We start from the raw sequence: 46,154 nt of genomic DNA, 5'->3' as shown, positions 1-46,154 counted from the left end.
CCACTACCCCTGCCAAAACCGCCAGGAGACATGTAGGCGCGAAAAGGAAAGGAAGGAAACGAAAGACTGGTACAAAGCGTGCGCCAGGGCGGAGCCGCACCCTTTCCCCCCCCCCCCCCCGGCCGTGTCACGTACGCCGGTTCTCCTGCGCCGAGCTCCGGTGTACGCCCTCCCGACGGGAGGGAGAGCGGTCAGTCGTGCCCGCGTGCGGAGGGGATGCCTACCCTCCTCAGCGCGAGTCGCTGCCCGCCGACTCGATGGCGGCGCGGCCGGCCTCCAGGCGCGCCACCGGGATCCGGAAGGGGGAGCAGGAGACGTAGTCCAGCCCCACCTCGTGGAAGAAGTGGACCGAGTCCGGGTCGCCGCCGTGCTCGCCGCAGACGCCGAGCTTGAGGTCGGGGCGGGTGGCCCGGCCGGCCTCGACGGCGTGCTTGACCAGCGAGCCGACGCCGTCGCGGTCGATGGTCTCGAACGGGGAGACCCCGAAGATGCCCTTCTCCAGGTAGGCGGTGAAGAAGGAGGCCTCCACGTCGTCCCGGGAGAAGCCCCAGACCGTCTGGGTCAGGTCGTTGGTGCCGAAGGAGAAGAACTCGGCGGCCTCGGCGATCTGCCCGGCGGTCACCGCGGCGCGCGGCAGCTCGATCATGGTGCCGAGCTTGATGTCCAGCGCCACGCCGGTGGACCGGGAGACCTCGGCGAGCACCCGCTCGCACTCGTCGCGGACCAGCTCCAGCTCCTGGACGGTGCCGACCAGCGGGATCATCACCTCGGGGCGCGGGTCCCCGCCGGCCAGCTTGCGCTCGGCGGCGGCCTCGGCGATGGCCCGGACCTGCATGCCGAACAGGCCGGGGATGACCAGGCCCAGGCGGACGCCGCGCAGGCCGAGCATCGGGTTCTGCTCGTGCAGCTTGTGCACCGCCTGGAGCAGGCGCAGGTCGTTCTCGTTCGGGTCCTTGCGGGCCTCGGCGAGGGCGACGCGCACCGACAGCTCGGTGATGTCCGGCAGGAACTCGTGCAGCGGCGGGTCCAGCAGGCGGACGGTGACCGGCAGTCCGTCCATCGCCTGGAAGAGCTCCAGGAAGTCGCCCTTCTGGAGCGGCAGCAGGGTGGAGAGGGCGAGCTCGCGGTCCTTGTCGTTGTCCGCCAGGATCAGGTGCTCGACCTCCTTGCGGCGCTCCTCGCCGAGGAACATGTGCTCGGTGCGGCACAGGCCGATGCCCTGGGCGCCGTAGCGGCGGGCGCGCGAGCCGTCCTCGGCGTTGTCGGCGTTGGCGCGCACGGCCAGCCGGCGGCGGCCGTCGGCGTGCGACATCAGCCGGTGCACGGCCTGGACCAGCCCGCCCTGGACGTCGGCGCCGGCGTGCAGGGTGCCCTCGAAGTACTCGACCACGGGGGACGGCAGGACGGGCACCTCACCCAGGTAGACCTTGCCGGTGGCGCCGTCGATCGAGACGATGTCGCCCTCGTGGACCACCTGGCCGTCGGCGGTGGTGAAGCGGCGGGCCTTGGTGTCGACCTCCAGCTCCTCGGCGCCGCAGACACAGGTCTTGCCCATGCCGCGGGCGACCACGGCCGCGTGCGAGGTCTTGCCGCCGCGCGAGGTCAGGATGCCCTCGGCGGCGATCATGCCGTCCAGGTCGTCCGGGTTGGTCTCCCGGCGGACCAGGATGACCTTCTCGCCGGAGCGGGACCACTTGACGGCGGTGTACGAGTCGAAGACGACCTTGCCGATCGCGGCGCCCGGCGAGGCGGCCAGGCCCCAGGCGATCTGCCGCGACTCGGCGTTGGGGGCGAAGCGGGGGAACATCAGCTGCGACAGCTGGCCGCCGGTGACCCGCATCAGGGCCTCGTCCAGGTCGATCAGGCCCTGGTCGACCAGCTGGACGGCGATCCGGAAGGCGGCCGCGGCGGTGCGCTTGCCGACCCGGGTCTGGAGCATCCAGAGCTTGCCGCGCTCGATGGTGAACTCGATGTCGCAGAGGTCGCGGTAGTGGTTCTCGAGCGTCTGCATGATCGTCATCAGCTCGTCGTACGACTTCTTGTCGAGCTTCTCCAGCTCGGCCAGCGGCAGGGTGTTGCGGATGCCGGCGACGACGTCCTCGCCCTGGGCGTTGGACAGGTAGTCGCCGTAGACGCCCTGGGTGCCGGTGGAGGGGTCGCGGGTGAAGGCGACGCCGGTGCCGGAGTCCTCGCCGAGGTTGCCGAAGACCATGGTGCAGACGTTGACCGCGGTGCCCAGGTCGTTCGGGATGCGCTCCTGGCGGCGGTACAGCCGGGCGCGGTCGCCGTTCCAGGAGTGGAAGACGGCGTGGATGGCGAGGTCCATCTGCTCGCGCGGGTCCTGCGGGAAGGCCCGGCCGGTCTCGCGCTCGACGATGCCCTTGAACACCTCGACCAGGCTCCGCAGGTCCGCGGCGTCCAGGTCCAGGTCGTTGGCGGTGCCCTTGGCGCGCTTGGCCTCGTCCAGGGCCTCCTCGAACAGCTCGCCGTCGACGCCCAGCACGGTCTTGCCGAACATCTGGACCAGGCGGCGGTAGGAGTCCCAGGCGAAGCGCTCGTTGCCGGACTGCGCGGCAAGGCCGGCCACCGAGGCGTCGGAGAGGCCGATGTTGAGGACGGTGTCCATCATGCCGGGCATGGAGAACTTCGCACCGGAGCGCACCGAGACGAGGAGGGGGTTGTCGGCCTGGCCGAGCTTCTTGCCCATCTCCTGTTCGAGCGCGTCCAGGTGGGCGCTGATCTCCTCGTGCAGCGAGGCCGGCTCGGTGCCCGTCTCCAGGAAGACCTTGCAGGCCTCGGTGGTGATGGTGAACCCCGGAGGGACGGGGAGGCCCAGGTTGGTCATCTCGGCCAGGTTCGCGCCCTTGCCGCCAAGAAGATCCTTGAGGTCCTTGTTTCCTTCGGTGAAGGAGTAAACAAACTTCTGCTGGGACGGCACGGGTCGGTCTCCTCGTACGCGGTTGCCCTGACGCCGGAGAACATACCCATTTCGAAGGCTCTTCTCTGCCCTGAATAGGCCACCCGAGGCCGGTACCGATCGGTAACCCGCTAGATCGAATGCGGATAAAGGCGTTCACCTCTGTTGGTGAAATCGTCCGCCTGACGCGAGCAATCATTCAACTCTTGAAGTCAAGACAACCCGAAGATCGCACGATCCGGACGCACGGTAGCGACCTCGGGTCCGGCGCGCCGCTCCGGCTTGATTTCCTGCACCCGGATCGCCCGATCACCGGCCGACCGGCTTCGGGAAGCGATTCACGGCCGACCTGTCCACTTCGTCCACTGACCGGCCGTCAGCCACCCTCGCATGTGGCAAGCGTCACGAGGGCGTCTCATCGTTCGAGCACACGCCGCCTCCGCCGATCGTCGCACACCGTTCGGCCTTGTGCCCGTTGAGTGACGAACGGGCGCCGAAAAGGAGCCCTCTTGTCCAAGCTGGACAAGAGGGCCCTGACCGAGTGGCCAGCGACCCGGAGGGGTCGTTTTCGCCACTGCGTATAGATCATCCGCCAGAGGTGTCCGATTCGGCGTCGGCGCCCGGTCGGGCGCAGTCGTACGGATCGTCCAACCAGCCGTCAGGCAGGACCACCCGGTTGTTGCCGCTGGTCCGCCCGCGCGGGCCGTCCGCACCGGCCGGCCAGGCCTGCGACTGCTCCACCTGGGAGAGGGTTTCGGCCAGTTCGGCCAACGAGGAGGAGCCGGCCAGCTTCACCCGCAGCTCGGAGCCGACCGAGAAGCCCTTGGTGTACCAGGCGACGTGCTTGCGGAAGTCGATCACCCCGCGCGCCTCGTCCCCGATCCACTCGCCGAGCAGCTGCGCGTGGCGGACCATCGCCTTCGCCACGTAGCCGAAGTCGGGGCGGGCGTAGTCCACGTCGCCCTCGAAGATCGCGACCAGGTCCTTGAACAGCCACGGGCGGCCCAGGCAGCCGCGGCCCACCACCACGCCGTCGCAGCCGGTCTCGCGCATCATCCGCAGCGCGTCGTCGGCCGACCAGATGTCCCCGTTGCCCAGCACCGGGATGTGCGCCGGGACGGACTCGCGCAGCCGGGCGATCGCCGACCAGTCGGCCGTCCCGCCGTAGTGCTGGGCCGCGGTGCGCCCGTGCAGGGCGATCGCGGCCACGCCCTCCTCCGCGCCGATCCGCCCGGCGTCCAGGTAGGTGAGGTGGTCGTCGTCGATGCCCTTGCGCATCTTCATGGTCACCGGCAGGTCGCCCGCGTTGGCCACGGCCTCGCGCAGGATCTCGCGCAGCAGGTTGCGCTTGTACGGCAGCGCCGAGCCGCCGCCCTTGCGGGTGACCTTGGGGACGGGGCAGCCGAAGTTGAGGTCGATGTGGTCGGCCAGGCCCTCCTCGGAGATCATCCTGGCGGCCTTGCCGACGGTCACCGGGTCCACCCCGTACAGCTGGATCGAGCGCGGCTTCTCGCTCGGGTCGAACCTGATCAGCTGCATGGTCTTGGCGTTGCGCTCGACCAGCGCCCGGGTGGTGATCATCTCCGAGACGTACAGGCCCTTGCCGCCGCTCTGCTCGCGGCACAGGGTGCGGAACGGCGCGTTGGTGATGCCGGCCATGGGTGCCAGCACGACGGGCGGCCACACCTGGATCGGGCCGATGTCGAGCGGCGCGAACTCGGTGTCGGACGCGGTGGGTGCGGGCGTGGCTGTCATGCGCGGCTGACCTCGGGTACAAGGGGGACGGGACTCTCCATTGTCCCCCACCCGGGTGAGCGGCCGCCGCCGCCGGACCGGGGCGCTCCCGCTACGGCGCCGCCGGTGCCGACGGCGGCGCCGAGGGCTGAGCCGACCGGGCCGGTTCCGGCAGCGCCGTCGACGAGGACGGGACGATCGAGATCGACCCGGAGACGACCTCGGTGTGCACCCGGTTCGGGCTGGCGGGATCCTGCAACAGCGGCTCGATGTGGCCGTTGCCGCTGCCGATCTCGCTGGAGAAGGCGTACCGGCTGTCCTTCGGCAGGGCCATCTCCACCGAGCCGGAGACGGCCGTGGCGTCCACCTGGCGCGGCGCGCCGGCGAAGTTCAGGCTCACCGTGCCGGAGACCACCCGTGCCGTCACCCGCTCGGCGCTCAGGCTGTCGCCCTGCACCAGCCCGGAGGTGGCGCGCACGGTCACGTCCCCGGAGGTGTCGGACAGCAGCAGCTGGCCGGAGGTCAGCTCCATCCGGACCGGCCCGCTCAGCCCCTCCACCCTCACCGACCCGGAGCCCACCGATCCGGTCACCTCGGTCGAGGCCGGCACCTCCAGCTCGATCTCGGCGCCGCAGCCGGAGTCCGTGAACGGCAGGACCAGCCGGCAGTGCAGCCCGACCGTGAGCACGTCACCCTCGAAGGCGGTCGACACGACCGGCTTGCGCACCAGCCAGTCCAGGCTCTGCCGGACCACCACGTGGCCCTCCCGTCCTGCCCGCACCCGGACCGAGGCGCTGCCGGTCTCCAGCTGGAGCCGGTGGATCGCCACGTCGTACGGCCGGCTGCTGGTGGTGCGCTGCTGCACCGCCATCGACCAGGTCTGGAGTCCGGCGCCGATCATCACCAGGACGACCACGACCGTCCCGGTGGCCCGCCAGGCCTTCACCCCCCGCACCGCTACCCGACCTCCAGGAAGCGCAGCACCGCCATCACCCGGCGGTGGCTGTCGTCGGCCGGCGGCAGGTCGAGCTTGGTGAAGATCGAGTTGATGTGCTTGGCCACCGCGCTGTCGCTGACCACCAGCGAGCTCGCGATGGCGCCGTTGGAGCGGCCCTCCGCCATCAGGGCGAGCACGTCGCGCTCGCGCGGGGTCAGCTTCTCCAGCGGGTCCCGGTGGCGGCGCACCAGCAGCTGGGCCACCACCTCCGGGTCCAGCGCGGTGCCGCCCTCGGCGACCCGCTGGAGCGCGTCCACGAAGTCGTCGACGTTGGCCACCCGCTGTTTGAGCAGGTAGCCGACGCCGCTGGTGTTGGTCGCCAGCAGGTCGGCGGCGTAGCGCTCCTCCACGTACTGGGAGAGCAGCAGGACGGCGGTGTCCGGCCACTGCCGGCGGATCACCATCGCCGCCTTCACCCCCTCGTCGGTGAAGCCCGGGGGCATCCGGACGTCGGCGACCACCACCTTCGGGCGGTGCTCCTCGACGGCGGCCAGCAGTTCGGTGGCGTCCCCGACGGCGGCCACGACCTCGAAGCCCACCGCCTCCAGGACCTTGACCAGGCCGACCCTCAGCAGGACCGAGTCCTCGGCGATCACAGCGCGCACGGCAACTCCACGGTGATGGTGGTGGGGCCCCCGAGGGGGCTGAGAACGGACAGCGTGCCGTCGACCGAGGCGGCGCGCTTGCGCAGACCGGTGAGCCCGGTGCCGCGCGTCGGGTCGGCGCCGCCCACACCGTCGTCGCTGATGACCAGGCGCAGCCGGCCGCCGGCCGTCCGCACCGAGAGGTCGACCCGGTTGGCCTTGGCGTGCTTGGCCACGTTGGTGAGCGCCTCGGAGACGGTGAAGTAGGCGACCGCCTCGACGGTCGGGGCGACCTGCTCGGAGAGGTCGACCTCCAGGCGCACCGGCAGCGGGGCGCGGGCGGCGATCCCGGACAGCGCCGCGTCCAGACCGCGGTCCTCCAGGACGGCGGGGTGCAGGCCGCGTACCAGGTCGCGCAGCTCGTCGATGGCCGCCTGGGCCTCCTCGTGGGCGTCGACGATCACCTGCATCACCTCCGGCGGCACGTCCTTGAGGGTGCGCCGGGCCAGGCCCAGGTTCATCGCGAGGGAGGTGAGCCGCTGCTGGGCGCCGTCGTGCAGGTCGCGCTCGATCCGGCGGCGCTCGGCGTCCACCGCGTCGACCAGCCCGGCCCGGCTCTCGGCGATCTCCTCGACCCGCCGCTCCAGCGCCTCCGCCCGGTCCGGGCCGAGCAGCCGCCGGGCCGCCCACACCTCCAGCCGGGCCAGCTCGGTGCCCGTGACGGGCACCACCACCAGCAGCAGCACCCCGCCGACGGTGAACAGGACGTCCCGCCCGAGCAGGTCCGCGCGCAGCCCCGGCCCGGCGGGCAGCAGCCAGATCCAGGCGTACACGGTGGCCAGCACCGCGGCGGCGGCCCAGGCGTACAGCACCACCAGCGCGCCCACCGCCAGGAGCGGGCCGGCCACCAGGTGGTAGAGCACCTGGCGCCAGGTCAGCCCCAGCAGCCAGGCCCGCCACCCCACCGGCGGCCGCAGCGCCGGCACCTCCACCCCGCGCAGGGCCCGCAGCCGGCCGCGCTGGACGGCGGTCAGCGGGCGGACGCACACCAGGACGGCGGCGAGCACCGGGAACAGCAGCTTCGACTCGGTGACGGCCAGCCAGACCGGAAGCGCCATGGGTATTCCGGCGGCCGTGAAGCGGACGTCCCGCCAGACCTCGGACGACCACGGTGGACGCCGGAGGCTCCTGACGAGCGCTCGGCGCACTGTGGTGGAGGGCATGCGGGACAGCGTAGGGCCCGGTGATCACGGGCCGCCATGAAGGGGGGTTCCGGGCGGGGGTGTAGCTAGCTACACCCCCGATTCGGGGTGGGGCACCACCGACAGGAAGGGGGCCCGGACGGAAGGCTTGAGGGCATGACGAGCACTGCACCGCACTCCGCCACTCCGCCGCACGGGCGGCCCGGCCCCGGAGGTGTTTCCGGGGGGCACGGGGGTGTCCCCGGACGCACCTCCGGGGGTGCGCTCCGCCCTGGGGAGGCGTTCGAGCAGGAGGCGCCCGGGCGCGAGACGGCCGGGCACGGGACGCCAGATCAGGAGGCGCCCGAGCAGGGGATACCCGGGCAGGAGGGGACCCTGCCGGCCGGGAACGGGCCCTGGTCGGTCCGCACCGTCGGCTCCGGCCGCGGACGGGCCGCGCTGGAGCTGTACCAGCACGGCGAGTTGGCCGACGTCCTGGTCGCCGCCCGGCTCACCCCGCAGCTGCTGCGCGGGGCCCGGCACTGCCCGTCCGCCGGGCGCGGCCGGCACGTGCTCGCCTGGGGCCGGCTGGCGGCCGACGGCACGGCGCCCTCGGTGGTCTTCACCGGGCGGCGGGCGCTGCGCCGGGTGCGGTCGGCGGCCGAGGTCGTCCCGGTGGCCGGGCTGTTCTGGTTCGCTTGGGCCGAGGGGCCGTTCGGCGCGGTGCGGGTCGAGCACCCGGCGGGCGGTGCGACCGAGCGGCTGCCGCTGGAGCGGGTGCGGGTGCGGGTGCGGGGGGCGAAGAAGTGAGCACCGCCGCCGTCCTCGCCGCCCGGCCCGCCTCCGGGTACGTCCTGCCCGAGCGCTTCGCCAAGCTGCCGTTCCTGGCGGCCCTCGCCCTGCTGCCCTGGCTCGGGGTCCTCGCCGTCTGCCACGAGACGCCCTGGGTCGTGCTCGACCTCGTCGAGTTCGCCGCCCTGCTCACCCTGGACACGCTGCTGCGCCGGCGCGACGCCGGGGCGCTGTGGGCGGGCGCGGCGGTGGCCCTGCTGCTCACCGGGGACGCCCTCGCCGACATCGCCTGCGCCGGCCCGGGCCACGCGGTGCTCGCGGCCCTGGTGATGGCCTGCTGCATAGAACTGCCGCTCGCCGCCCTGTGCCTGCTGCTCGGGCGGCAAGCGGCCCTTCCGCGCTACTGAGCCGTGGTGGGCAGCAGGTCCATCAGCGCGCGGGTCTCGTCGTCCAGCGGGGTGTAGGTGATCATCCGCGTCCCCAGCTGCGGGCTGAGCCAGAAGCTGGTGTACTCACAGCGCAACAGCCCCACGCCGGGCACCTGGAAGCGCTTGATGCCGTTGCCCGGCCGCATCACGTCGTGCCGCTGCCAGAGCTCCGCGAAGTCCGGCGAGGCCCTGAGCAGACGGGCCACCAGTGCCTTCCGGGCCGGATCCGAGCTGTGGTCCGCCATCGCCGCGCGGAACCGGGCCACCACGTTGAGGCGCTCGGTGCGGTAGTCGACCAGCACCTCCCGGAACCGCGAGGGCGTGAACGCCATCCACATCAAGTTCCGGTCCTCGGGGGCCAGTTCACTGAGGTCACCGACGAACCCCGTGTACTGGGCGTTGTACGCCAGCACGTCGTAGCGGGAGTTGAGCACCATGGCCGGGAACGGCGCCAGCCGGTCCAGCAGCAGCCGCACGCTCGGGGTCACCGAGGGGCACTCCTTCACCGGCGCCGGGTCGTCCGCGCCGGCCAGGGTGAACAGGTGCGCGCGCTCGCTCGGGTCCAGCAGCAGCGCCCGGGCCACCGCGTCCAGCACCTGGGCGGACACCTGGATGGCCCGCCCCTGCTCCAGCCACGTGTACCAGGTCACCCCGACCGCGGCGAGCTGCGCGACCTCCTCCCGGCGCAGCCCCGGGGTCCGGCGGCGGCCGGTCATCGGCAGGCCCACCTGCTCGGGCGCGAGGCGCTCGCGGCGGCTGCGCAGGAACGCGGCCAGCTCGTGCCGGCGGGCGTCGTCGGGGGCGGCCGGGCGCTGTCCGGCGTTCGGCGCGGCACTCGGCGCAGCGCTCGGCGCGGCGTTCACCGGGCGGGCTTGCGCGGCCGGCGCGGCGTTCACCGGGCGGGCTTGCGCGTCGGCCGGACGGGCTTGCGCGGCCGGGGTCATCAGGCTCATGCTCCCCAGCATGGGGCACGCCGCAGCCTATTGCCAGGTACTTCTTATACCTGGATAACCAGACTCTGGTACCAGGGTAGGAAGCGCCGGATCGTATGACCCGTGACTCAACAACTCGCCGTCGCCCCGGCCCCGGTCCGATCCGCCCCCGCAGCCACCGCCCGCACCCCCGCCCTCGGCACCGCCGGGCTGGTCACCGTCCTGCTCGGCTCCTTCCTGCCGATGCTCGACTTCTTCATCGTCAACGTCGCCCTGCCCACCATCGACCACGACCTGGCCGCCGGGCCCGCCGTCCTCGAACTGGTCGCCGCCGGGTACGGCATCGCCTTCGCCGTCCTGCTCGTCCTCGGCGGGCGCCTCGGCGACATCTTCGGCCGCCGCCGGCTCTTCGTCGCCGGCGCCGCCGCCTTCGCCCTCACCTCGCTGGCCTGCGGCCTCGCCCCCGGCGCGTGGTCCCTGGTCGCCGCCCGGGCCGCCCAGGGCGCCTCGGCCGCGCTGCTGATCCCGCAGGTGCTCGGCACCATCACCGCCGCCACCGAGGGCGCCCGGCGCGGCCGCGCGCTCAGCGTCTACGGCGCGGTCGGCGGGATCTCGGTGGTGGTCGGCCAGGTGCTCGGCGGCATGCTGGTCGCCGCCGACCTGTTCGGCACCGGCTGGCGCTCGGTCTTCCTGCTGAACGTGCCGTTCGCGCTGCTCGCCGTGGTGCTCGCGGTCCGCTACGTCCCGGAGAGCAAGGCCGCGCTGGCCGCCCGGGTCGACGTCCCCGGCACCGCGCTGCTCACCGCCGCGCTGCTCTCCCTGCTCATCCCGCTGATGGAGGGCCGCGCCGCCGGCTGGCCGCTCTGGTCCTGGGTGCTGCTGGCGCTGTTCCCCGTCCTCGCCGGCGCCTTCGCCGCCGTCGAACGCCGGGCCGAGCGGCGCGGGGACACCCCGCTGGTGCCGCCGTCCCTGCTGCGCATCCCGGAGATGCGGCGCGGACTCGGCATCGCGCTCCCCTACTTCACGGGCTTCGGCGGCTTCATGTTCGTCATCGCCGTCGCCCTCCAGCAGGGCCTGGAACTCGGCCCGGTCGCGGCCGGGTGGGCGCTGGTCCCGATGGCGGTCGGCTACTTCTCCGCCTCGCTGGCCGGCCCGCGGCTGATCGGCCGCTGGGGCAGCCGGGTGCTCAGCGCCGGCGCCGTCGTCCAGGCCCTCGGCCTGGCCACCCTCGCCATGACCGTACTGGCCGACTGGGCGCACTTCTCCCCGCTGCGGATGGCCCCCGGCGTCGCCCTCGCGGGCATCGGCCAGGGCCTGATCGGCACCCCGCTGTTCCGGGTCGTCCTCGCCAAGGTGCCCGCCGCCCGGGCGGGCGTCGGCAGCGGTGTCCTCGCCACCGGCCAGCAGTCCAGCCTCGCCCTCGGCGTCGCCACCCTCGGCAGCCTCTACCTCTCGCTCTCCCCCAGCCTCGGCATGGACCGCGCGCTCGCCCTCTGCCTGGGCATCCAGCTCCTCGGCTCCTTCACCATCCTCTACCTGACCACCCGTCTCCCCCGCTCCGTCGGCTGACCTCCGGGGGCCTCGGACCTCGGTCCTCGGGCCCCGGTCCTCGGGCCCCGGGCCTCGGGCCCCGGAGGCGACGGCGGTGAACGGCGAACGGCCTCGCGATCGGTACGTCCGGTCGCGGGGCCGTCGGCGTTCCCGGCGCTCCCACGGGCTTCAGCGTTCGATCCGTCCGATCCGGTCGAGCCAGCCGCCGACCAGGGAGCGGACGGCGTCGGCGGTCTCGACCTGGGGGTTGTGGCCGACCCCGTCGAGGACGGTGGCGGCCATCCGGGGGTAGTGGTCGAGCAGGGCGAGCTGGTCGCGCCAGCCGACCAGGGCGTCCTGCCGGGTGGTGACCAGGAGGTGGGGGCCGCGGTGCCGCGGCGCGCGGTGCTCGGGCCAGTGCGGCAGCAGGAAGTCGGCTTCGAGTTCGGCGGCGGCCGCCTGGTCGTGGGCCCGCCGGCCGGGGAGGACGTACCGCGCGAAGCCCTCCCAGCTCGCCTTGGTGTGACGGGCCATGACGTACCGGAAGACCTCGCTGTCGGCGGCCGGAAGGCCGGCGAGGAAGTCCTCGTCGCGTTCGACCACGGTCTCCTCGGGCAGCGTCCGGTCCTCGCCCCAGCGCACCACGGGCACCAGCAGCGCCGAGCCCAGCACCTGTTCGCCGTACCGCGCGGTCACCGCCCGGGCCAGCTGGCCGCCGAAGGACTGCCCGACCACGGCGAACGGACGCCCGCCCACCTGGGCGTCGATCCACCCGAAGACGGCCTCGGCCAGCGCGCTCGCGGAGGTCGGGCCCGGCAGCCGGGGGCAGGCACCGTGGCCGGGGAGGTCGAGGTAGAGGCGCTGCCAGCCGGGGCGGCCGGCGAAGACGGGTTCGAGCGGGAGCAGGACGCGGTGGTCGACGGTGTAGCCGTGGATCAGGACGATCGGGGTGCCGTCGCCCAGCGCGGTGTGGTGGATCGCGGCGTCAGCGGTCGCCGCCGTGGCGGTCGTGCGGTCCGCGGTGGGCGCGTGGTCCGCGGTGGGCGTGTGGTCCGCGGTGGGCGTGTCGTTCGTGGTGGGCGTTTCGGTCATGGAAGAAGCGTCCGACCGTGACACCGGTGGCAAGGTCAAGTGGCGGAATCGGACAGCCGGGTGGACCGCCGGGTCGGACGGACCGGTCAGGCGAGGCTCTTGACCACGTCCAGGTACTCCCGGATGGCGTCCCGGTTGCGTGTCAGGCACTGGATGCGGCGGGACATCCGCTCCGTCTCGCACTCCAGGGTGGCGAGCATCTCCGGGGTGGCGTCGGTGAAGTGGATCGTCCGCGGGGCGTCCAGGCAGGGCAGGATCTGCTTGATGATCCGGGTGGGCAGCCCCGCCTCCAGCAGCCCGCGGATCTGCAGGACCCGGTCCACCAGGTGGTCGTCGTACGAGCGGTAGCCGTTCGCCTCGCGGCTCGCCGTGATCAGCCCCTGCTGCTCGTAGTAGCGCAGCAGGCGCGGGGTGGTGTCCGTCAGCCGGGCGAGTTCGCCGATGCGCATGTGTGACCACCCTCACTCCGGGCCGGCGCCGTCCCGGCTGGACCTTGACACGGATGTCAACGATAGACCATCACCCCCATGTCCACTTCCGAACTCCAAACCCCGGAAAGGCCGGTGGCCCCCGGGCCCCGGCCGTCCCGGCTCCCCTGGCCCGCCCTGCTGGCCATGAGCACCGGCGGATTCGTCACCGTCATGACCGAGGCCCTGCCCGCCGGGGTGCTGCCCGCGATGAGCGCCGACCTCGGCGTCGCCCAGTCCGCCGCCGGACAGTCCGTCACGCTGTACGCGGTCGGCTCCATCGCGGCCGCCATCCCGCTGACCGCCGCGACCGGACACCTGCCCCGCAAGCCCCTGCTGGTGCTCGCCGTCGCCGGCTTCGCCGCGGCCAACGCGATCACCGCCGTCTCCCCGAGCTACCCGCTCACCATGGCCGCCCGGTTCGCGGCGGGCCTCGTCGCCGGGCTGCTCTGGGCGCTGCTGGCCGGATACGCCCGGGGCATCGTCGCACCGGAGCAGCGCGGCCGGGCGATGGCCGTCGCCATGGCCGGCTCGACGGTCGCCCTGTCGGTGGGCGTGCCCGCCGGCACCCTGCTCTCCGGCCTGGTGGACTGGCGGTTCACCTTCGGGCTGATGAGCGTGGTCGCGGTGGCGCTGACCGGCTGGATGCTGCTCGCGCTGCCGCGGCTGCCCGGACGGACCGACCGGGTCGGCACCCCCGTACGGCGGGTGCTGCGGACGCCGGGCGTGGCCGTCGTCCTCGGCGTGACGGCGACCTTCGTGCTCGCCCACAACGTCCTCTACACGTACGTCGCCGCGCTGCTGGCGCCGCTGGGGCTCGACGGCCGGACGGACACCGTGCTGCTGGTCGTCGGGCTGTCCTCGCTGGTCAGCATCTTCGGGACCGGCGTCCTGATCGACCGGTACCTGCGTCCCCTGACCATCGCCTCCTGCGTCCTCGTCGCGGTGGCGGCCCTGGTCCTCGCGGCCGCCCTGCTCGACTCCACCGGCTGGCTCGCCTACGCCGCCGCCGCGGTCTGGGGCCTCGGCTTCGGCGGCGCGGCCACCCTCCTCCAGACCGCCGTCGCCGACGCCGGCGGGCCGGCCGGGGACATCGCCCAGTCGCTGCTCGTCACCTGCTGGAACCTCGGCATCGCGGCCGCCGGACTGGCGGGCGGCCTGCTCCTGGACCACGCCGGCCCGGCCGCGCTGCCCTGGTCCGCCCTGGTCCTGCTGGCCGCCGCCCTGGTCATCACCGTCGGCGGGCGCCGGCACGGGTTCCCGGAACGGCGGTGACCGCTCGTCCGGGTGAAATCGACGCACGCACGTCGTGGGTGCCGCACGATCCGCCGTACCGTGAGTCGCATGACAGCCAGAGTCCCCATCCGCCAGCTCCAGCAGCATGCCAGTGAGTTGATCGACCGGGTCGCGGCCGGCGAGCGCGTGGAGATCACCCGCAACGGCCGGCTGATCGCCGTCCTCGCGCCGCCCGACCCCGAACAACGGGTGCTGGAGGACCTCGTCCGCGACGGCACCATCGACCCGGAGAACGCCGCCACCGCGCGCGGTCTGGCCGACTGGACGATCCCCGAGGCCGGTACCGGCCTCGGATCCGCCGCCGACGCCCTGATCGCGATGCGGGAGGAGGAAGAGCGGTGATCTACCTCGACTCCTGTGCGATCCTCAAGCTCCTGATCCCGGAAGACGAGTCCGCCGCGCTACGCACGTTCCTCTCCTCCCACGGCTCCGAGGGCCACGCGACCAGTGCACTGACCCAGGTCGAGGTGCCGCGCGCACTGATCCGGATCGGCGCGCCCCGGGAGCTGCTCGACACCTCGGCCGATCTGCTCGACCGGCTGCTCCGCATCCGGCTCTCCGACCCGGTGCTCCGAGCCGCCAGCCGGATCCCCACCCTCCACCTCCGGACGCTCGACGCCATTCACCTCGCCAGCGCCGAGCACCTCGAACACGCGCTCACGGCCTTCGTCACGTACGACAAGCGCCTGGCCGGTGCGGCGGAGGAACGGGACCTGCCAGTGGTCGCGCCCGGCCGGTCCACCGGGTCCCGGTAGGCGGACGGCGGGCCCGGGAAACGGACGGGCGGGCCGGGGAACGCGGACGGGCGGGCCCAGGGGCCGGACGGCGGGCTCGGGGACCGGGCAGCGAACGCCCGCCTCCCCGTTTGCCGACCGTCGGCGGGCCGGGCGGGCGCTCCGTGCGGTGGGGCGGTCCCGCCGCAGGATCGCCCTCAGCGGGGCAGGGCCGCGACGGACTCGTCCAGCCGTACGACGACCCGCCGCAGGAGGTCGACCGGGCCGAGGGGGCGTCCGGCAGGTCCAGGTCGTGGTCGGCGGCGGGCAGTTCGACGGCCTCGTGACCGGTCGCACCTCGGCGGCCTGGCGCTCCCCACCCGGTCTCCGCCGCCGCCGACGAGGAGGGCCGGCGCCTTGGCCCGGAGGAGCGCGCGAGCCACGTGGTCCACGGTCAGAACGGGGGGTCAGCCAAGCCGCCGGGAGGTCCCGGTCGGCGGCGAAGGAGGCGAGCGACTTGCCGACGAGCAGGCGGCAGGCGCCGCGCTCGGCCTCGACGGCCGTGGCGACCTGCCGCTCCATCCAGGCGATCCGGTCCTCCAGCGTGAACTCCACGAATCCATCGGCGAGTTGCCACCCCGCTTCCCGTACCGTCCAGCCGTGCCGGAGGAGGACGGACCGGGCGAAGTGCAACAGCGGCCGAGCGGGCGATGAGCCGGTTCCAGGGCCGATCAGCGCGCCCCTGTCTGGGCCTCCGTCGTAACGGGTGGGGAGCGCGAGCGCGTTGGGGGGGCGGGCATGGCCACCGGGCACGCACCGGGTCGGTTCGAGGCGTTGTCAACCCTGACCATCGTCATGGCCGTTGCCTGACTTTCGGGTCGGGTGGAAGGGCCTCCTCGGCCTCTACCGTCCGGACCATGACGTACACGGACAGGAAATCCAGGCGGTCCAGGAAACCCACGAAGCCCGGGCCGCCCGGAGCGGGCGGTGCCGCCGGGGCGGGCAGGGCGGCCGGCGGGGGCAGGCACGTCCTCGCCGCAGCCTTGCTCTGCGCGGGGGCCGGGGTGGTGGCGTGGCTGGCGCCGGAACGGGGTGGCGGGGCGACGCCGGTCCGGGTGTCGGCCGGGTGGTCGGCGGACGGGTACCGGCGGGTGGCGGAGGCCGTCGGCGACGGCCCGCACGCGATGGCCTCGCTGCTGGAGCCGGCCACCGAGGTCGGGCTGCTGGTGCTGGGGTTCCTGCTGGTTCTCTGCTGGTGGGCGGCCCGGGGCCGGCGGGCCGCCGGGGCCGTCGCCGGGGTGGCGCTGGTCGGGATCGGCACGGTGCTGGCCTACGGGGCGAGCGAGGTGCTGAAGACTGCCCTCGACGAGGAACGGCCTTGCCGGGCGCTGGCCGGGTTGCCGGGCACGGCGGTCGCCGGGTGTCCACCACCGGGCGACTGGTCGTTCCCCAGTAACCACGCCACCCTGGCGATCGCGCTGGCCACCGGCCTGGTGCTGCTGCGCCCGCGCTGGGCGCTGCTGGTCATACCCGTCGGCGGGGCCACGGCCGCGCTGCGGGTGGCGGCCGGTGTCCACTACCCGCACGACGTGCTCGCGGGTGCCGCCCTCGGCGGGACGGTCACGGCGGCGGTGGTCCTCGCCCTGCGTCCGGTGGCGACCACCGCCGTGACGGCCCTGGCCGGAGCTCCACTGCTCGGGCGGCTGCTGTCGGCACCCACAACGCCTCCGGCGCCGCCCGCACCGTCGATACCGACGACCCCGTCGGTACCGTCGGCCCCGAGCTCCGCCCCCGCGCCGGGCGCGGCAGTGCCCTCAGTCCCGTGGCCCGCCGGCACAGGCCGCGCCGAGGGTCAGCCCGGCCTCGTGCGCGAGGACGGCGGCGGCCGCGCGGTTGGCCACGCCCAGCCGCGCCAGGACGGAGCTCACATGGGCCTTCACGGTGCCCTCCACCACCCCCAGTCTCCGGGCGATCTGACCATTGGACAGCCCGGCGGCGATGAGCGTCAGCACGTCCCGTTCCCTGGTGGTCAGGGCGGCCACCTGCTCCCGGGCGCGGGTGCGCCGGTCGGCTGGGCCACCGGCCCCGGTGGCGGCGAGATGGGCGACCACCCGGGCGGCCACCTTGGGTGAGAGGTAGGCCGCTCCTCCCGCCACCGCGTGCACCCCGGCGATCAGTTCCTCGGGCTCGCCGGACTTGATCAGGAAGCCGTTCGCGCCGCCACTGAGCGCGCGCAGGATGTAGTCGTCCTCCCCGAAGGTGGTCAGCATGAGTACTCCGGTGGCCAGGCCGCCGCGGCGGATCTCGGCCGCGGCCGTGATCCCGTCCGTTCCGGGCATCCGGATGTCCAGCACGGCGACGTCCGGCCGGTGGCGCCGGACCAGGTCGACGGCCTCCCGACCGTCCCCGGTCTCGGCGACGACCTCGATGCCCGGGTCGGTGGCGAGCACCGCGCGCAGCCCCGCGCGGATCATGGGTTCGTCATCGGCGAGCAGCACCCGGATCGGTGGGGTGGTCATCGGCGGCTCCTGTCGGTCGCTCGGTACGGAGGTGAAGAGGGCGGAGAGGGGTCGGTCGGCCGTGCGGCCGGTGACGCGGCCGGCGGCCATCAGGAGCGGAGCACGTCTCGCGAGACCAGCCGGGAGCCCTGGAAGCAGAGCCGGTAGGCGTCGCCCGCGCGGTCCACGAACAGTTCGGCGGTGATGGCGTAGTGCGCGCACGAGACTCCTTCCCCCGGCGGCGGCGCGGGAGTCGACGACCCGCCCGGCGGGCGGTACGGCAACCGGTGGCCCGGCAGCAGGCGCTCGACCGACGCCTGGTCCTGTCCCACCTGAAGGGAGGCGTAGACCTCGGGGTCCAGCACCGACAGGCCGACGACGTACAGCGTCCATACTCGCAGGGCGGCGGTCAGCAGCACCGCCGTCACCAGCGGGACGAGCACCACCGCGACCAGCGTCCGGCTCACCCGCTGCCGCGCCCGGCGCAACTCGCGCACCGGCGACGGTGGGGCGGCGGGGCTCTCCGGGACGGGCCCGGAGCCGCGGCCCGGCAGGTCGGCAGCCACCTGGAACCCGCCACCCGGCCGGGCCCCGTACGTGAAGGTGCCGCCCGCGAGCCGGACGCGCTCGGTCAGTCCGACCAGGCCGTGACCACCGGTGGACGCGACAGCGGGCCCAGCGGTGCGGGCGCCGGTGGGCGCGGCGTTCCACGCGGTTGACACGGGTGACGGCTTGCCGCCGGCCGGGCCCGAGTCGCCCGCGAGGCCGTTGGCCACCCGGACGCGGGCGCCGTCGGCCGAGTACGTCACCTCCACGGTGACGGGTGCCCGCGGGGCGTGCTTGGCGGCATTGGTCAGGGCTTCCTGGACCACCCGGTACGCGGCGTGCTCGGTCGCGCGGGGGAGGCCGTCCGGCTGACCGGTGATCGCCGACCGAACGTCCAGGCCGGCTGCGGCGGCCTCGGCGACCAGCTGCGGAATGTCCGAGTCCGCCGGTCCGTGGGCCGCGGGGGTGCCGCCGTCGCCCTCGTCCCCGTCGCGGAGGATGCCGATCACCTCGCCGAGCCTCTCCACCGCGGCGGCCGCGCCCGCCCGGATCTCCTGGACCGCCTCCCGATGGGGCGGGGACAGGTCGGGGGCAAGCTTGAGGGCGCCGGCGCGCAGCGCGATGAGGCTGAGGTCGTGGCCGAGCGCGTCGTGCATGTCCTGGGCGATCCGGGCCCGTTCGCGCAGCCGGGCCTGCTCGGCGACCAGCCGCTGTTCGCGCTCCAGCCGCTCGGCCCGCTCCCACCCGGCGCGCACGAGTTCCTGCGACTGCCGCCAGAACCGGCCCAGCAGCCAGGGGCCCATCCCGGTGCTCACCGCGAGCGCGACGAACCGCACACCCAGCACGATCCAGGAGGGCACCGACCCGATCACCAGCACCCCGGCCCCGACCAGGGCGGCGAACACCACCACGGCCGACCGCACCCGCTCCGTCCACAGTCCGGCCAGGAAGGAGAGCACGACCGCCGGCAGCGCCCACCAGAAGCTCGTGACACCCAGCCCGATACACACCGACGCCACCACCGGCAGCGCAGCCCCGCTCATCCGCATGCCTACGACCCTACGAGGGCCGCAGGCGGGGCGGATCTGTCGAAAGTCATGGTCGGCCGTCACGGCGCGGCCGTCACCACCCGACTGCCGCCGGTCGGTTCCGGCGACCGCGGTACGGCCCTCGGGCTCCCGTGAGATAAAGGTGGGACGCACTCGAACCGGGGGAAGGTGACGTCATGGGTTTCGTCATGGTGTTCCTGTTCGTACTCGTCGGCACCGTCGTCGGCTCCCTGGCCTTCCTGGCCCTGCGGGACCGCGCCCGGCGGCACCGGTTCGACGACGCCGAAGGGCTGCTGATCGAACAGCAGCGGACCGCCCAGGCCGCGCGCATGCGGGCGACGTACTCCAGCCTGTCCGTCCACCACGGGAACGGTGTGGTGGGCGACGAGGGGAACCACTACCGCTCCTGACCGCTCGGCGCCCGTCCGAGCCGGCCGGCTGCCCGGCTCGGCTGCCCGGCTCGGCTCGGCTCGGCTGCCCGGCTGCGGCCCGGCTCGGCCCACCCGGTCAGCGGCACAGAGCTGCGTCCACGACGTCTTCGAGGTGCCGGGTGACGCCCTCCTCGACCGGGACGGTGGTCACCGCGACGTTCACGGCGCGCCCGTCCTCGGTGGCCCCGCCCCGGGTCTCGTAGCCCGGGATGTCACCGCCGTGCCCCCAGTAGACCCCGCCGCAGGACAGCGGGCGGCTGAAGATGCCCAGCCCGGAGGCCATGCCGGTGTCCCCGACCGGCACGGTGGTGCGCATCTGCGCCAGCTGGGCCGGGGGCAGCAGCCGGCCGCCCAGCAAGGCGGTGAAGAAGCGGTTGAGGTCCGAGCCGGTGGAGATCATCTGCCCGGCCGCCCAGCCCGCCGACGGGTCCAGTTCCGTGAAGTCGGCCGGCTTCCCGGTCGAGGGGTCCACGCGGTAGCCGTGGGGGTGGGGCTCCCGGATCGTCCGGTCGCCCACGGCCGGGAAGTAGGTGTGCCGCAGTCCGAGGCTCCGGACGATCCGCCGGTCGATCTCCTCGGCGAGCGGCCGGCCGGTCACCCGCTGGACGATCAGGCCGGCCAGCACGTAGTTGGTGCTGCTGTAGCCGAACTTCGCCCCGGGCTCGAAGTCGGGCCGCCGGCCGAGGGCCATGTCCAGCAGCTCCCGGGGTTCGAAGTAGCGGTCGCGGAGGGAGGCTTCGTCCAGCTGTCCCTCGTAGTCGGGCAGGCCGCTGGTGTGCTGGAGGAGCTGCCGGACGGTGATGCCGCGCCCGTCGATTCCCGCGCCGCGGACCAGGCCGGGGAGGTAGGTGTCGACCGGGGCGTCGAGGTCGACCTTCCCCTCCCCCACCAGCTGGAGCACGACGACGGCGGTGAAGGTCTTGGTGTTGCTGCCGATCCGCACCTGTCCGTCGACGGGCACCTTGGCGCCGGTGGCCAGGTCGCCGACTCCGGCCGTGTAGTCACGGGTCCGCCCCTGCCCGTCCCGAACCGTCGCGAGCGCGGCGGGCACCCCGTCCTCCCGCACCAGCGCGTTCAGCCCCTGCCGCACGGCGTCCGGCGAGGACGCGGAGACGGACGTGGACGTGGACACGGACGTGGACGTGGGCACGGACGTGGCGACGACCGCCGCGGCCGACGGTGCGGACACCCCGGCGGTCACGGCGGCCGAGAGCGTGAGGGCGAGTGCCATGTGGCGGATGCGCGAACGACGCACGAGTCAACTCCCTTGGAATCGTGGGGAGCAGGGAAGCCCCCTGGTCACGATCGCCAGTCTGGTCACCCGAGGGGCGGCCCGCCTCCCCCGGCCGAGGGAGCACCGCCTCCCCCGCCGACCCCTCCGCCTCCGCCGTCTCGTCCACCGCCCCTCCGCCGCCCCCTCCGGCGCCCCGTCCGCCGTCAGGGCCGGCCCGGGCCGCGCAGCGGCAGCGTCCGGCTGTAGACGACGCTCGTGGTGGTGCTGCCGAAGCCGGCCAGCTCGTCCACGAGGGTCTCCAGGTGCTCCATGGAGGTCGCCGCCACCTTCAGGGTGTAGCAGTCGTCGCCGGTGGTGCGCAGGCACTCCAGGATCTCCCGCCGCTCGGCGAGCAGCCGGCGCAGCGGCTCGTGCCGGTTGCCGGGGTACTTCAGCCGGACGACGGCGAGCACCGGATAACCGACCTTCGCCAGGTCCACCACCGCGCGGTAGCCGGTGATGACGCCCAGCGACTCCAGGTTCCGCACCCGTTCCGTGGTCGCCGACGGGCTGAGGTTGACCCGACGCCCCAGCTCGCTGAGGGAGACCCGGGCCTCCCGCTGCAACTGTTCGATGATCGCCCAGTCGGTGTCATCAAGATTCACGGCCATGACGCGAATCTACCGGGAATTCCACGGCGGCAGGACGCAAGGAAAGGGAAGGCTCCGTTCCGTCCGCCATGATCACGGGGATAGCCTCGACACCATGCAACTCGGCGTCAACGTACCGAACTTCGGACCGGGCACCGATCCCGGCGTGCTGCGCGAATGGGCCCGGACCGCGGAAGGCCTCGGCTTCGACCTCCTGATGGTGTCGGACCACGTGACGGTGACCCAGGACGTGGCCGCGCGGTACCCGGAGCCGTTCTACGAACCGTTCACCACCCTGTCCTGGCTCGCCGGAGTCACCACCGGCCTGCGGCTCGGCACCACCGTGCTCGTCCTGCCCTACCGGAACCCGCTGCTGGTCGCCCGGATGGCCACCACCCTCGACCGGCTCAGCGGCGGCCGGTTCGTCCTGGGAGTCGGAGTCGGCTGGGCACGCCAGGAGTTCGACGCACTCGGCGTGCCGTTCGGTGCCCGCGGCAGGCTGACCGACGAGCACCTGGGAGCGCTGCGGGAAGCCTGGGCAGGTGAACCCGACCGCCGGACGGTGCCGGTCTGGGTCGGCGGCCACAGCGAAGCGGCGCTCCGCCGGGCGGCCCGGTTCGGCGACGCCTGGCATCCCCTGCGCCTCCCCCTCCCCCGGATGCGGTCGGTGCTGGCCGACCACCCGGTCCCGGGGTTCGCGCCCCGCATCGCCCTCCGGCTGACCACCACGCCGGTCGACGACCCCGACCGGCCCGCCGGGGTCGGCACCATCGACCAAGTCCTCGACGACCTCGGCCAGTTGCGCGATCTCGGCGCGGGGACCGTCGTGTTCGACCCCTACCACGGCGATCCGGAGGAGACCCGTCGGCCGCGGCAGGCCTGGCAGGCCCTCACCACCGTGGCCGACCGGTGGAAGGCGGCAGCAGCGTGATCACCGAAGCCGACGAGGCCCTGTTGCGCCGCGCCATCGCCATCGCCACCCGCGCGATCGCCCTGGGCGACGCCCCGTACGGCTCCCTGCTGGCCGGCCCGGACGGCGAGATCCTCGCCGAGGCCCACAACACCGTGCGCCGCGACCACGACATCACGGCCCACCCCGAACTGAAGCTCGCCCGCTGGGCGGCCCGCGAACTCGACCCGGCCACGGCCGCCCGCACCACCCTCTACACCAGCTGCCAACCGTGCGGCATGTGCGGCGGAGCCATCCTCCGGTCCGGCATCGGCCGGGTCGTCCACGCGCTGTCGACGGAGCAACTCGTCGCACTCAACCCCGAGTCGGGCGCCTGGCCGACGGTCGCCGAGGAGGGGCCGGCCCTTCCCGAGGAGGCCCGCGCCCCGATCGCCGCCTACTACCGGCCGAGCTGATCGCGTCCGGGGAAAAGCAGTTGGTCCCGCCCCGTCACGAGTTCGACAATCGCCGGATGACCGACGACCAGAGCGAGTTCCACCGGCGCCGCGCGGCCCGGATGTCCTGCGAGCGCTTCCTCTCCGCCGACCGCGTCCTCAGCATCCGCGAGCGCCTCGCCCAACTCGCCACCCTGGACGGCCTGGACGTCTGCCCCGACTTCTACGGCGGCGACGGACCGGTGCGGCAGCTGGAGGAGCGGACCGCCGCCCTGCTCGGGAAGGAGGACGCGGTCTTCTTCCCCACCGGGACGATGGCCCAGCAGGCCGCCCTGCGCCACCACGCCGAGCGGACCGGGAACCCGGCGGTGGCCCTGCACCCGCTCAGCCACGTCGAGCGCCACGAGCGCCACGCGTACACCCAGCTCACCGGCCTGCGCGGCCTGTGGCCCACCACCGAGCAGCGCCAGCCGACACCCGGGGAACTCGCCGCACTGGGCGAGCCGTTCGGCACCCTGGCGGTCGAACTCCCGCTGCGCGACCCGGGCTACCTGCTCCCGACCTGGGACGAGCTGACCGCCCTCGTCGCCGCCGCCCGCGAGGCCGGCGCCCGGGTGCACTTCGACGGCGCCCGGCTCTGGAACACCACGGTCCACTTCGGCCGGCCGCTCGACGAGATCGCCGCGCTCGCCGACAGCGTCTACGTCTCCTACTACAAGGACCTCGGCGGCATCAGCGGAGCCGCCCTCGCCGGCGACGCCGCCCTCGTCGCCCACGCCCGCACCTGGCGCCACCGCTACGGCGGCCAGCTCTTCCAGCAGTGGCCGGCCGCCCTCGCCGCCCTCCACGGCCTGGACACCGTCCTGCCCCGCCTGCCCGAGTACACCCGCCACGCCACGGCCACCCTCGCCCCCGCCCTGGCCGCCCTCCCCGGCGCCCGCCTGTACCCGGAGGCGCCGCCCACCCACGAGTTCCAGCTCTGGCTGCCGCATCCGGCCAAGGCCCTCAACGCCGCCCACCTGGCGCTCGCGGAGGAGGAAGGGATCTGGTTCGTCTCCCACTGGGCGGACGCCGCCCCCGGCCTCGCCATGGCCGAGGTCAGCCTCGCCGAGCCGGCCCGGGCGTGGACGGCGCGGGAGGTGACGGAGGTCGGCCTGCGCTTCCTGGAACTGGCGGCCGGCAGCTGATCTCGCGCGGCACCGACGGGGCCGGCCTTCCCGCTGGGGCCGGCGGGCCACCGCCACGGCGTTCCGCCTCTACCACCCGGTGGCACGGTGCGTGGCGACTTCTGCCGGACCGGGGAGTCCCGGGCCCCGCGCCCAACTCCTCGCGGACGCCGTTGCGTTCCGTCCCCGCCTGGCCGAAGTCCCGATCCGCGGGCGGAAATCCCAGGAGCCGGGTCACCGACACGAGGGCGATGTGCCGCAAACGGTTAGCGGAGACGAGACCCTTCATGTCAGACTGACGATATGAGCGAGATGCACGTGGGGGACCTGGCCGCCGTCCGCAGTCGGGAGGAGCTGGCCGCGATGATGGCCGACGGGGTGCGGCCGAAGTGGGTGATGTTCTGGGGGCACACCGAGCGCAAGGGCGGCGGGACCAGGCAGGAGTGCCTGAGCCAGTGGTGGCCGGGCGAGTTCACCGTCGACGGGGTCACGTACCCGACCGCCGAGCACTGGATGATGGCCGGCAAGGCCCGGATGTTCGGTGACGAGGAGATCCTCGGGCAGGTGCTCGCCGCCCGTACGCCCGCCGAGGCGAAGAAGCTGGGCCGGCAGGTCAAGGGCTTCGACGGCGAGACCTGGGAGGCCGGCCGCTTCGAGCTGGTGGTGGCGGGCAACGTCGCGAAGTTCGGCCAGGACGAGGCGCTGCGCTCCTACCTGCTGGGCACCGGCGAGCGGGTGCTGGTCGAGGCCAGCCCCCTGGACCGGATCTGGGGCATCGGGCTCGCCGCCGATGACATCCGCTCCCAACAGCCCACCGAGTGGCGCGGGTTGAACCTGCTCGGCTTCGCCCTGATGGAGGCGCGGGCGCGACTGGCCGCATGAGCACCATCGCTCCACTGCTGGACGTGACGGTGGCGGCCTCGGTCGCGGCCGCCCTGTTCGTGGTACCCGGGGTGCTGCGGCGGGAGGCCCCGGCCGCGCCGCGGCGACGAGGCGCCCTCGGCCCGGAGCCGGTGCTGGCGGCCGTCGTCGCGCTGGTCTGTCTCAACCAGGTACTGGTGGCGGTCTACGTCGACCGGGTGCACCACGGGGACGTCTCCTTCATCACCCGCTACCTGCCGCCCGGGTGGTTCGACGTGCCCCGCCTGGACCACCTCGCCGCCCGCTTCCCGGCCCCGGAGCTGCTGGCCCCCTCCGTGCTCCGGGTGCAGGCCTTCCTCGAACTGCCTTTGGTGCTCCTGGCGTTCGTCTCCGTCGTCCGGCGGCTGGAGCGCGCACTGTACGTCCGGCTGGCCCGTTCGCCGCTGATCCCGCTGGCCGCCGCCTCGTACACGGTGGCGTTCTGCGCGGTGGAGTGGGACCTGCGCAACCCGTACACCGTGGACGACCTCGTCCTGCGCGCGCTCGCGGCCTGCGCCACCCCGCCGTTGATCGCCTGGCTGGCCCGGAACGAAACCGAGGCGAAGGCCGGGGCGAGGACCGAACCCGGCTCCAGCCGCGGCCTGTTCCGCTTCGCGCTCGACCTGTGGGCGTACGGCCAGCTGATGCTGGTGCTCTACGACACCGTGCTGCTCTACAACTCCGCCCGCATCGGCGCCCATCTCCCCACCGCCGCGGTCGCGTTGACCGTCCTCGTCGCCACCCGCACCGTCCCCCGGCTCACCCACCTCCCCAGAGCGCACCCCGGCCCGTACACCACCGCGCTCACCGGGACGATCAGCCGGGCTCTCGCACTCTTCCTCGTCCCCGCCCTGGCGATCCGCTACGCGCAGACCTTCGGCACCCCCGAACTCGCCGTCCTGGCAGGGGCGCTGGCGATCGGGGCGGCCGCCCGCCGGGACGCCGGCTGCTCGTGCTCCCCGCGCTCGCCGGTGCGGCCGTCGGCTACGCCGTCGCCGCGCTCGCTCCCGGCCCGTACTACGAGGCGACGCTCCTCCGGAGCGCGACCGGCGCACTTCTCGCAACGGCCGCCGTCTGCGCGCTCCTTGACACCACTCGGACACGGCTGGTCGTGCACTCTTAACTCTCACGCCACATACTGACGCGAGGATGTCACACAGTCAGGATCCGGATGGACAGGTTGGGGTGATCATGCGCATGCGGCCGACGGCACAACCCTCAGGCCAGCAGCCGGAAGGCGAGCAGCAGGCCGCCGAACTCCGCGCGGAACTGGACGAGTTACTCCGCGCGAGCCGCTACGCGAGCCAGCGCGAACGCCGCCTGAACGAGGCGATCCGGGCCACCCCGGGCCGCCAGCGACCGGACGGGGAGCTGGTGCGCCAGCTCGCCCAGGCCCGCAGGCTCCGCGAGGGCCTGGGCAACCGCTGCCTCCAACTCAGCGACCAGCTGGAGGCGTTGGAGAACGGCATCAGGAGCGGCCAGCAGCCGCCACCCCCGCAGCGGCAGGCACCACAACAGCAACGGCAGGCACAGCAACAGCGCCAGGCGGAGCCACAGCGCCAGGCACAGCGGCAGCAGCCCACCCCACCCCCGCCCGTCCGCCCCGACATCGGCGCCCTGACCGAACGGATCACCGCCCTCCACCGGGCCGGCGCCCTCGCCGAGGCCACCGGGATGATCGACACGGCCGCCGCCCGCCTCGCCCCCGCCGACGCCGCGCTCCTGATCGGCATGCTGGCCCGGTACGGGCCGGTCGGCGCCTCCCTCCACCTGGCCCGCCGCGTCGCCCGGTCCGTGCCCGACCACTCCGTCGCCGTGCTCGCCGAGCTGCGCGAGCTGGGCCTGGCCGAGCAGGCGGCCGAGGTGTTCCACGCCTTTTGGAGCTATCCGCCCTCCGCCGTCCCCGGCCTGCTCTCCGCCATGGAGCGGGCCGGGCTGACCGCCGACAGCGCGACGCTGCTCTGGGAGTGGGGCTCGGCGCCGATGCCCGAACTGACCTCGCTCGCCACCTGCCTCCAGCAGCACGGCCGCGCCGAGGACGTCCGGACCCTGCTGCGCCAGGCCGCCGGCCGTTCCACCGACGACCTCACCGCCCTCGCGGCCGGCCTGCCGCCCGCCCTCGCCTCCCTGCTGGTGAGCGAGCTGGCGGTGCTGCGCCCGCCCGTCGAGGTCGTCCGGCTCGCCACCGCCCTGGACGGCGCCGGCAGCACCGAGCTGTACGGGCAGCTGCTGGCCGCGATGCTCGCCGACGAGGCCCGCCACCGCACCACCCTCGCCACCCTGCGCACGGCCGGCCTCCCGACCCGTCCGCCGGCCGCCCCGCGCCCCCGCTGGGGCCGGCGGTAGTCACCCGGAGACCCCGGAACGGCGAAGAGCCCCCGCCCGCCCCGGCGAGGGGGCGGACGAGGGCTCGCCCCGGGCGGGAGGACCCGCCCGGACAGGCCGCTAGCAGCCGATCAGGCGCGCACCCAGGTACGCCTTGACCTGGTCCAGCGAGACGCGCTCCTGCGACATGGTGTCGCGGTCGCGGACGGTCACGGCGTTGTCCTCCAGGGTGTCGAAGTCGACCGTGACGCAGAACGGCGTGCCGATCTCGTCCTGGCGGCGGTAGCGCTTGCCGATCGCGCCGGCGTCGTCGAACTCGACGTTCCACGCGGTGCGCAGGTCGGCGGCCAGGCCGCGGGCCTTCGGGGACAGCTCGGCGTTGCGCGACAGCGGCAGGACGGCGACCTTGACCGGGGCCAGGCGCGGGTCGAGCCGCATGCCGACGCGCTTCTCCATGACGCCCTTGGCGTTCGGCGCCTCGTCCTCGAAGTAGGCGTCGATCAGGAAGGCCAGCATGGCGCGGTTGAGGCCCGCCGCCGGCTCGATGACGTACGGGAAGTACCGCTCGCCGGACTCCTGGTCGAAGTACTTCAGGTCCTGGCCGGAGGCCTCGCTGTGCACCCGCAGGTCGTAGTCCGTGCGGTTGGCGACGCCCTCCAGCTCGGAGAACTCGGAGCCGCCGAAGTTGAAGCGGTACTCGATGTCCACGGTGCGCTTGGCGTAGTGGGAGAGCTTCTCCTTCGGGTGCTCGAAGAAGCGCATGTTCTCGGTGCGCAGGCCCAGGTCGACGTACCAGTCCCAGCGCTGCTGGAGCCAGTACTCGTGCCACTGCTCGTCCTCGCCCGGCTTGACGAAGAACTCCATCTCCATCTGCTCGAACTCACGGGTCCGGAAGATGAAGTTGCCGGGGGTGATCTCGTTGCGGAAGCTCTTGCCGGTCTGGGCGATGCCGAACGGCGGCTTCTTGCGCGAAGTGGTCTGGACGGCCTTGAAGTTGGTGAAGATGCCCTGGGCGGTCTCCGGGCGCAGGAACGCCAGGCCGCTCGCCTCCTCGGTGACGCCGAGGTGGGTCTTCAGCATGCCCGAGAAGTCCTTGGGCTCGGTGAACTGGCCCTTGGTGCCGCAGTCGGGGCAGTTGACGTCCTTGAGGCCGTTCGGCGGCGGGAAGCCGTGCTTGGCCTCGTACTTCTCCTCCAGGTGGTCGGCCCGGTGGCGCTTGTGGCAGGAGAGGCACTCGGTCAGCGGGTCGTTGAAGGTGGCGACGTGGCCGGAGGCCTCCCACACCTCGCGCGCGAGGATCACCGACGAGTCGAGTCCGACGACGTCCTCACGGGCCTGGACCATCGTGCGCCACCACTGGCGCTTGATGTTCTCCTTGAGCTCGACGCCCAGCGGCCCGTAGTCCCAGGCGGCACGCGTGCCGCCGTAGATCTCGCTGCAGGGGTAGACGAAGCCACGGCGCTTGCTCAGGCTGACGATCGTGTCGATCTTGTCGGCGGCCACAGTGCTCTCTTCAGTACGTACGGCACGGTCAGGGCACGGCTGGTTGCGCGTACCCGAATACCTCAGGTTACCGGCCAGACGGGTACGTGATTCAAATCGGTATCGTCCGGCCGCTCCCGCTCTCCGCCACCTGCCGTTCACCCACCCGAGTGAGTTGACAATCATTTCCATCTTGGATGAGAATGATTGTCATGATGATCGGACTGCCTCGCCTCGGACTCTCCCGCCGGACCCGCACCTCCATAGCGCTCGGCACCACCGCCCTGGCCGCCTCCCTCGTGCTCACGGCCTGCGGAGGCAGCAGCAGCGCCGACAGCGGCAACGGAAAGCTGAAGGTCGTCGCGGCCTTCTACCCGATGGAGTTCCTGGCCCAGCAGATCGGCAAGGACCACGTCTCGGTCACCGACCTCACGGCGGCCGGCGTCGAGCCGCACGACCTGGAGCTCACCGCCAAGCAGGTCGGCACCGTCCAGAAGGCCGACGCGATCGTCTACCTCAAGGGCCTCCAGCCCACCGTCGACCAGGCCGTCGCCCAGTCCTCCAGCAAGCACAAGATCGACGCCACCGCCGCCAGCCCGCTGGTCGACCACCACCTCGACGAGGGCACCGACAACGCCGACGGCCACCAGCACGAGGGCCCGGCCGGCGACCCGCACATCTGGCTCGACCCGACCCGCTACGCGGCGATCGCCAAGAGCGTCGGCGACGAGTTCGCCAAGGCCGACCCGGCCCACGCCGAGGACTACCGGAAGAACACCGACGAGCTGGTCACCAAGCTCACCGCGCTCGACCAGGAGTTCCGCACCGGGCTGAAGGACACCAGGACCAAGACCTTCGTCACCAGCCACGCCGCCTTCGGCTACCTCGCCGACCACTACGGCCTCACCCAGGTCGCCATCAACGGCGTCGACCCGGAGTCCGAGCCCACCCCGGCCCGCCTCGCCGCCGTGCAGAAGGCCGCCCGGGACAACGGCGTCACCACGGTCTTCTTCGAGACCCTGGTCAGCCCCAAGCTCGCCGACACCGTCGCCAAGGACCTCGGCCTCAAGACCGCCGTCCTGGACCCGCTGGAGGGCGTCAAGGACCCCGCCCAGAACGACTATCTGAGCGTCATGAAGCAGAACCTGGCGAACCTCCAGGCCGCCCTCGGCGCCGCCACCCCGGCCGCCCCAGCCGCCGCCACCCCCGCCACCGGGGCCCCGGCCACCGACGCCGCCACCCCCACCCCCGCGAACTGACGGGAACCCGCACCATGACCGACCCGATACCCCCGGCCGTCCGCCTCCGCGACGCCGTCGCCTCCCGCGGCGGCCGCCCGGTGCTGCGCGGCGTCGACCTCACCGTCCGCCCCGGCGAAGTGGTCGCCCTGCTGGGAGCCAACGGCTCCGGCAAGTCGACCACCGTCAAGGCCGTGATCGGCTCCGTCCCGCTGGAGCGGGGCACCCTGGAGCTGTTCGGCACCGCGTACGGCTCCTTCCGCGCCTGGCACCGCATCGGGTACGTCCCGCAGCGCACCACCGCCGCCTCCGGCGTCCCCGCCACCGTGCGCGAGGTGGTCTCCACCGGACGGCTGCCGCAGCACCGGCTGCTGCCCTTCCGCCGCAAGGACCGCGAGGCGGTGGACCGCGCCCTGGCCGCCGTCGGCATGCTGGAGCGCGCCGCGGACGGCGTGGCCGACCTCTCCGGCGGCCAGCAGCAGCGGGTGCTGATCGCCCGCGCCCTGGTCGGCACCCCCGACCTGCTGATCATGGACGAGCCGATGGCCGGCGTGGACGCCGCCAGCCAGCAGGTGCTCGCCGACACCCTGCGCGCCGAGGTCGCCCGCGGCGCCGCCGTCCTCCTCGTGCTGCACGAGCTCGGGCCGCTGGAGCCGCTGATCGACCGCGCCGTGGTGCTGCGGGACGGCTGCGTCGCCCACGACGGCCCGCCCGTGCCCAACACCGGCCTGCACGCGCTGCCCGGCCACGACCACGTCCACCCGCACGCCGACCTGACCCCGCCGAGGCTGCTGGCATGACCGAGATGCTGTCCTACGACTTCATGCAGCGCGCCCTGCTCGCCGCCGTCCTGGTCGGGACCACCGCCCCGGCCGTCGGCATCTACCTGGTCCAGCGCCGCCAGGCCCTGATGGGCGACGGCATGGGCCACGTCGCGATGACCGGCGTCGGCCTCGGCTTCATCTTCCAGACCAGCCCGGTCTGGATGGCCGTCCTGGTCTGCGTGCTCGGCGCCGTCACCATGGAGCTGGTCCGCTCGCGCGGCAACCAGCGCGGCGACATCGCCCTCGCGATGCTCTTCTACGGCGGCATGGCCTGCGGCAAGCTGCTGGTCTCGATGTCCGCCCAGGCCGGGGCCGGCTCGCTGGAGAGCTACCTGTGGGGCTCGATCCTCACCGTCGCCCCCGCCGACCTGGTCACCATCGCGGTGCTCGGCGCCGTGGTCATCGCGGTCACCCTCGGCCTGCGCCGCCAGCTCTTCGCGATCTGCCAGGACGAGGACTTCGCCCGGGTCACCGGCATCCCGGTGCGCACCCTCAACCTGCTGCTCGCGGTGATGGCCGCGGTCACCGTCACGGTCGCCATGCGGGTCGTCGGACTGCTGCTGGTCAGCGCCCTGATGGTGGTCCCGGTGGTCGCCGCCCAGCAGCTCACCCGCTCCTTCGCCGCCACCCAGGCCGCCTCGATCGCCCTCGGCGTGATCGTCGCGCTGGCCGGAGTCACCGGCTCCTACCAGCTCGACGTGCCCTCCGGCCCGGCCATCGTGCTGCTCGCCATCGCGGTCTTCGCGGTGTTCAGCCTGCTCGCCGCGCCGCTCGCCCGCCGGCGCCACCGCGGCGCGGCCGAGCACGGCCCCAGGATCTGCGACGTCGAACTGCCGGAACAGGCCGCCGCCGAACCGTCCGACACGACCACCCCTGAGCGACGGGCCGGGCTGGCACAATGATGTGCGAGACGCCCACGACCCCAGGAGGACCCACGGTGACCACCGCAGGCCCGTCGCCGCGCGCCCGATCGACCCGGCAGCGTGCCGCCGTCTCGGCGGCCCTGGACGAGATCGCGGACTTCCGCAGCGCGCAGGAGCTCCACGACCTGCTCAAGCACCGCGGGGACTCCGTGGGGCTGACCACCGTCTACCGCACGCTCCAGTCCCTCGCGGACGCCGGCGAGGTGGACGTGCTGCGCACCGCCGACGGCGAGGCGGTCTACCGCCGGTGCAGCAGCGGGCACCACCACCACCTGGTGTGCCGGCACTGCGGCGCCACCGTCGAGGTGGAGGGCCCCGCGGTGGAGCGCTGGGCCAACTCGGTCGCCGCCGAGCACGGGTTCAGCGACATCGCGCACACCCTGGAGATCTTCGGGACCTGTGCGGAGTGCGCCAAGACGGTCTGAGTCCCACGACGAGGACGACAGGACACGACGAAGAGGACCCACCGGGAACCGCCCGGTGGGTCCTCTTCGTCGTGCGCGGCGCCGCTCCGGCCTCAGCGCGGCGAGGGCAGCGGCGACGGCAGCGGCGACACCGCCGGCGCGCCGACCTCGTTCGGGATCGCCCCGCCGAAGCGCCGGTCGCGCATCGCGTACTGCTCGCAGGCGCGCCACAGGTCGCGACGGTCGAAGTCCGGCCAGAGCACGTCCTGGAACACGAACTCGGCGTAAGCCGACTGCCAGAGCAGGAAGTTGGAGGTGCGCTGCTCGCCGCTGGGGCGCAGGAACAGGTCCACGTCCGGCATGTCCGGGTGGTACATGTACTTGGCGAGGGTCTTCTCGGAGACCTTCTTCGGGTCCAGCTTCCCGTCCGCGACGTCCTGGGCGATCGCCTGCGCCGCGTCGGCGAGTTCGGCCCGGCCACCGTAGTTGACGCACATGTAGAGCGTGACGGCGTCGTTGTCCTTGGTCTGCTCCTCGGCGACCTGGAGCTCCTGGACGACGCTCTTCCACAGCTTGGGCATCCGGCCCGCCCAGCGGATGCGCACGCCCATCGCGTCCATCTCGTCGCGGCGGCGGCGGATGACGTCCCGGTTGAAGTTCATCAGGAACTTCACCTCGTCGGGCGAGCGCTTCCAGTTCTCGGTGGAGAACGCGTACAGCGAGATGTTCTTGACCCCGAGTTCGATGGCGCCCTTGAGGACGTCCAGCACCACGGACTCGCCGACCTTGTGGCCCTCGGTGCGGGGCAGACCGCGCTCCTTGGCCCAGCGGCCGTTGCCGTCCATCACGATGGCGACGTGCTCGGGCACCAGCTCACCGGGGATCTTCGGGGGCTCGGCGCCGCTGGGGTGCGGGGTCGGGGGGACGTACGTCCTCTGCTTGCCGCCGCCGAAGAGCCGTCGCGCTGCCATGTGCTCACTTCTCCACGTATCTCATCGAGCGGATGCCCCGCTCCAGGTGCCACTGCAGATAGGCCGCGACCAGGCCGCTGCCCTCCCGCCAGTACCGCGGCTCGCAGGCGTCGGCCGTCCGCCAGTCCCCTGACAGCAGCGCCCCGAGCAGTACCAGTGTCTCAGGGGAGGGTACGGCACATCCGGGCACTCGGCAGTCGCCGCAGAGCACCCCGCCCGCCGGGAGGGAGAAGAAACGGTTCGGCCCGTCCAGGCCGCATTTGGCGCAGTCGGTGAAGCTCGCGCCGTACCCGTTCACCGCGAGTGAGCGCAGCAGGAAGGCGTCCAGCACCAGGTGCGACTCGTGCAGCCCGGCCGCCAGCGTGCGCAGCCCGCCCACCAGCAGCAGGTACTGCTGGACGGCCGGCTCGCCCTCGTTCTCGGCGAAGCGCTCGGCGGTCTCCAGCATCGCGGTGCCGGCGGTGTACCGGCCGTAGTCGGTGACGATCGAGCCGCCGTACGGCGCGATGGTCTCCACCTGGGTGCAGAGCGGCAACCCGCGGCCGACCAGCTCACTCCCCCGGCTGAAGAACTGCACGTCCACGTGCGAGAACGGCTCCAGACGGGCGCCGAACTTGGACTTGGTCTTCCGCACCCCGCGCGCGACGGCCCGCACCTTGCCGTGCTGGCGGGTCAGCAGGGTGATGATCCGATCGGCCTCGCCGAGCTTCTGCGCCCGCAGCACGACGCCGTCGTCCCGGAAAAGACTCATGGGGACCATTGTCCCCCACCCGCCCCCGGCGCCGGACAGCCGTGTTGCCCGCACCGGGGCCGTGGGGGGACCACTGCGGTGCGGGTCACGGCGGGCCCGGGTGGGGAGGCCGGGCCCGTTGTGGGGGATCGGAGGTGGTCTGCGGATCTTCGGAGGCACCCGACCCGGCGGACGGGCCGCTCGGACGGAACCACCGGTGACGGGCTGCTCGGACGGAACCGCCGGTGACGGTGCCGCTCCTGCGGGACTACTTGTACGGCGCCCTGGTCGCCGCCTCCAGCAGCGCCCCGACCCGCGCCTGCGGCAGGTCCAGGCAGCACCCGACGGCGGCCAGCGCCTCGCGCTCCTGCGGCAGGTAGCGGCCGTCGGCCAGGGCGATCGCCGCGCCCTGGAGCAGCAGCCGCTCCCGGCCGGCGTGGGCCAGGTGAGGGGTGAGCGGTTCGAGCACCGCGTGCAGTTCCACGGCCAGCCCGCCGGACATCCCGTGGGCGTCGTAGAGCTCGCCGCCGAGCCCGGAGAGCGCGGCGAGCGCGGCCAGCACCTGGGCCTCGCCGCAGTCCTCGAACCCGGCCTCGCGCACCGTGGTGCAGGCCGCCTCGCGGGCCGCCCGGTGGGCGGTGCCACCGGCCGCGAGCAGGGCCAGCGCGATGGTGTACTGGGCGTCCCGCAGCATCGAACCGAGGCGCACGCTGGTGGGCTGCTCCAGGCTCTCCACGCCGTACCGGCCGTGGCAGCTGGTGCACTGGACGCTGCCGATCACCGGGCCGAGCGGGAGCACCGGGGTGCCCAGCAACCGCAGCCACCGCCGGCCGTGCTGCCGGCGGTAGTTGCGGTCCCCGCCGCAGCCCGGGCAGAAGAAGTCACCGAGAACGTCAGTCCGCCATCTCGGGCGAACACCCCACAACCTGGTCACGGCGCCACTCCCCAGACATGGCAGGCGGCCTGCTCGACAATGGGCAGGTCACGCGACCGGACACCGAGCCGTCCCACCGACCCGGTTTTCCGGTGGGTCGATGTTGCCACGGTTACCGGCACGTGTCAGTACCTCGAACGGCTTCCGATTCGAAAAAATGTGGCGCAGGCCACAACACCCCGCGGACACGGCGAAGGGCCGCCCCGCGGGACGGCCCTTCGCATACCACCCGTTCGAATTAGCCGCGCTGCGAGCGGTTGACTGCGCTGATCATCGCCTTCAGCGAGGCCAGCACGGTGTTGCCGTCGATGCCGACGCCCCACAGCACCTTGCCGTCCACCGCGCACTCCACGTACGCGGCGGCCTGGGCGTCGCCGCCCTCGCTCAGCGCGTGCTCCGCGTAGTCCAGGACGCGTACGTCCACGCCGATCCGGGCCAGCGCGTCGGCGAAGGCCGAGACCGGACCGTTGCCGGTACCGGTCAGGGGGGTCGGCACGCCGTCCACCAGGGCCTCGGCGGTCAGCGCGTCCCGGCCGTCCTCGGTGGTCAGGGTGCGCGAGCCGCTCAGCGCGATCCGGCCCCACGGGTTGCCGGTGGTCGGCAGGTACTCGTCCTCGAAGACCCGCCAGATCTCGGCCGGGCTGACCTCGCCGCCCTCGGCGTCGGTCTTGGCCTGGATGATCCGGGAGAACTCGATCTGCATCCGGCGCGGCAGGTCCAGCTTGTGGTCGTTCTTCAGCACGTACGCCACGCCGCCCTTGCCGGACTGGCTGTTGACCCGGATGACCGCCTCGTAGGTGCGGCCGACGTCCTTCGGGTCGATCGGCAGGTACGGCACGCCCCAGGTGTGCTCGTCCACCGGCACGCCCGCGGCCGCGGCGTCCGCCTCCAGGACGTCGAAGCCCTTCTTGATGGCGTCCTGGTGCGAGCCGGAGAAGGAGGTGTACACCAGGTCGCCGGCGTACGGGTGGCGCGGGTGCACCTCCATCTGGTTGCAGTACTCGGCGGTGCGGCGCACCTCGTCGATGTCGGAGAAGTCGATCTGCGGGTCGATGCCCTGCGAGAACAGGTTCATCCCCAGCGTCACCAGGTCGACGTTGCCGGTCCGCTCGCCCTGCCCGAACAGGCAGCCCTCGATCCGGTCCGCGCCCGCCATGTAGGCCAGCTCGGCGGAGGCGACGGCGGTGCCCCGGTCGTTGTGCGGGTGCACCGACAGGCAGACGAACTCCCGGCGGGACAGGTTGCGCGACATCCACTCGAACTGGTCGGCCTGGACGTTCGGGGTGGCCCGCTCGACGGTGGCCGGCAGGTTCAGGATGATCTCGCGCCCCTCGCCCGGCTGCCAGACGTCCATGACCGCCTCGCAGACCTCCAGCGCGAAGTCCAGCTCGGTGTCGACGAAGATCTCCGGCGAGTACTGGTAGCCGAAGACGGTGTCGCCCAGCAGCTTGTCCGCGTACTCCATCACCAGCCGGGTGCCCTCGGTGGCGATCGCCTTGGTGGCCGCCCTGTCGTTGCGGAACACCACCCGGCGGAACAGCGGCGCGGTCGCGTTGTACAGGTGGACGGTCGCCCGCGGGGCGCCGACCAGCGACTCCACGGTCTTCTCGATCAGTTCCTCGCGGGCCTGGGTCAGCACCGAGATGGTGACGTCCTCGGGGATCGCCCCCTCCTCGATCAGCGACCGCACGAAGGCGTGGTCGGTGGCACCGGAGGATGGGAAGCCGACCTCGATCTCCTTGTAGCCCATCTTCACCAGCAGGTCGAACATCATCCGCTTGCGGGCCGGGGACATCGGGTCGATCAGCGCCTGGTTGCCGTCCCGCAGGTCCGTGGAGAGCCAGCGCGGCGCCTTGGTGATCACGTTGCCCGGCCAGGTGCGGTCCGGCAGGTCCACCGTGCCGAACGGCAGGTAGCGCCCGTACCGCATGCCGGACGGCCGCTGGCGCACCGAGGCGGCGGTGATCGGGGTGGGGCGGTCGACGAAGGGGCGGCCGGCGGGGGCGGACACGGCGGAGATCTGCTCGGTCATGGAGGTGACTCGGCTTCCTGTGATGCGTGGTGCGGGCGGGTCGGGGGTGGTCAACACCTGGTCAACACCGACTGGCCGGCCTCAGCTGCCGCTCGCGATACACCGTCGGATCGCCGATCGCGCACAGCTCGTTCCCCGCGGCGAGGGTGCCGGCCCCAGTGGACTACAGGCCCTCGACGCGGCAGCTAAGAAGAAGCAGCCCGTTGCGCATGATGGCCCCAGCGTAGCCCAGCTCCGCGCGCCCCCGAAGTGATCCGGGCTTCCGTTCCACTCCTTGAGACGACGGCCCGTCACGTCAAAGGTGGTGACAACCGGTCATCGAGGCCTCACCCTGGGCCACATGACCGCAGCCGTAGCGCTCTGCACGATCGTCCCGCCGTACGTCCTGGACCGCCTCGCCGAGGCCGGTCACGAACCCGCCGTCCACTCCCTGGCCCTCGACGCCGCCCACCGCGCGGCCCGTCTCGCCCCGACCCCGCCCGTCGCCGGCGCCGCCGGCCTCAACCGGGTGGTCTACGACAGCGGGCACGGCCAGCGGCTGCCCGGCCGCACCGTGCGCACCGAGGGGCAGCGCGCCTCCTCCGACGCCTCCGTCAACCACGCCTACGACGGCCTCGGCGCGACCTTCGCGCTGTACGCCGACGTCTTCGGCCGGCACTCGATCGACGACCGGAACCTGCGGCTGGACGCGAGCGTCCACTACGGCCGCGACTACGACAACGCCTTCTGGAACGGCCACCAGATGGTGTTCGGCGACGGCGACAGGGTGCTGTTCGGCGACTTCACCGCCTGCGTCGACGTCATCGGACACGAACTCACCCACGGCGTCACCCAGTTCACCGCCGGCCTGGAGTACCAGGACCAGCCCGGCGCGCTCAACGAGTCGGTCTCCGACGTCTTCGGCTCGCTGGTCAAGCAGTACGCGCTGCGCCAGGGCGCCGCCGACGCCGACTGGCTGATCGGCGCCGGGCTGCTCGCCCCGGGCGTCCAGGGCGTGGCGCTGCGCTCGATGAAGGCGCCCGGCACCGCCTACGACGACCCGCAGCTGGGCAAGGACCCGCAGCCCGCGCACATGCGGGACTACGTGGACACCTCCCAGGACAACGGCGGGGTGCACATCAACTCCGGCATCCCCAACCACGCGTTCTACCTGCTGGCCACCGCGCTCGGCGGCTCGGCCTGGGAGCGCGCGGGGCGGATCTGGTACGACGCGCTGACCGGGGGCACGCTGGCCGCCGACGCCGGCTTCACCGCCTTCGCCCGGGCCACCGTGGCCGCCGCGAAGGCCCGCTACCCCGGTGACCAGGCGGTCGCGGACACCGTCACGGCCTCCTGGGCGCAGGTCGGCGTCAGCCCGGGGTGACGGCCCGCCCGCGGCGCCACCGGGGCCCGCCCCGGCGGCGGTAGGGGCCGGGTTGAGGCGGGCTCAAGGTCACGGTCCGGGAAAAGCCCGGCAAACCCCCTCCCCGGGGAGCACCATGGGCACCATGCGCATCCAGGTGACCCGGACCGGCGGCTTCGCGGGCATCGCCCGCCAGGCGGAGATCGACACCGACGACCGCACGGACGCCCCGCACGTCCACGCGCTCGCCCGCGAGGCCGTCGCGGGCGGGCTGCGCGCGCCCTCGTACGGGGTGCCGGACGGCTTCCACTACGAGATCACCGTCGACGGCCGGACGGTGTACTGCGCCGATCCGAAGCTCACCGACTCGCAGCGCGAGCTGGTCTCCCTGGTGCTGCGCGAGGGCGCGTAGCCCCCGCGCGGCACCGGCGGGCAGAGCTGACGTTCCGTCAGAATCCCAGCTTGCGCAGCTGCTTGGGGTCGCGCTGCCAGTCCTTGGCGACCTTGACGTGCAGGTCCAGGTAGACCGGCGTGCCGAGCAGCGCCTCGATGTGCTTGCGGGCGGTGGTGCCGACGTGCTTGAGCCGCGAGCCCTTGGCACCGATCACGATCGCCTTCTGGCTCTGCCGCTCGATGTAGACGTTGGCGTGGATGTCCAGCAGCGGGCGGTCCGCCGGGCGGCCCTCGCGCGGGAGCATCTCCTCGACCACCACGGCGAGCGAGTGCGGCAGCTCGTCGCGCACGCCCTCCAGCGCGGCCTCGCGGATCAGCTCGGCGACCATGATCTGCTCGGGCTCGTCGGTGAGGTCGCCGTCCGGGTAGAGCTGGTCGCCCTCCGGCAGCAGCTTGGTGAGCAGGTCCGCGACCAGGTCCACCTGCTTGTCGCCCACGGCCGAGACCGGGATGATCTCGGCCCACTCGAAGCCCAGCTCCACGCCGAGCTGCTGGATGGCGATCAGCTGCTCGGCCAGCCGCTTGGAGTCGACCAGGTCGGTCTTGGTGACGATGGCGACCTTCGGGGTCTTCTTGATCCCGGCGATCTCCTTGGCGATGAATTTGTCGCCGGGGCCGATCTTCTGGTCGGCGGGCAGGCAGAAGCCGATCACGTCGACCTCGGCCCAGGTGGTGCGGACCAGGTCGTTGAGGCGCTCGCCGAGCAGGGTGCGCGGCTTGTGCAGACCGGGGGTGTCGACCAGCACCAGCTGGGCGTCGGGGCGGTGCACGATGCCGCGCACGGTGTGCCGGGTGGTCTGCGGGCGGTCGGAGGTGATCGCGACCTTCGTCCCCACCAGGGCGTTGGTCAGGGTCGACTTGCCCGCGTTGGGCCGGCCGACGAAGCACGCGAACCCGGAGCGGTACGAGGAGGAAGGGGCATTCATGGGCTCCATTCTCCCTGATCACCGGAGCCCCGCCGTCCCGGCCCACCCCCCGGGGGTGCCCGGGGCGCCGGTCAGCCCTTCGGGCCGGCCTTGCCGCCCTTGCCGCCCTTGCCTCCGGTGGGGATCAGCGAGACCACCACCAGCAGCAGCAGGAAGCCGAGCGAGCCGTACAGCCAGGCGTCCGACCCGGTCTCCTGCCACTTCCCCAGCCCCATCACGAACAGCAGCAGCCCGGCGAAGAACCCCACCGCCCCCATGCCCCAGCCCCCTCACCGAGTCCACTCCCCCGGTGAGATTATCGGCCGGACAGGGGCGGGGACCATGCCCGTCCGGACAGGCCCCCACAGGCCTCCACGGACCTCCACGGACCTCTGCGGCCCCCACGGCCCCCACGGCCCCCGGCGGGCCTCAGCGCGCCTCGGCCGCCAGCCGCAGCACCCCGTCCGGACCGGCCAGCAGCACCGGCGTCCCGGCCCCGCCCAGGTCCCGCACCGCCGCCAGGTCCGCCTCGTCCGGCTGCTCCGCCTCGCTCACCACGGCCGCCGCCTCCAGCGACCTGGCGCCGCTGGCCACCGCCATCGCCACCGCCGTCCGCAGGGCGCTCAGCCGCAGCGACTCCAGCGCGACCGTCCCGGCCACGTAGGTGCGCCCGGTCTCGTCACGCACCGCGGCCCCCTCGGCGACGCCGTTGCGGGCGCGGGCCGAGCGGGCCAGGGTGATGATCTTCTTGTCTTCGGGGTCGAGCTCGACGATGTCACTCATGCCGCCGAGCATAGGCACCCGGCGCCGGTCAGTGGCCGACCGGGTGGGTCCGCCCCGGGTTCGGGCGCAGGACCTTGACGAAGGTCTTGGCGGCGGTGGTCGGCCGCTCCTCCTCGTGCTCGATCCGCTTGCGCCAGAACGGGTTGTCGTGCGGCAGGTGGCTGCTCACCCGGCCGTACATCCCGAAGGTCGTCACGACGATCCCGAAGACGAACGCGAACAGCACGTTCGTCATCCGGAAGTTGAGGATGTTCGCGTCCGGCCGCCCGAGCACCGTCAGGCCGTAGAAGCCGGACAGGACGAACAGCACGCCCACCGCCATGTTGAGGTTGGACGCGAAGTTCCCGCCGATCACCGCCCCCAGCACCAGGACCGCGCCCGCCACGATGGACAGGATGCTCAGCGCCCCGTTGGTCGACAGCCCGGCGATCCGGTCGCCGTGGGTGGCCAGGAACCCGGGGTGGTCGGCCAGCCCCAGGCAGCCGAACACGATCAGGAAGATCCCCCCGAGCCCCGCCCCGATCCGCCACACCATGGCCAGGCGGCGGTCGACGGGCGTCAGCGTGTCTTGCAGCTTCATGGCGACCTCCAGAGCTCGGCCATGCGGTGCCAGGTCCGGGCCCCTAGCTGTAGGGGTGGTGGCTCTCCATGTGCGGCGTCTCGTGCATGTAGAGCGAGCCGCACTGCTGGCAGCAGCGCAGCCCGGTGCCCCACTCCTGCTCGGGCCGCGTCTCGGCGTCGTCGGCCATCGTCCGGCCGCAGAGCGCCACCGACAGGTCCTCGTCCCGCACGACGTGCCAGGACTTGACTCCGCCGGCCGCCCCCTGCGGGCCGTACTCCGCGCGAAGTTTGTGCGTCATGCCCTCCATGGTCGCTCGGCGACCGGGGACCCGCTACTCGCCCACCGGCTCCCCGGCGTCCTCGGCGGCGCGCACGGGCGAGGCGACCATCGAGCCGATCCGGTTGCGGCGGCCCGCCGAGGACTCGGCGGTCAGCAGGATGCCGGTCAGGCCGCCGTCGGCCGGCTCCGGCAGCGGGATCTCGCAGGAGGAGCCGGGGATCGGCACCCGGCCCAGGTGCTTGGCCAGCAGGCCGCCGACGGTCTCGACGTCCTCGTCCTCCAGCTCGATGCCGAACAGCTCTCCCAGGTCCTCCACCAGCAGCCGGGCGGTGATCCGGTACGAGCCGTCCCCGAGGTCCTCCACCGGGGCGATCTCCCGGTCGTACTCGTCGGTGATCTCGCCGACGATCTCCTCCAGGATGTCCTCGATGGTGACCAGACCGGCCGTGCCGCCGTACTCGTCGATCACGATCGCCACGTGCGAACGGCGCTGCTGCATCTCGCGCAGCAGGTCGCCGGCCGGCTTGGAGTCCGGGACGAACACGGCCGGGCGCGTCACCGCGCCGACCTCCTCGGCCTCCGCCTCCCGGTTGATGTGGGTGCGGCGCACCAGGTCCTTGAGGTAGACGATGCCGACCACGTCGTCCTCGTTGTCCCCGACCACCGGGATCCGCGAGAAGCCCGAGCGCAGCGCCAGGGTGAGCGCCTGCCGGACGGTCTTGTGCCGCTCGATCATCACCAGGTCGGTGCGCGGCACCATCACCTCGCGCACGATGGTGTCGCCCAGTTCGAAGACCGAGTGCACCATCCGGCGCTCCTCGTCCTCGATCAGGTCGTCCTTCTCGGCGAGGTCCACCAGCGCCCGCAGCTCCGCCTCGGAGGCGAACGGGCCCTCCCGGTAGCCCTTGCCCGGGGTCAGCGCGTTGCCAAGCAGGATCAGCAGCCGCGGGATCGGGCCCAGCACCGCCGCCAGCGGCAGCAGCACGAAGGAGGCCGCGGTCGCGGTGGTGAGCGGGTGCTGGCGCCCGATCGTGCGCGGGGAGACCCCCATCGCGACGAAGGACACCAGCACCATCACGCCGAACGCCAGCAGCACGGCCTGCCAGGTCGGGCTGACGTTGCGCACGCACACCACGGTGACCAGGACCGCCGCCGCCATCTCGCTGGCCACCCGGATCAGGGTGGCCAGGTTGAGGTAGCGGATCGGGTCGGAGGCGACGACCAGCAGCCGGGCGGAGCCCCGCCGCCCGGTGCGCACCGCCTCCTCCGCCCGGAACCGGGAGACCCGGGAGATGCCCGCCTCGGCGCACGCGGCCAGCCAGCCGAGCACGACGAGCAGCACGGCACCGAGGATGAAGCTCGTACTCTCACCACTCACAGGGGTTCGGGCTCCGCGCTCAGTGGGTGGTGGGGGCCGGGGAGATGCCACCGAGGCCGCGGCCCGCCCGCCAGTCGTCCAGGATGCGCTTCTGGAGGGCGAACATCTCCTCCTCCTCCTCGGGCTCCTCGTGGTCGTAGCCGAGGACGTGCAGCACCCCGTGGACGGTGAGCAGCTGGAGCTCCTCGTCCATCGAGTGCTTGGAGGGGGCCGCCTTGCCCTGCTGCTCGGCCACCTCGGGGCAGAGCACGATGTCACCGAGCAGGCCCTGCGGCAGTTCCTCGCCCTCCTTGCCGGGGCGCAGCTCGTCCATCGGGAAGGACATCACGTCCGTGGGCCCCGGCAGGTCCATCCACTGGATGTGCAGCTCCTCCATCGCCGCACCGTCCACCAGGATCACGGACAGTTCGGACTGCGGGTGGATCCGCATCTTGTCCAGCGCGAAGCGGGCGACGTCGAGGATGGCTTCCTCGTCGGCCTCCCAACCGGACTCGTTGGCGATGTCGATCGACATGGGGTGCTGTGTGCTCAGCTTTCGGTGCGATGGGACTGTCGGGGTGCTCGGGCGGCGGCGGCCTTGCCCGGCCGGCGCTGGGCCGGCTTGCGGGACGCCGGGGAGAACTCCTCGGCCTCCTGGCGGGCGTCCCAGCGCTCGTAGGCGTCCACGATCCGGCCGACCAGCTTGTGGCGGACCACGTCGGTGCTGGTGAGGACGGAGAAGTGGATGTCGGGCACGTCGGCCAGGATCTCCTGGACGACCTTGAGGCCGCTGCGGGTGCCGCCCGGGAGGTCGATCTGGCTGGTGTCGCCGGTGACCACCACCCGGGAGTTGAACCCGAGACGGGTGAGGAACATCTTCATCTGCTCGGGCGAGGTGTTCTGGGCCTCGTCGAGGATGATGAAGGCGTCGTTGAGCGTGCGTCCGCGCATGTACGCGAGCGGCGCGACCTCGATGGTGCCGGCCGCCATCAGGCGGGGGATGGAGTCCGGGTCCATCATGTCGTGCAGCGCGTCGTACAGCGGGCGCAGGTACGGGTCGATCTTCTCGTAGAGGGTGCCGGGCAGGAAGCCCAGCCGCTCCCCCGCCTCGACCGCCGGGCGGGTCAGGATGATCCGGTTGACCTCCTTGGCCTGGAGGGCCTGGACGGCCTTGGCCATCGCCAGGTAGGTCTTGCCGGTACCGGCCGGGCCGAGGCCGAAGACGATCGTGTGCTTGTCGATCGCCTCGACGTAGCGCTGCTGGTTGAGGGTCTTCGGGCGGATCGTGCGGCCCCGGTTGGACAGGATGTTCGCGGTGAACACCTGGGAGGGCGCCGGGCTGTCCGGGTCCTCCCGCTGGCTGCGGAGCATGGCGATGGAGCGCTCCACGGCGTCCTCCGTCAGGGGCTGGCCGGTGCGCAGCACCAGCATCATCTCGTTGAAGAGCCGCTGGACGAGGGCGACCTCGGCCCGCTCCCCGGTGGCGGTCACCTCGTTGCCGCGCACGTGGATGTCGGCGGCGGGGAAGCCCTGTTCGATCACGCGCAGCAGGGAGTCCGCGGTGCCGAGCAGGGTGACCATCGGGTGCTTCTCGGGGATGACGATCCGGGCGCTGACGCGGCCGTCGTCGGCGGGTTCGGGGCGCGACTGTCCGTTGGTACGGGTCTGCGATGTGTCACTCATAGGTCGGCGCTGGGGCCTGCCTCATCCCATCCGTGGTGTCGTGTGCCGCTCGGTGTCTCCGGGGCACCAGGGTACGCCGCGAGCGTGATCGCCGGGGCGGGCGGCGGGGCCGCACCCGTCGATGCTGCGGCAGTTCGGGGGACGGCGCGACCTCTTTTTCCCGCCGACCGCCGGCCCGCCGCACCGCCGACCGCCACCCCCGCACCCCGACCCGCCGCCCCGCCGACCCGCCGCGCCGTTCACGCCGGGCGGCGGGGCGGGACGGGCACCCGGTCGAGGTCCGCGGCCAGCACCAGCTCCCCGTCGAAGTGCTTGCGGGCGTCGGCCAGGTGCTGGCCGAGGTCCGGGTAGCGCTGGGAGAAGTGGGTCAGCACCAGGGTGCGCACCCCGGCCTCGGCGGCGGCCTTGGCGGCCTGGCCGGCGGTGAGGTGGCCGTGCTCCTCGGCGAGGCGGGCGTCGGCGTCGGTGAAGGTCGCCTCGACGGCCATCAGGTCGGCGCCCTCGGCGAGCCGGTGCACGCCCTCGCACATCCGGGTGTCCATGACGAAGGCGAACTTCTGGCCCGGCCGGGGCTCGCTGACCTCGTCCAGGGTCACGGTGCGGCCCTCCGCCTCGATCGCGCCCTCGTGCTGGAGCCGGCCGACCGCGGGGCCGCGCACGCCGAGCGCGGCGAGCTTCTCCGGCACCAGCCGGCGGCAGTCCGGTTCGCTCAGCCGGTAGCCGAAGGACTCCACCGGGTGGTCCAGCCGGACGGCGTCCAGCGCGAAGCGGGCGCCGGGCGCGGGCAGCGGACCGGCCTCGTCGATCGGCCGGGGCCGCAGCACGGCCGTCTCGTGGTAGGCGGTGGAGTGCCGCAGCCGCTCGAAGTAGACCTCGCCGGAGGCCGGGAAGTAGACGTCGACCGGGTGCGGGACCCGGTCGAGGTTGATCCGCTGGATCACCCCGGCCAGGCCCAGGCAGTGGTCCCCGTGGAAGTGGGTGACCGCGATCCGGGTGATCTGGGTGGCGGTGACCCCGGCGAGCAGCATCTGGCGCTGGGTGCCCTCGCCGGGGTCGAACAGCAGGCCCTCGCCGTCCCAGCGCAGCAGGTAGCCGTTGTGGTTGCGGTGCCGGGTGGGCACCTGGCTGGCGGTGCCGAGGACGACGAGTTCGCGCTGGGACACCGGTGATCAGACCATGCGCTCGGTCATCGACATGCCGCCGAGCAGGTGGACGTGCGCGTGGAAGACGGTCTGCCCGGCACCCGCACCGGTGTTGAAGATCAGCCGGTAGTCCTCGATGCCCTCGTCCTTCGCCACCGCGCCCGCCTCGGCGAGCAGTTCGCCCGCGATCTCCGGCTCGGCGGCGGCCAGCGCGGCCGCGTTCGGGTAGTGGGCGTGCGGGATCACCAGCACGTGCACGGGCGCCTTGGGGGCGATGTCGCGGAAGGCGAGGGTGCGCTCGGTCTTGCGCACCACCGTCGCAGGGATCTCGCCCGCCACGATCTTGCAGAACAGGCAGTCGGGCTGCGGCTCGCCGGCCATGGCGCTCTCCTCGGATCGGTACGTCGGGTGTGGGGTGGGACGTCGGGTGTGGTGGGGCCCGTACGGGCTCGGGGCCGTACGGGCGCAGCCTAGCCGAGCGGGGCGACGGCCTGCTGGTACTCCTGGAGGTGCTTCCAGCGCACCGAGCGCATGCCGACGAGGTCGCCCTCGTCGGTGTCGAAGTCCTCGGTGAGGAAGGCGACCGCGAGGATCACGAAGCCGAGCAGCCACCGCCTGGTGAGCCGCCAGGTGTCCGGGCGCGTCACGCCCTCGCGGCGCACCACCCGCATCGCCGTGATCCCCTTGCCCACGCTGAAGCCGGTCAGCCTGGCCAGCACCACCTGGTTGAGGAAGGACACGGCGAGGCCGACCGCCAGCAGTGCCACGGCGTACGGCACCACCGGGCCGCCGTCGTGCACGGTGTGGCCGGCCACCTGCCGGGTGGTGGGCCGGCTCGCGGCGTCGGCCGCCACGAAGCCGAGGCCGATCGCGAGCAGCCAGTCGAGCACGGTCGCGAGGAAGCGCCGCCCGCCGCCCGCCTCCTTGGGGCAGGGCGGCAGCGCCGGCCGCGGCTGCGGGTGGGGGCCCGGGTACGGGTGGGCGTACGGCTGCGGCGCGTGGCCCTGCGGCGGGTACGGCTGGGCCGGCGGGTAGGGCTGGGCCGGCGGGTACGGCTGGGCCGGCGGGTACGGCTGGGCCGGCGGGTAGGGCTGCTGCTGTGCGTATGGATTCCCGCCGTACCGCGGCGGCGGATAGCCCTGCGCCATGAGTGGTTCCCCCGTGAGCTGTGGATCAAGAAACAGCCCCGCATCCTACCCACGCCGCCGCGCCCCAGGGGGGGGGGGGAGGGGGGGGGGGGGGGGAGGGCGGGGGGGGGGGGGCCAAGGAAGAGGGGGAGCAGGTTGGGCGGGGGTCGGGGTAGGGGGGGACAGGGCAAACCGAAA

48 protein-coding genes and 1 pseudogene are annotated in these 46,154 nt (G+C 73.0%); 20 read left to right on the top strand and 29 right to left on the bottom strand.

The window, feature by feature from the left end; translation table 11 throughout:
• Positions 1-229 precede the first annotated feature (229 nt).
• The 5 genes from ppdK to ACZ55U_RS18600 all read right to left on the bottom strand — a co-directional run bounded on the left by ppdK (position 230) and on the right by ACZ55U_RS18600 (position 7,455).
• On the bottom strand, positions 230-2,938 hold the full coding sequence (gene ppdK, locus ACZ55U_RS18620; protein WP_465527208.1) for a pyruvate, phosphate dikinase: 2,709 nt from the start codon (positions 2,936-2,938) through the stop codon (positions 230-232).
• A gap of 564 nt (positions 2,939-3,502) precedes the next feature.
• Entirely contained in the window at positions 3,503-4,672 is a 1,170-nt protein-coding gene (dusB, locus tag ACZ55U_RS18615) for a tRNA dihydrouridine synthase DusB (RefSeq protein ID WP_465527207.1), read from the bottom strand.
• 91 nt (positions 4,673-4,763) lie between these two features.
• Positions 4,764-5,606: a DUF4097 family beta strand repeat-containing protein gene (locus ACZ55U_RS18610; protein ID WP_465527206.1), complete on the bottom strand. Its 843-nt coding sequence runs from the start codon at positions 5,604-5,606 to the stop codon at positions 4,764-4,766.
• A 2-nt stretch (positions 5,607-5,608) separates the two neighbouring features.
• The gene (locus ACZ55U_RS18605) at positions 5,609-6,253 is read right to left on the bottom strand and encodes a response regulator (RefSeq protein WP_465527205.1); all 645 of its coding nucleotides are present in this window, start codon (positions 6,251-6,253) and stop codon (positions 5,609-5,611) included.
• Positions 6,241-7,455, bottom strand: a complete 1,215-nt coding sequence (locus ACZ55U_RS18600; RefSeq protein ID WP_465527204.1) for a sensor histidine kinase — start codon at positions 7,453-7,455, stop codon at positions 6,241-6,243. The genes ACZ55U_RS18605 and ACZ55U_RS18600 overlap by 13 nt, the downstream gene beginning before the upstream one ends.
• Before the next feature lie 135 nt (positions 7,456-7,590).
• Here ACZ55U_RS18600 and ACZ55U_RS18595 point away from each other — a divergent pair, with 135 nt between their 5' ends.
• Together ACZ55U_RS18595 and ACZ55U_RS18590 are read left to right on the top strand one after the other, a co-directional pair.
• Positions 7,591-8,223 carry a hypothetical protein gene (locus tag ACZ55U_RS18595; RefSeq protein ID WP_465527203.1) on the top strand — a complete coding sequence of 211 codons (633 nt, stop codon included), beginning with the start codon at positions 7,591-7,593 and terminating at the stop codon, positions 8,221-8,223.
• Positions 8,220-8,612, top strand: a complete 393-nt coding sequence (locus ACZ55U_RS18590) for a hypothetical protein (protein WP_465527202.1) — start codon at positions 8,220-8,222, stop codon at positions 8,610-8,612. Before ACZ55U_RS18595 ends, ACZ55U_RS18590 begins: the two co-directional genes overlap by 4 nt.
• On the opposite strand, the gene ACZ55U_RS18585 is transcribed toward ACZ55U_RS18590, so the two are convergent.
• Positions 8,606-9,577, bottom strand: coding sequence for a helix-turn-helix transcriptional regulator (locus ACZ55U_RS18585; RefSeq protein ID WP_465527214.1), 972 nt, complete (start codon positions 9,575-9,577; stop codon positions 8,606-8,608). The genes ACZ55U_RS18590 and ACZ55U_RS18585 overlap by 7 nt on opposite strands.
• A 111-nt stretch (positions 9,578-9,688) precedes the next feature.
• On the opposite strand from ACZ55U_RS18585, the gene ACZ55U_RS18580 reads away from it, so the two are divergent.
• Positions 9,689-11,134: an MFS transporter gene (locus ACZ55U_RS18580; RefSeq protein WP_465527201.1), complete on the top strand. Its 1,446-nt coding sequence runs from the start codon at positions 9,689-9,691 to the stop codon at positions 11,132-11,134.
• Positions 11,135-11,284: 150 nt separating this feature from the next.
• On the opposite strand, the gene ACZ55U_RS18575 is transcribed toward ACZ55U_RS18580, so the two are convergent.
• Together ACZ55U_RS18575 and ACZ55U_RS18570 are read right to left on the bottom strand one after the other, a co-directional pair.
• A complete protein-coding gene (locus tag ACZ55U_RS18575) occupies positions 11,285-12,187 on the bottom strand; it encodes an alpha/beta fold hydrolase (protein WP_465527200.1) in 903 nt (300 codons plus the stop codon).
• Positions 12,188-12,273: 86 nt separating this feature from the next.
• Positions 12,274-12,636 carry a MerR family transcriptional regulator gene (locus ACZ55U_RS18570; protein WP_465527199.1) on the bottom strand — a complete coding sequence of 121 codons (363 nt, stop codon included), beginning with the start codon at positions 12,634-12,636 and terminating at the stop codon, positions 12,274-12,276.
• A gap of 78 nt (positions 12,637-12,714) precedes the next feature.
• On the opposite strand from ACZ55U_RS18570, the gene ACZ55U_RS18565 reads away from it, so the two are divergent.
• The 3 genes from ACZ55U_RS18565 (at position 12,715) to ACZ55U_RS18555 (ending at position 14,705) form a co-directional block, all read left to right on the top strand.
• Positions 12,715-13,929 carry an MFS transporter gene (locus ACZ55U_RS18565; RefSeq protein WP_465527198.1) on the top strand — a complete coding sequence of 405 codons (1,215 nt, stop codon included), beginning with the start codon at positions 12,715-12,717 and terminating at the stop codon, positions 13,927-13,929.
• Between the two features lie 69 nt (positions 13,930-13,998).
• Complete coding sequence (locus tag ACZ55U_RS18560; protein WP_465527197.1) at positions 13,999-14,292, top strand: type II toxin-antitoxin system Phd/YefM family antitoxin; 294 nt, start codon at positions 13,999-14,001, stop codon at positions 14,290-14,292.
• On the top strand, positions 14,289-14,705 hold the full coding sequence (locus ACZ55U_RS18555; protein ID WP_465527196.1) for a type II toxin-antitoxin system VapC family toxin: 417 nt from the start codon (positions 14,289-14,291) through the stop codon (positions 14,703-14,705). Before ACZ55U_RS18560 ends, ACZ55U_RS18555 begins: the two co-directional genes overlap by 4 nt.
• 811 nt (positions 14,706-15,516) lie before the next feature.
• On the opposite strand, the gene ACZ55U_RS18550 is transcribed toward ACZ55U_RS18555, so the two are convergent.
• Positions 15,517-15,984, bottom strand: a complete 468-nt coding sequence (locus tag ACZ55U_RS18550; RefSeq protein WP_465527215.1) for a hypothetical protein — start codon at positions 15,982-15,984, stop codon at positions 15,517-15,519.
• On the opposite strand from ACZ55U_RS18550, the pseudogene ACZ55U_RS18545 reads away from it, so the two are divergent.
• A pseudogene (locus ACZ55U_RS18545) lies at positions 15,890-16,243 on the top strand (phosphatase PAP2 family protein); the annotation flags it as partial. The gene ACZ55U_RS18550 and the pseudogene ACZ55U_RS18545 overlap by 95 nt on opposite strands.
• A 234-nt stretch (positions 16,244-16,477) precedes the next feature.
• On the opposite strand, the gene ACZ55U_RS18540 reads toward ACZ55U_RS18545, so the two are convergent.
• Both ACZ55U_RS18540 and ACZ55U_RS18535 read right to left on the bottom strand, forming a co-directional pair.
• Entirely contained in the window at positions 16,478-17,182 is a 705-nt protein-coding gene (locus ACZ55U_RS18540; RefSeq protein ID WP_465527195.1) for a response regulator, read from the bottom strand.
• An 89-nt stretch (positions 17,183-17,271) separates the two neighbouring features.
• Positions 17,272-18,756 carry a sensor histidine kinase gene (locus ACZ55U_RS18535; RefSeq protein WP_465527194.1) on the bottom strand — a complete coding sequence of 495 codons (1,485 nt, stop codon included), beginning with the start codon at positions 18,754-18,756 and terminating at the stop codon, positions 17,272-17,274.
• A 176-nt stretch (positions 18,757-18,932) separates the two neighbouring features.
• Between ACZ55U_RS18535 and ACZ55U_RS18530 the strand changes: the two genes are divergently transcribed.
• On the top strand, positions 18,933-19,166 hold the full coding sequence (locus tag ACZ55U_RS18530; protein ID WP_465527193.1) for a hypothetical protein: 234 nt from the start codon (positions 18,933-18,935) through the stop codon (positions 19,164-19,166).
• Positions 19,167-19,263: 97 nt separating this feature from the next.
• Here ACZ55U_RS18530 and ACZ55U_RS18525 read toward each other — a convergent pair whose 3' ends face one another.
• Both ACZ55U_RS18525 and ACZ55U_RS18520 read right to left on the bottom strand, forming a co-directional pair.
• Positions 19,264-20,418, bottom strand: coding sequence for a serine hydrolase domain-containing protein (locus tag ACZ55U_RS18525; protein ID WP_465527213.1), 1,155 nt, complete (start codon positions 20,416-20,418; stop codon positions 19,264-19,266).
• 206 nt (positions 20,419-20,624) lie between these two features.
• Positions 20,625-21,071 (bottom strand): Lrp/AsnC family transcriptional regulator, encoded by a 447-nt coding sequence (locus tag ACZ55U_RS18520; protein WP_380700686.1) that lies wholly within the window; start codon positions 21,069-21,071, stop codon positions 20,625-20,627.
• Between the two features lie 94 nt (positions 21,072-21,165).
• Between ACZ55U_RS18520 and ACZ55U_RS18515 the strand changes: the two genes are divergently transcribed.
• The 6 genes from ACZ55U_RS18515 to ACZ55U_RS18490 all read left to right on the top strand — a co-directional run bounded on the left by ACZ55U_RS18515 (position 21,166) and on the right by ACZ55U_RS18490 (position 26,806).
• On the top strand, positions 21,166-21,981 hold the full coding sequence (locus ACZ55U_RS18515) for an LLM class flavin-dependent oxidoreductase (RefSeq protein ID WP_465527192.1): 816 nt from the start codon (positions 21,166-21,168) through the stop codon (positions 21,979-21,981).
• Positions 21,978-22,415, top strand: a complete 438-nt coding sequence (locus ACZ55U_RS18510; RefSeq protein ID WP_465527191.1) for a nucleoside deaminase — start codon at positions 21,978-21,980, stop codon at positions 22,413-22,415. Before ACZ55U_RS18515 ends, ACZ55U_RS18510 begins: the two co-directional genes overlap by 4 nt.
• 56 nt (positions 22,416-22,471) lie before the next feature.
• Positions 22,472-23,581, top strand: a complete 1,110-nt coding sequence (locus ACZ55U_RS18505) for a threonine aldolase family protein (protein WP_465527190.1) — start codon at positions 22,472-22,474, stop codon at positions 23,579-23,581.
• Between the two features lie 282 nt (positions 23,582-23,863).
• Positions 23,864-24,442, top strand: a complete 579-nt coding sequence (locus ACZ55U_RS18500; RefSeq protein ID WP_465527189.1) for an NADAR family protein — start codon at positions 23,864-23,866, stop codon at positions 24,440-24,442.
• Positions 24,439-25,602, top strand: a complete 1,164-nt coding sequence (locus tag ACZ55U_RS18495) for a hypothetical protein (RefSeq protein WP_465527188.1) — start codon at positions 24,439-24,441, stop codon at positions 25,600-25,602. Before ACZ55U_RS18500 ends, ACZ55U_RS18495 begins: the two co-directional genes overlap by 4 nt.
• 49 nt (positions 25,603-25,651) lie before the next feature.
• Positions 25,652-26,806: a hypothetical protein gene (locus tag ACZ55U_RS18490; RefSeq protein ID WP_465527187.1), complete on the top strand. Its 1,155-nt coding sequence runs from the start codon at positions 25,652-25,654 to the stop codon at positions 26,804-26,806.
• A 99-nt stretch (positions 26,807-26,905) separates the two neighbouring features.
• On the opposite strand, the gene ACZ55U_RS18485 is transcribed toward ACZ55U_RS18490, so the two are convergent.
• Complete coding sequence (locus ACZ55U_RS18485; protein ID WP_396301170.1) at positions 26,906-28,288, bottom strand: glycine--tRNA ligase; 1,383 nt, start codon at positions 28,286-28,288, stop codon at positions 26,906-26,908.
• 191 nt (positions 28,289-28,479) lie between these two features.
• On the opposite strand from ACZ55U_RS18485, the gene ACZ55U_RS18480 reads away from it, so the two are divergent.
• Genes ACZ55U_RS18480 through ACZ55U_RS18465 form a run of 4 tightly spaced genes read left to right on the top strand, consistent with a single transcriptional unit; the run spans position 28,480 to position 31,677 of the window.
• Positions 28,480-29,526 (top strand): metal ABC transporter substrate-binding protein, encoded by a 1,047-nt coding sequence (locus ACZ55U_RS18480; RefSeq protein WP_465527186.1) that lies wholly within the window; start codon positions 28,480-28,482, stop codon positions 29,524-29,526.
• A gap of 14 nt (positions 29,527-29,540) precedes the next feature.
• Positions 29,541-30,305, top strand: coding sequence for a metal ABC transporter ATP-binding protein (locus tag ACZ55U_RS18475; RefSeq protein WP_465527185.1), 765 nt, complete (start codon positions 29,541-29,543; stop codon positions 30,303-30,305).
• Positions 30,302-31,231, top strand: coding sequence for a metal ABC transporter permease (locus tag ACZ55U_RS18470; RefSeq protein ID WP_465527184.1), 930 nt, complete (start codon positions 30,302-30,304; stop codon positions 31,229-31,231). Before ACZ55U_RS18475 ends, ACZ55U_RS18470 begins: the two co-directional genes overlap by 4 nt.
• A 35-nt stretch (positions 31,232-31,266) precedes the next feature.
• Entirely contained in the window at positions 31,267-31,677 is a 411-nt protein-coding gene (locus tag ACZ55U_RS18465) for a Fur family transcriptional regulator (protein ID WP_465527183.1), read from the top strand.
• Between the two features lie 92 nt (positions 31,678-31,769).
• Here the strand turns inward: ACZ55U_RS18465 and ACZ55U_RS18460 are convergent, their stop codons facing one another.
• The 4 genes from ACZ55U_RS18460 to leuA form a co-directional block, all read right to left on the bottom strand.
• The gene (locus ACZ55U_RS18460) at positions 31,770-32,627 is read right to left on the bottom strand and encodes an isoprenyl transferase (RefSeq protein WP_465527182.1); all 858 of its coding nucleotides are present in this window, start codon (positions 32,625-32,627) and stop codon (positions 31,770-31,772) included.
• A 4-nt stretch (positions 32,628-32,631) separates the two neighbouring features.
• Entirely contained in the window at positions 32,632-33,378 is a 747-nt protein-coding gene (gene recO / locus ACZ55U_RS18455; protein WP_465527181.1) for a DNA repair protein RecO, read from the bottom strand.
• 247 nt (positions 33,379-33,625) lie between these two features.
• Complete coding sequence (locus ACZ55U_RS18450; RefSeq protein ID WP_465527180.1) at positions 33,626-34,291, bottom strand: TerB family tellurite resistance protein; 666 nt, start codon at positions 34,289-34,291, stop codon at positions 33,626-33,628.
• Between the two features lie 238 nt (positions 34,292-34,529).
• A complete protein-coding gene (leuA, locus tag ACZ55U_RS18445; RefSeq protein WP_465527179.1) occupies positions 34,530-36,323 on the bottom strand; it encodes a 2-isopropylmalate synthase in 1,794 nt (597 codons plus the stop codon).
• A 340-nt stretch (positions 36,324-36,663) separates the two neighbouring features.
• On the opposite strand from leuA, the gene ACZ55U_RS18440 reads away from it, so the two are divergent.
• A complete protein-coding gene (locus ACZ55U_RS18440) occupies positions 36,664-37,686 on the top strand; it encodes a M4 family metallopeptidase (RefSeq protein WP_465527178.1) in 1,023 nt (340 codons plus the stop codon).
• A gap of 124 nt (positions 37,687-37,810) precedes the next feature.
• On the top strand, positions 37,811-38,077 hold the full coding sequence (locus ACZ55U_RS18435; protein ID WP_380697486.1) for a protealysin inhibitor emfourin: 267 nt from the start codon (positions 37,811-37,813) through the stop codon (positions 38,075-38,077).
• A gap of 37 nt (positions 38,078-38,114) precedes the next feature.
• Here ACZ55U_RS18435 and era read toward each other — a convergent pair whose 3' ends face one another.
• The 11 genes from era to ACZ55U_RS18380 form a co-directional block, all read right to left on the bottom strand.
• Positions 38,115-39,044, bottom strand: coding sequence for a GTPase Era (gene era / locus ACZ55U_RS18430; RefSeq protein WP_465527177.1), 930 nt, complete (start codon positions 39,042-39,044; stop codon positions 38,115-38,117).
• Between the two features lie 71 nt (positions 39,045-39,115).
• A complete protein-coding gene (locus tag ACZ55U_RS18425) occupies positions 39,116-39,301 on the bottom strand; it encodes a hypothetical protein (RefSeq protein WP_465527176.1) in 186 nt (61 codons plus the stop codon).
• Positions 39,302-39,452: 151 nt separating this feature from the next.
• A complete protein-coding gene (locus tag ACZ55U_RS18420) occupies positions 39,453-39,818 on the bottom strand; it encodes a cytidine deaminase (RefSeq protein WP_465527212.1) in 366 nt (121 codons plus the stop codon).
• Between the two features lie 16 nt (positions 39,819-39,834).
• The gene (locus tag ACZ55U_RS18415) at positions 39,835-40,386 is read right to left on the bottom strand and encodes a DUF4383 domain-containing protein (RefSeq protein WP_465527175.1); all 552 of its coding nucleotides are present in this window, start codon (positions 40,384-40,386) and stop codon (positions 39,835-39,837) included.
• A gap of 43 nt (positions 40,387-40,429) precedes the next feature.
• Positions 40,430-40,666, bottom strand: a complete 237-nt coding sequence (locus tag ACZ55U_RS18410) for a hypothetical protein (protein ID WP_465527174.1) — start codon at positions 40,664-40,666, stop codon at positions 40,430-40,432.
• Positions 40,667-40,699: 33 nt separating this feature from the next.
• Positions 40,700-41,989 carry a hemolysin family protein gene (locus ACZ55U_RS18405; protein ID WP_465527173.1) on the bottom strand — a complete coding sequence of 430 codons (1,290 nt, stop codon included), beginning with the start codon at positions 41,987-41,989 and terminating at the stop codon, positions 40,700-40,702.
• 55 nt (positions 41,990-42,044) lie between these two features.
• Positions 42,045-42,539, bottom strand: coding sequence for an rRNA maturation RNase YbeY (gene ybeY / locus ACZ55U_RS18400; protein WP_207816018.1), 495 nt, complete (start codon positions 42,537-42,539; stop codon positions 42,045-42,047).
• A 14-nt stretch (positions 42,540-42,553) separates the two neighbouring features.
• Entirely contained in the window at positions 42,554-43,687 is a 1,134-nt protein-coding gene (locus ACZ55U_RS18395) for a PhoH family protein (protein WP_465527172.1), read from the bottom strand.
• A gap of 239 nt (positions 43,688-43,926) precedes the next feature.
• Positions 43,927-44,850 (bottom strand): ribonuclease Z, encoded by a 924-nt coding sequence (locus tag ACZ55U_RS18390; RefSeq protein ID WP_465527171.1) that lies wholly within the window; start codon positions 44,848-44,850, stop codon positions 43,927-43,929.
• 6 nt (positions 44,851-44,856) lie between these two features.
• Positions 44,857-45,210, bottom strand: a complete 354-nt coding sequence (locus tag ACZ55U_RS18385; RefSeq protein ID WP_465527170.1) for a histidine triad nucleotide-binding protein — start codon at positions 45,208-45,210, stop codon at positions 44,857-44,859.
• An 89-nt stretch (positions 45,211-45,299) separates the two neighbouring features.
• Positions 45,300-45,977 carry an RDD family protein gene (locus ACZ55U_RS18380; protein WP_465527169.1) on the bottom strand — a complete coding sequence of 226 codons (678 nt, stop codon included), beginning with the start codon at positions 45,975-45,977 and terminating at the stop codon, positions 45,300-45,302.
• Positions 45,978-46,154: the final 177 nt, after the last annotated feature.

It is taken from the genome of Kitasatospora sp. NPDC034533 (assembly GCF_055575155.1).
This window is presented reverse-complemented; position numbering and strand designations above follow the sequence as displayed.

Bases quoted from the DNA above. Each gene is read 5' to 3' on its own strand.
- dusB (WP_465527207.1), bottom strand. From the start codon at position 4,672: ATGACAGCCACGCCCGCACCCACCGCGTCCGACACCGAGTTCGCGCCG.
- ACZ55U_RS18600 (WP_465527204.1), bottom strand. From the start codon at position 7,455: ATGCCCTCCACCACAGTGCGCCGAGCGCTCGTCAGGAGCCTCCGGCGT.
- ACZ55U_RS18595 (WP_465527203.1), top strand. From the start codon at position 7,591: ATGACGAGCACTGCACCGCACTCCGCCACTCCGCCGCACGGGCGGCCC.
- ACZ55U_RS18585 (WP_465527214.1), bottom strand. From the start codon at position 9,577: ATGACCCCGGCCGCGCAAGCCCGTCCGGCCGACGCGCAAGCCCGCCCG.
- ACZ55U_RS18575 (WP_465527200.1), bottom strand. From the start codon at position 12,187: ATGACCGAAACGCCCACCACGAACGACACGCCCACCGCGGACCACACG.
- ACZ55U_RS18570 (WP_465527199.1), bottom strand. From the start codon at position 12,636: ATGCGCATCGGCGAACTCGCCCGGCTGACGGACACCACCCCGCGCCTG.
- ACZ55U_RS18565 (WP_465527198.1), top strand. From the start codon at position 12,715: ATGTCCACTTCCGAACTCCAAACCCCGGAAAGGCCGGTGGCCCCCGGG.
- ACZ55U_RS18560 (WP_465527197.1), top strand. From the start codon at position 13,999: ATGACAGCCAGAGTCCCCATCCGCCAGCTCCAGCAGCATGCCAGTGAG.
- ACZ55U_RS18540 (WP_465527195.1), bottom strand. From the start codon at position 17,182: ATGACCACCCCACCGATCCGGGTGCTGCTCGCCGATGACGAACCCATG.
- ACZ55U_RS18535 (WP_465527194.1), bottom strand. From the start codon at position 18,756: ATGCGGATGAGCGGGGCTGCGCTGCCGGTGGTGGCGTCGGTGTGTATC.
- ACZ55U_RS18530 (WP_465527193.1), top strand. From the start codon at position 18,933: ATGGGTTTCGTCATGGTGTTCCTGTTCGTACTCGTCGGCACCGTCGTC.
- ACZ55U_RS18525 (WP_465527213.1), bottom strand. From the start codon at position 20,418: ATGGCACTCGCCCTCACGCTCTCGGCCGCCGTGACCGCCGGGGTGTCC.
- ACZ55U_RS18520 (WP_380700686.1), bottom strand. From the start codon at position 21,071: ATGGCCGTGAATCTTGATGACACCGACTGGGCGATCATCGAACAGTTG.
- ACZ55U_RS18515 (WP_465527192.1), top strand. From the start codon at position 21,166: ATGCAACTCGGCGTCAACGTACCGAACTTCGGACCGGGCACCGATCCC.
- ACZ55U_RS18505 (WP_465527190.1), top strand. From the start codon at position 22,472: ATGACCGACGACCAGAGCGAGTTCCACCGGCGCCGCGCGGCCCGGATG.
- ACZ55U_RS18500 (WP_465527189.1), top strand. From the start codon at position 23,864: ATGAGCGAGATGCACGTGGGGGACCTGGCCGCCGTCCGCAGTCGGGAG.
- ACZ55U_RS18495 (WP_465527188.1), top strand. From the start codon at position 24,439: ATGAGCACCATCGCTCCACTGCTGGACGTGACGGTGGCGGCCTCGGTC.
- ACZ55U_RS18490 (WP_465527187.1), top strand. From the start codon at position 25,652: ATGCGCATGCGGCCGACGGCACAACCCTCAGGCCAGCAGCCGGAAGGC.
- ACZ55U_RS18480 (WP_465527186.1), top strand. From the start codon at position 28,480: ATGATGATCGGACTGCCTCGCCTCGGACTCTCCCGCCGGACCCGCACC.
- ACZ55U_RS18475 (WP_465527185.1), top strand. From the start codon at position 29,541: ATGACCGACCCGATACCCCCGGCCGTCCGCCTCCGCGACGCCGTCGCC.
- ACZ55U_RS18470 (WP_465527184.1), top strand. From the start codon at position 30,302: ATGACCGAGATGCTGTCCTACGACTTCATGCAGCGCGCCCTGCTCGCC.
- ACZ55U_RS18460 (WP_465527182.1), bottom strand. From the start codon at position 32,627: ATGGCAGCGCGACGGCTCTTCGGCGGCGGCAAGCAGAGGACGTACGTC.
- recO (WP_465527181.1), bottom strand. From the start codon at position 33,378: ATGAGTCTTTTCCGGGACGACGGCGTCGTGCTGCGGGCGCAGAAGCTC.
- leuA (WP_465527179.1), bottom strand. From the start codon at position 36,323: ATGACCGAGCAGATCTCCGCCGTGTCCGCCCCCGCCGGCCGCCCCTTC.
- ACZ55U_RS18440 (WP_465527178.1), top strand. From the start codon at position 36,664: ATGACCGCAGCCGTAGCGCTCTGCACGATCGTCCCGCCGTACGTCCTG.
- ACZ55U_RS18435 (WP_380697486.1), top strand. From the start codon at position 37,811: ATGCGCATCCAGGTGACCCGGACCGGCGGCTTCGCGGGCATCGCCCGC.
- era (WP_465527177.1), bottom strand. From the start codon at position 39,044: ATGAATGCCCCTTCCTCCTCGTACCGCTCCGGGTTCGCGTGCTTCGTC.
- ACZ55U_RS18425 (WP_465527176.1), bottom strand. From the start codon at position 39,301: ATGGGGGCGGTGGGGTTCTTCGCCGGGCTGCTGCTGTTCGTGATGGGG.
- ACZ55U_RS18420 (WP_465527212.1), bottom strand. From the start codon at position 39,818: ATGCTCGGCGGCATGAGTGACATCGTCGAGCTCGACCCCGAAGACAAG.
- ACZ55U_RS18415 (WP_465527175.1), bottom strand. From the start codon at position 40,386: ATGAAGCTGCAAGACACGCTGACGCCCGTCGACCGCCGCCTGGCCATG.
- ACZ55U_RS18410 (WP_465527174.1), bottom strand. From the start codon at position 40,666: ATGACGCACAAACTTCGCGCGGAGTACGGCCCGCAGGGGGCGGCCGGC.
- ybeY (WP_207816018.1), bottom strand. From the start codon at position 42,539: ATGTCGATCGACATCGCCAACGAGTCCGGTTGGGAGGCCGACGAGGAA.
- ACZ55U_RS18395 (WP_465527172.1), bottom strand. From the start codon at position 43,687: ATGAGTGACACATCGCAGACCCGTACCAACGGACAGTCGCGCCCCGAA.
- ACZ55U_RS18385 (WP_465527170.1), bottom strand. From the start codon at position 45,210: ATGGCCGGCGAGCCGCAGCCCGACTGCCTGTTCTGCAAGATCGTGGCG.
- ACZ55U_RS18380 (WP_465527169.1), bottom strand. From the start codon at position 45,977: ATGGCGCAGGGCTATCCGCCGCCGCGGTACGGCGGGAATCCATACGCA.